Origin of the sequence: Pseudomonas sp. 22085 (genome assembly GCF_052045815.1) — a bacterium.
Taxonomy (GTDB): Bacteria; Pseudomonadota; Gammaproteobacteria; order Pseudomonadales; family Pseudomonadaceae; genus Aquipseudomonas; species Aquipseudomonas glycinae.
The window spans coordinates 230687-287828 of the sequence record NZ_JBQEQA010000001.1 but is presented as its reverse complement, the minus strand read 5'-3'; the positions used below and the strand labels follow the sequence as shown (position 1 = coordinate 287828).

Sequence of the window (57142 nt, the reverse complement as noted above, 5' to 3'; positions counted from 1 at the left end):
ACGGGCGTTTCCCCATCAGGTGTTCAATGGCCCCGACGACCCGGTCCAGATCCTGGTCGGTCATGTCGGGAAACAAGGGAATCGAGCACAGCCGCGCCGAGTTCCACTCGGTGTCGGGCAGGGACAGGTGCGGATCACGCTGGCGATACCAGGTGTGCAGGTGGGTGGCGATGAAGTGGATGCCGGTGCCGATGCCTTGCTCCTGCAAACCCTTCATGAAGGCTTCGCGGTCCATGCCGCAGCGCTCGCTGTCGATACGCAGGATGAACAGGTGCCAGGCGTGCTGCTGGGCGTATTGCGGCACGACCAGCGGTTGCACCGGCAGGCCTTCGAGTTTTTGCAGGTATTGCGTGGCCAGTTCGGTGCGACGGGCGTTGATCGCGTCCAGACGCTCGAGCTGCACCAGGGCAATCGCGGCGTTGATGTCGGCCAGGTTGTATTTGAAGCCGGGCTCGATCACCTGGGCCTGGGGTTTGCGGCCATGGGTCAGGCGGTCGTACGCATCGACGCCCAGACCATGAAACTTGAGCATGCGCACGCGGTTGGCCAAAGCTTCATCATCGGTGACGAACATCGCGCCTTCGGCGCAGGTCATGTTCTTGATCGCGTGGAAAGAAAAGATTGCGGTGCCTTGCGAGCCGACGTGACGACCCTTGTAGCGGGTGCCAGCGGCGTGGGCGGCGTCTTCGATCACGGCGATGCCATGCTTGTCGGCCAGCGCGTAGAGCGGGTCGAGATCAAACGCGGCGCCAGCGTAATGCACCGGAATGATCGCTTTGGTGCGCGGGGTGATGGCGGCTTCGATGCGCGCGGCGTCGGTCATCAGGGTGTCGCGGTCGACATCGACGAACACCGGCGTGGCGCCGAGCAGGGAAATCATGTTGGCGGTGGACACCCAAGTCTGCGACGGGGTGATGACTTCATCGCCGGGGCCGATTCCCAGTGCCAGTAACGTTACATGCATGGCACCGGTGGCCGAGGAAAGTGCCACGGCATGACGACTGCCGACGTACTGGGCAAACTGTTCTTCGAGGGCCTGGTTTTTCGGCCCGGTGGTGATCCAGCCGGAGCGCAGGACTTGCTCCACGGCGGCAATTTCTTCATCACCGATACTGGGGCGGGAGAAGGGGAGAAACGCCTGACTCATGCACACCTCATTGCAAAGAAAAAAGAAATAGATCCAATGGAACATCGGATCCAATCAAAGCGTAGACGCGAAAAAATCCTTTGCATCAATAAGTTGCCAAGACGACATAACGTCGGGTTCGGTTGACTTTTCAGTCATTGCCCGGCAGCTTGGGCGGCGCCGGCACAGGACTCAGTGGAATTAAGGTTATGCCCGTTTTTGTGAAAGGAACATGAAAAACCGGTCGGCGAATCGTTTATCTGAAACCCATACAGCCACTGTTCAGACTTCTACCGTTTATCGCGGTTTTTAGTAGAAAAGTCCTACGGAAGTGTTCCCCTTATATTAAGAATGTTGCAGTTGTTAGTTGCTGTGTTGAACTGTTTTTACTCAAGGCCCGACGTTTGATTGACTTACCCGTTGCATCCCCCGACCCCCTGAAAACCAACCCGATGACTGTATATCTGGCGCGTCTGGCTCCCTCCAGCCAACTCACCATGCGTTACGTTTTACAAGATGCCGCCGACCGTCTCGGTTTCGAAGACATGAACGTCGAAGAAATTCCCTGGCATGCGCTGCAACCGGAAGATGTGGTTGCATTAGTCGCTGCATTGCGCGCCGACAATTACGCACCGAATACTTCTTCGCTGTATGTAAACGCCATTCGCGGCGTAATGAATGAAGCCTGGCGCATGAGCGTGATCAGCCAGGAACATCTATTGAAAATGCGCTCGGTCAAAGGCATTGCCGGCACGCGACTGTCCCAGGGGCGCAATCTGAAGCGCACGCTGATTCATGAATTGATGGAAGTATGCGCCGCTGATCCACGGCCACAAGGTTTGCGCGATGCGGCGGTGATTGCGCTGTTGTACGGCACTGGCATGCGCAAGTCGGAGTCGGTGGATCTGGATCTCAATCAGGTCGATTTCAACGAGCGCAGTCTGTGCGTGACTGCCAAGGGCAATAAGCAACTGATCAAATACGCGCCAGCCTGGGCGTTCGCCAAACTTAATGCCTGGCTGGAGTTTCGTCGCTCGGAGCTCAAGGAAGGCGAGAGCGACGACGCGTTTCTGTTCAACCGCATCCGCCGTGGCAGCCATATCACCCGCGAGCGCATCACCAAGCACGCGATCTATTACATCGCCCGCCAGCGCGGCACCCAGGTCGGGGTGAAGATCATGCCCCATGATTTCCGCCGTTCGTTCATCACCCGGGTGATTGAGGAGCATGACCTGTCGATTGCCCAGAAGCTGGCCCACCACAGCAATATCCAGACAACCGCCAACTACGACGTGCGCGACGACAACGAGCGTCGCCGCGCGGTGGATCGCTTCGACCTGTAGTCAGGGCGTTGCAAAGACGTGGGCCGCCCCCAGAATGGACAATTGCACGGCGCTGCCGGCCGGTGGCGCGTGCATGCCGGAGCTGCGCACCAGCAGTGAGCGACCGGGGCTGGCTTGCGTGCGCAGCTCCACCGTCAGGGTGCAGACGTTGCCGCCAAAGTCCCGATCCGTCACCACTGCGTGGCAGCCCTCAAGGTCGGCGGGAATGTCCGAGAGTTGCAGTTGCTCGGGCCGCAGCATGATCTGCGCGGCGCCGGAAAATCCGTTGCTGTTGACCATCACCCGGCCCAGGTCGCAGTGCGCCCAGCCGGCTTCGATCCGGGCGGGCATGACCACGGCTTCGCCGAGAAAATGCGCAGTTTGCTCATCGTTGGGGTAGCGGTAGAGGTCCATCGGATGGCCTGACTGCACCAGCCGACCGTCGCGCATGACCGCCAACTGATCGGCGAACGACAGCGCTTCGCCCTGATCGTGGGTCACCAGAATCGTGGTCACGCCAGCCTCTTCCAGCAGGCGCGCGACCATTTTGCGCATGGCGCCGCGCAGGCCGGTGTCGAGGGCGGAGAAGGGTTCGTCGAGCAGCATCAGGCGTGGACGTTGGGCCAGTGCCCGGGCGAGGGACACCCGCTGCTGTTGGCCGCCGGACAACTCGTGGGGCCAGCGTGTGGCCATGTCGGCGTTCAGGGCGACGTTGTCCATCAGCGCCTGAATACGTTCGGCTCTGGCGCTGCCGGTTTCTGCCAAGCCGAAACCGATGTTGTCGGCCACGGTCATGTGCGGGAACAGCGCGCCGTCCTGCGGCACGTACCCGATCTGCCGCTGATACGCGGGCACGGCGTGGGTGCGGTCGACCAGGGTCTGGCCGTTGAGCGTCAGGCTGCCGGCGTCGGGGAATTCGAACCCGGCGATCATCCGCAACAGGGTGGTCTTGCCGGAGCCCGAAGGGCCGACGATCACCGTGCGGCTGCCGGTCGGGACGGACAGGTTGATGGAGTCCAGCGCCGTTTGCGCGCCGAAGGATTTGCTGAGATTGATGATGTCGAGAGCGTTCATCGGCCGGCACTGCGCCTGGATTGGTGATAGAGGATGGCCGTGAGCGGCAGCGACAGCAGCACCATCAGCAGGGCGTAAGGCGCTGCGGCGGCGTAGTCGATTTCGCTGGTCATGGCCCAGAAACCGGTGGCCAGGGTGCGCGTGCCGTTAGGCGCGAGCAACAGGGTCGCGGTCAGTTCATTGGTGATCGCCAGAAACACCAGCGCCGCGCCCGCTGCCGCACCGGGTGCAGCGAGGCGCAAGGTAATCAGCCAGAGGGCGCGCAACGGTGAACGGCCGAGGCTTTGTGCGATGTTTTCCAGCTCCACCGGTGCCTGTGCAAACCCGGCGCGCAGGCTGACCAGCGCGCGGGGCAGGAACATCAGCAGGTAGGCCAGCAGCACAGTAATGGTGGTCTGGTAGATCGGTCGGGCGAAATGGATGGTCACGGTGACCAGCGCCAGCGCCATGACAATCCCGGGCAATGCGCTGGTGATGTAATTGCAACCCTCAAGCAGGCGTTGCAGCTTGCCGGGCGCCCGGATCGACAGCCAGGCAATCGGGATTGCCGCCAGACTGGTCAACAGCGCGCCGGCCACGCCGAATGACAGGGTCTGAAGCAATGCCGGCAGCAGTTCTTCGCCTTCCCAGACCTCGGCACCGCCGGCGATCAGCCATTTGCCCAACGTCAGCATCGGCACGCCGAGGGCCAGCAGGCAGGTCACGCCTTGCAGGCACAATCCCAGCGCGGCAGTGCGTCGTTGCAGGCGCACGGTGCGTTGTTCGCGAGCGCTGCCAGAGCCGACGCGGGCGTATCGCGCATGACCACGGGCGCCGGATTCCACCACCAGCATCGCCAGGCAGCACAACGCCAGAACGCTGGCGAGCATGTTGGCGGCCGGGCCGTTAAAGGTCGATTTGAACTGGTCGAAGATCGCCGTGGTGAAGGTGTCGAAACGGATCATTGCGTACAGGCCATATTCGGCCAGCAAGTGCAGGCCCACCAGCAACGCACCGCCACAGATCGCCAGCCGTAATTGCGGCAGCACCACCCGGAAGAACACGGCCCACGGTTTCAGGCCGAGGGATTCGGCCACGTCTTCAATCGCCGGATCGAGTCGACGCAACGTCGCCGCAATCGGCAAATAGAGAAACGGGAAATAGCCGATCACCGACACCAGCACCCCCGCCGGCAGCCCATGAATCGACGGAAACAGGCTGACCCACGCGTAGCTGTGCACGAACGCCGGTACCGCCAGCGGCGCAACCGCCAGCAGTGACCACAATCGCCGTCCCGGCAGGTCGGTGCGTTCGGTCAGCCACGCCAGCGTGGTGCCGAGCACGATGCAGATCGGCAGCGTGATCAGCACCAAGAGCACGGTGTTGATCAGCAGCTCGGCGACCCGTGGGCGGAAGACCAAGGCTTCGATAGTCGCCCAGCCGGTGTACCACGACACGCCGACCACAAAACCGATCGGCACCAATGACAGCAGCGACACCGCGATGGCCAGCACGACCACCCATGGACTACCGCGCCCATTGAGGGCGCGGGTCCGGCGTGACAAATGGGCGGAGGGCGCCGCAGCGATCCCCGCCGACAGAGTTTCAGGCACCAATTAAAGCAGTCCTGCCTGGGTCATCAGTTCGACGGCTTTCTTGCTGTCGAGCTCCGATGCATCGACTTTCGGCGCGTCCAGATCCTTCAACGGCACCAGTTTGGGGTTGGAGGCCGAGTCCTTGCCCACGGCGTATTCAAAGGAATTGCCGGTGCGCAGGACTTCCTGGCCTTGTTTGCCGGTGATGTACTGGAGGAATTTCTGCGCGTCCTCCTGGTGTTTGCTGGAAGCCAGCACGCCGCCGCCGGAAATGCTCACGAACGCCCCCGGATCCTGATGCTTGAAGTAGTGCAGGGCAGTGTTCTTGCTGTTTTCGCCGGTCTTGGCCTGATCGACGAACGCGTAATAGTGATAGATCACGCCGCTGTCCACCTGGCCGGCGTTCACCGCTTTGAGCACCGAGCTGTTGCCCCGGTAGGCGGTGAAGTTGGCTTTCATGCCCTTGAGCCATTCGAGGGTGGCGGCTTCGCCTTTCTGTTCCAGCACGGCGGCGACGATGGCCTGGAAATCCGCACCGGCAGGCGACGCGGCCCAGCGACCTTTCCAGGCCGGGCTCGCGAGGTCCATCAGGGATTTGGGCAGGTCTTTTTCCGGCAGTTTGGCCGGGTTATAGACGAACACCGTGGAGCGCGCGGCGATACCGACCCATTGGCCGTGGGCCGGGCGATACGCCGCGTCGACTTGCTCAAGAGTCGCCGGAGCCACCGGCGCGAACAGCTTGGCGTTGTCCACCAGCACCATGGCCGGGGAGTTTTCCGTCAGGAATACGTCGGCAGGAGAAGACGCGCCTTCCTGGACAATCTGGTTGCCCATTTCCGTGTCGTCGCCGTTGCGCACGGTGACCGGGATCCCGGTTTCCTCGGTGAAGCCGGCGACCCACGCCTTGGTCAGGGTCTCGTGCTGGGCGTTGTAGACCACAAGGCCGACGGAGTCGGCGGCAAAGGCCTGCCCGGCAGCGAGCAGCGCAGTCGCCAGCGCGGCCTGTTTCAGAAAGGACGGAAGGGATGGACTCATGGCGGGGGCAGCTCCTGTTTTTAGACGTTATGGGCAAGCATTCGCGGGAGTTTCAATGCGAATGATTTGCATATGTTGGCTGGCTGGCAATGTAGAGAGGCAAATGAGAAAAAAACGTCAAAACAACCGTTAATACATGTCATTGCCATTCAGGTTAGCAGTCACTCGGCGGGGACGCCGGGCGAACCCGGCGCTGTCTTTCAGGAGCCTTGGGGCAGGTAGGCCACGCTTTGATCCTCGCGACCGTGGAATAGCTGTTCGCCGCGGGTGGGCGTGGTGGTAATGACCTGATGATCGCGGCTGAGGTGACTCAGCGGAACGGGATCGCCGGTGCGGTACTGGGCGACAAAGAGGGTCCGCTGCGGATCCCAGTGCTGGCCGCTGGTGCGTTCCAGCCAGGCGATCATGGCTGCGGTATCGCCGTCGCGCGGGAAATCCCGGCTCTGCGGCACGTAGTAGAACGGCGCACCGCCGGTCTGCAGGTACATCGGCACTTTATTGTCGACCTCGACCATGACCAGATGCCATTGGCTCAACGGTGCGCGTTGGCTGGCTTGCAGACGCACGGTTTCGCCGAAACGGATTGCGCCGCCTCCGCTGTTGGTCCACGGGTAAAGCACACCGAGTATGCCGAGCAGCAGGACGGTGGCCACGCCGAAACCGATTTTCAAACCACGCCCGCCGAACGGGCCTGCGGCATTTCGAGCCGCCATGCGCCGGGTGATCCACCAGGCCCCGAGCAGTTGCGCGAACGGCACCAGTGGCAACACGTAGTAACTGCGCCGGCTGCCGCTGGCGGTGAAGAACAGCATCAACAACCCGAGGCCCTGAATCAGCCAGCGGGTGTCCGGTTCGATGTGTTTCCAGTTACGCGCCGCGACCCACAGGGCAATGATCCAGCACGGTGCCCAGGGCAGGGTGTAGATCGGCAGGTACAGCAAATAGGTGTAGATCGGGCCGATGTTGTCGAATGGCTGGAAAAACCGCACGACGTTTTCCCGCAACACCAGCCCGAGGCCGCTTTCCCCGTAATTCGGCGCGCCGTAGAGGTGGGACAGCAGGAACGGCATCATGTAGAACGCCCCGGCAATCACCAGCGCGGCGAGTAGTCTCAGATTGAGATGACGCTTCCAGCGGCCTTCATGCAGCAGGTGCGGCAGCAGCACCAGCCCCGGCAGGATAAAGCCGATCAGCCCCTTGAACAGTGAGGTCAGGGCCAGCAAGCCGCAGAACACCACATAGCGCGAAAACCGGGTGTCTTCAGGACCGCGCCAATACCACCAGACGGCTGCCAGCACCCCGCACAAGGTCAGAATGTCGGCCGTGGCGACCCGCGCCCAGAACACGAAATAGAAGGTGGTCGCCAGCATCCAGCCGGCGATCAGTCCCGTGCCCTTGCGAAACAACTGCTCGCCCAGTTGATACACCAGCCACACGCTTAGCCACGCGGACACCACCGAAGGCAGGCGCAGCGACCAGTGATCCAGGCCACCGGTCAACCACGCGGTTGCGGTGATCAGCCAGTACGACAGTAACGGCTTGTCGTAGTAGGGATCGCCCTTGAGGTACGGGTCGAAGTAATCACCGCTTTGCAGCATCTGCAACGCGATGTTGGCCCAGCGGGTTTCCGCGCCCCACAGTTCGCGACTGCCCAGGCCGAGCAGCAACATCAGGGCGCTGGCCGCCAGCAGGAGCAACAGGGCGGCGCGGTCGTTGTTGCGCACCGTCATGGCTGTTTCTGCGCAAAGATGAAAATGTGCAGATTGCCGCGCCGATAATGCCTGCCGTCCACGGGCAGCAATTCGACTTCCTGTTCTTCCTGCGTACTGTTGACGCGCAAGACCACGCCGACGGCGCCTTTTTTTCGCGCGTCGGTCATCCACTGGCCGACGCTGTCCAGGGTGACTTTGCGCGCCGCCATGGCCGGGTCTTCGAGGCCGTATTTCAATTCACCGATGGTGTTGAACAGATCCACCTGCGGGCGTTTCAAGCGCCATGCCAGCGCGGAGGCCGCCCCCAGGTCGTTGCTCAGCAGCGACGCGGTTTCACTTAGTTCCCGTTGATGCTCGGCGATGAACTGATCCGGCATCTTGCTGTTGACGATCTGCGCCGGCATGGCGGCGGGCAGCAACGCCACGAGCAGGCCGATGCCCAGCGCCGGCATTGCCCACAATGTCAGTGGCCGCAGCACTTGCAAGGCGTTGGCGATGATCCAGCCCACCAGCACGATATAGGCCAGCGACAGGCTGAACATCTCAGTGTTTTCGTAGATTTCCTTCGTGGTCTGAAGATAGAGCAGGGCCACCAGCGCAACACTGGCGAGTACCGTGTTGAACACACCGTTCAGGCGCAGGAATCGGCCACTGCGTTGATCCAGCCACTTGACTACGGTCTGTCCCATCAACAGCGCGACGGGCAGCAGGCACGGCATGATGTACGTAGGAAGTTTGCCGCTGCTTAGACTGAAAAAGGCCAGTGGCAGCAGGAACCACAGTGCCAGGTAAGCGGTTTTTGCCTCACGCTTTTCGCGCCACATGCGCAGCAAGGTCGAAGGCAGAAGCAGCGCCCACGGCAGGGTCGAGGCAAACAGCAACGGCAGGTAGAACCACCACGGGCGGGCATGTTGCGCGTCGTCACCGGCGGCAAAACGACGGATGTGTTCGTGCCAGAAGAAGAACCGCCAGAAGTCCGGTTCCCGGTAATGGACTGCCAACACCCACGGCAGGCTGACGAGGGCGCAGACCACCACGGCGACCAGTCCGTAACGCACCAGCTCACCGAATCGCCGTTGCCAGAGCATGTAGGGCAGGGCGATCAGCACCGGCAACAGCAGGGCCAGGAACCCTTTGGTCATCAGCCCCATGCCGCAAGCAACACCGAGCAGCGCCCAGCCACCCAGGCGAGTGCGGGGCGTACGGCTGTCGATGGCAAACCACGCAGCCACCATGCTCAGGTTGACCCACAAGGTGAATTGCGGATCGAGATTGGCATAGCCGGCTTGACCGGCAATCAGCCCGAAACTCATATAAAACAGGGCGCTGGCGGTGCTGATGCGCGGGTTGTTCCAGAGCCGGCGAGCCATCAGATAGGTCAGCCAGACACTGACTCCGGTACTCAGCGCCGAAGCAATACGTACGCCGAACAGGTTGTCACCGAAAATCGCCTGGCCGATGGCAATCATCCAGTAGCCGGCAATCGGTTTCTCGAAATAACGGATGCCCATGAAGTGCGGGGCTACCCAATTGCCACTCAGCAGCATTTCCTGGCTGATCTGGCCGTAGCGGGTTTCATCGGGGATCCACAGGCCGTGGCTCATCAATGGCAGCAGGTAAAACAATACGAACGCCAGAATGAGGCCGGGGATGGCCCAGCGTTCAACCGCAGTCGTCGAAGGGAAAAGGGTAGTGTGTCGCAGCGGGTTGTTTTCAGACGTCATGACAAAGCCTTGGTACCGTACGAAGTTCTGATGTCGATGACCTGCCCGGCGTGTTCCTGAGCGGGCGAGTCATCGTGTTGAATGAATGCAGGTGTCGGGCATTTCCTGTATCCAGAGAACTGTCGTACCTCCAGGTCGAAGTTCTCGCGATATAGCCAAGCATGAAAAAACGAGCTGTCCAGCAAGTCGGGGGGTAGATACATTTCTCATTACAATTTAATGAAGTGTGCTTTGTTTAATTAAAAACAGCTCAGAACTGTCAATTAGCTGTAACCAGGACGTTAATCACTATTGAGTTGAGACCAAGCCTCGGCATTCAGAATGCCCAGCACTTTAAGTTGCCCCTTGGCATCAATGCGAACAAACAGCGTGCTTCCATAATCAGCGGCGATCGCATGGGGGAAACCAGTCTGTTTTTCAAAGTCGCTGATGCAGCCGCTGTGGGTGACCAGCACCAGATTGCGCTGTGCAACTTTGTGCGCCACCACCTCGTTACGCAGCGACGAACCGCAGGATTCAAGCCAGGTCTGTGCAGTAGCGTCCTGCCCGAACATGGCACGCGCCGTTTGCACGGTCCGGGTCAGCGGGCTGGTGAATACCTGTGCCTGCTGCATGCCCAGGCTCGTGAAACCCTTGCCCACCCGCACAGCCGAGTCATTGCCTACCTGAGTGATGCCGTCTTCCGGGCCCAGACAAAGATGGTCGGAGCGGTCGCAACGTTCAGCATGGCGCACCAGTGCCACCACTTCGCCCGCCTGCCAGGCCCTGGTCCAATCAGCCCTTGAGGCTTGCCCCGCGTGTCCCAGATCAATGGGGGAGCGGGTTACCCAGACAAAGCCGCTGACCAGCGCAATCGCCACCCCTGCACCGATGACCGTCAGCAGTTTTCCAGGTCGCAATATTCGACGTTGTTTATAGACTGCTGTTAATAGCATCTGTCGCTCCACGCCATGCCCCTTAACTTCGCAGGCGCAATTGGCCTGCGATTTAATCAACTTTATGGTTGCGTACTTGAATGCTGGCTGAATGTTGGGGCTATTCACGTCGGGCCGCAGTGAAGAACATGTGAAAAATTTGCGGGAGTTGGAAATGTGCAATTAATCAAGTTTCTGATAACCAGACTCAAATACGCTTTTTTTACCGGGCTGGCTTAACAACAGTTGCTGTTTGAGGTGAAGCTGAATCTGTTCGGTCCATCTATTGAGTACACACCGGATGTTGACCGCTGAGTCTGATAACCGAGGTGGAGTCCTGCAGCCGAATGGATTTCAAGCAAAGCCTGACGAAACGGATCGTCATCGTATTCGCCTCGATGAGTGCGCTGGTGGCCGGCGTATTTGCGCTGGGAATCGTAGCCACCGTGCATGTGGTGGAACACAAGTTGACGGCCACGACCTTGATGGGCGGACTGCATCGTTTGCTGGCAATGGATGACATCAGTCGCTGGAGCCATCGACCGGAAAAGAGCGAGCTGTTTTTCTTCGAAGGTGGACCGGGCGCCATGGCGCTGGTCCCGTCACTGGCGGCTCTGTCGCCGGGGTTTCAGGAGGTCATGTTCGAGGGCGATGGCTTTTTCGCCATGGTCGAGATGGTGGGCGGACGCAAGTACGTGCTGTTGCGTGACCAGGAAAGTCTCGAACAGCGTGAGCGTCTGTTGTTCATTGTGGTGGCGGTCGGGTTCATCCTGAGCATTCTGCTGGCGATTGTGCTGGGCCGATTGCTGGCACGACGGGTAATGGCTCCGGTCATCCGTCTGGCGCGCCAGGTGCGTCACCGCGACCAGTTACTGGTGCTGGCGCCGCCTCTGCATCCGGACTACGCGGCGGACGAAGTCGGAGAACTGGCACTCTCGTTCGATCAGACACTGGGCCGGCTGCGCGACACGCTGAGCCGCGAAAAACTGTTCACCAGCGACGTGAGTCATGAACTTCGCACACCGTTGATGGTGCTCGGCGGCGCCTGCGAGTTGCTGCTCGCCAATCCGTCGCTCGATACCCGCTCGGCCGCGCAGGTCAACCGCATCGCACGGGCCAGTCATGAAATGCGTCAATTGGTGGATACCTTCCTGATGCTCGCCCGCGCCCAGGAAGATACCGGTGGCGACATTTGCGTTTCCCTTGGGGAAGTTGCACGCGTTCAGGCGGAGATCTGGGGAAGGCTGATCCGCGAAAAAGGGCTGGAATTTTTTTGCGACATCAATCCGGCCGGCACGGCTCGTTACAACCAGACCTTTTTGCAGTCAGTGATGGGTAACCTGCTGCGCAATGCCTGGCATTACACCGATCAGGGTTTTGTGAGGCTGACCGTCGGGGAATGCGGATTTGTGGTTGAAGACAGTGGCATCGGCATTCCAGAAGAACGCCGACAAGCGATGTTCCAGCCATTCGTGCGGGGTGACGAGCGTCGAGGCGAGGGGCTTGGGCTGGGGTTGTCACTGGTGCAGCGGATTTGCAATCGCGAGCACTGGCAGGTCGACCTGACAACCCGTGAGCCCCACGGTTGTCGTTTTACCGTCCTTTTGAAGACGGACGCTCAGGACGCCGGTGGACAGCCCCGCGCAGTGCCCGCCGCCTGACCGATCAACGCGGCCAGACGCTTGACGTTGTTCTGCTGGGCCGCCACCAGATCGTCAATGCTCGGCCCGGACGGGGTTTGCAGCAGCGAGCGGCAAGCGAGCAGGGCGTCGTCTCCGGTGTTGGCCTGGCGCAGGCGCCATTTGACGTCGATCAGCCCGTATTGGCCGGGTATCGAATCGAAGCGTTGCACATCAATGCGCACCGAGGTTTTGCGCGGGCCGCCGGCATTACTGAGCTGATCCACCAGCGCGCTGCGCAACTCATCGCTGAGGCTGGCGCCCCACCATTCGGTCTCAAGGATCGCCAGGCCGCTGTTGCCCTGGCGGATCACGATTTGCGGCCGGTCGACCTGGGGCGGCACGCTGATGCCTTCGATGGCGATTTCCGAGCCGGCGCGGCCGGCCATCGGTTGCGTCGGCGTCAGGGTATGAAAGCTGATCGGAGCGCTTTTGCAGGCGCCGAGCAGCAAGCCAATGGCGAGCACGGTGAACTTCAGCGGTAAAGCCATGGGACAGCTCCTGTGCTCAGTTGCGCGGCGGCCCTTTGAGGTCCAGCGGCGCGGCGTTGTCGGGGCGGCCGCGAATCAACGATTCCGGATGACGGCCCAGATAATCGGACAGCTCACGCAGCGAACGCGACATGCGCCCAAGCTCGTCGAGGGTCTCGGTCAGTTGCTCGCGTTGCGGCGAGTCTTCGGCCAGGGTCGAGCTGGCCGACTGCAGGGTCTTGCTCAGGTCGGCGAGGGTGTTCTGTACGCCGGGCAGGGTCCTGGCGTTGAACTGGCTCAGGCCTTTGCGCAATTCCACGAGGTTGCTGTCGAGGTTGCCGGCAATCCGTTCCACCGGCAGTTTGTTGAGCTTGTCGATCATTGCTTCGAGTTTTTCCTGCAACTGTTCGAGGCTGCCGGGGACGGTCGGAACGCTGATCGGGCGGGCGGTCGGGTCGAACGCGACTTTTTCGGCTTTGGGGAAGAAATCCAGCGCGATGTACAACTGGCCGGTCAGCAGATTGCCGCTGCGAGCCTGGGCACGCAGACCGTTGTCGATAAAGGTGCCAATCAGGCGCACGGCAGCGGCTTCATCGTCCGGATTGTGGTCGAGTACCTTGAGCATCTTGATGTGGGCCTGACCGAGGCGCTGCGGGTAAATCACGATGCCGACGTTGAGCGGGAAGCTGCGCTTTTTCGCGTCGAAGTCCAGGTTGACGCTCACCACCCGGCCGATCTCGATGCCGAGGAATTCCACCGGCGCATCGACTTTCAGCCCGCGCAGGGCCTGATCGAAACGCAGGGTCAGGTACTGCGCTTTGCCGTTGGGCGGGGCGAGGGCGGTTTGCTGGTCTTCAAACAGGTCGTAGGTTCTTTCTTCGGCAGCGGCAACGTCGTTGGGGCTGTACTCCGGCGCTCGGAAGGCGATGCCGCCCACCAGCAAGGTCGACAACGATTCGGTTTTCACCGCAAAACCGTTGGCGCCGACGTTGACATCAATCCCGCTGGCGTTCCAGAACCGGGTGTTTTCCGTGACGTAGGCGTCGTTCGGCGCATGGATGAACACTTCGATGTTCACTCCTTTGCCATCGGCATCCAGCGCGTAGGCCACCACCTGGCCCACCGGAATCTTGCGGTAATAGACCGGCGAGCCGATGTCCAGCGAACCGAGGTCCGAGGCATGCAGGTTGAAGCGTTTACCCGGTTCGCCGTAGGTGATCGGCGGTGGGTTCTCCAGGCCCTTGAAATGCTTCGAGCGCGAGCTGGACTGACCGATGTCGGCGCCGATGTAGTCGCCGGACAGCAATGTGTCGATGCCCGAGACACCGCCCGCACCAATGCGTGGGCGAACGACCCAGAACTGCGAGTCTTCGCGGGTGAAGGTTTCGGCCTGCTTGGCCAGTTTGATCGTGGCGTTGACGCTTTTCTGGTCGTCGCTCAGTTCGACATCCGTGACCTGGCCGATCACTACGTTGCGGTATTTGACTTCGGTCTTGTTGGCGGTCAGGCCGCTGCCGGTCTTGAAGGTGACGGTGATGGTCGGGCCTTCCTGCATCAGGTTGTGCACCACCAGCGAGAGGCCCACCAGCACCGCGACGATCGGCACGATCCACACCAGCGAAATGCTGAAACGCCGGGTCTTGATCGGCGCCTGGCCGGGCGCTCGCGGTTGATCGGCGGCTGACGACTCCATCCATGACCTCCAGGGTGTGTGGGCACTGAGCGTCAGGAACGCAAAAGCACTTCATCAATATAGAAGTGCTTCGCGATAGAGCAAATGCGCGGGGCGCTTTAACCGGCAGGCCTCATCCCAGCAGCTCCCGCAGGCGATACCAGAACATGCCCAGTGCCAGCAGTGGCGAGCGCAGCGCCGGGCCGCCGGGGAAGGTCATGTGCGGCACATTGCTGAACACGTCCATGCCCTGACTGTGGCCGGCATGAATCGCTTCGCCCAGCAGCCTGGCGCACCAGTGGGTGACGTTCAGACCGTGACCGGAATAGCCCTGGGCGTAGAACACGTTCGGGTGCTGCTTCAAACGGCCGACCTGCGGGAAGCGGTTGGCGGTGATGCCGATCTTGCCGCCCCACTGATAGTCGATGCGCACATCCGCCAGTTGCGGGAACACCTTGAGCATCTTTGGTCGCATGTACGCGGCGATGTCCGCCGGGTCCCGTCCCGAATAATGGCAGGCGCCGCCGAACAGCAAGCGCCGATCCGCCGAGAGCCGGTAGTAGTCGAGGCCGACTTTCTGATCGCACAGCGCCAGGTTCTGCGGAATCAGCTCGGCGGCGCGTTCCGCCGACAGCGGTTCAGTGGCGATGATGTAACTGCCAGCGGGCAGCACTTTGCCGCTGAGTTGCTGTTCAAGTTCATCCAGATGCGCGTTGCAGCCGAGCACAAGACTGCCGGCGCGCACCGTGCCGCTCTGGGTGCGGACTTGAACGGTCGAACCGTGGAGAATTTCCAGCACCGGGCTCTGCTCGAAAATCCGCACCCCGAGGGACGCCGCCAGCCGCGCTTCACCCTGCACCAGGTCGAGCGGGTGCAGATGGCCTGAGCCCATGTCGATCAGGCCGCCCTTGTAGACCCCCGCGTTCACTACTTGCTGACGAATCAGCTCAGGGGCGACCAGCCGCGTTTCATGGCGGTAACCCAACTGCGCCAGGCTTTCCTGCTCGGCCTTGAAGGCGTCGAACTGCGCCGGGGTGTTGGCCAGCTCGCAGAAGCCCCAGCGCAGGTCGCACTCGATGGCGTTGTCGGTGATGCGCTGGCGCACCAGCTCCACCGAATCGATCCCGGCCCGGTGCAGGTAGCGCACGCCTTCGCTGCCGACATGCCGGGCGAAGCCTTCGACGTCATGACCGATCCCGCGAATCAACTGCCCGCCATTGCGCCCGCTGGCGCCCCAGCCGATGCGCCGGGCTTCAAGCAGGATCACCGAGAGTCCGCGCTGCGCCAGTTCAATGGCCGCGTTGACGCCAGTGAAACCGCCACCGATCACGCAGACGTCGGCGATCAGATCACCCGCCAGTTCCGGATAGGGTGTGCTGGCCCGGGCCGATGCGGCGTAATAGGAGTGTGCGTGTTCCTGGGTGTACTGATTCATTTGTTCGACTTCACTTTGCTCCAGGACCGGGTCATCAGACGCATGATCGACTGGGGCGGGGTAGAGGAGATGTAGAGCTTGTCGAGGACTTCCTGGGACGGATAGACCTCGGGATTGTTGACCAGCTCGGGATCCATGTATTGCTTGGCCGCCGGGTTCGGGTTGGCGTAGCCGACCGAGGCGCTGACCTTGGCAATCACTTGCGGATCGAGCAGGTAATTGATGAAGGCGTGGGCTTCCTTGGTGTTGCTGGCATCAGCGGGAATCGCCAGCAGGTCGAACCACAGGTTCGCGCCTTCCTTGGGAATCGAGTACGCGATGTTCACGCCGTTCTTGGCTTCCTTGGCGCGGTTGGCGGCCTGGAACACATCGCCGGAATAACCGAAGGCCACGCAGATGTCGCCGTTGGCCAGGTCGGACACGTATTTCGAAGAATGGAAATAGGTGATGTATGGCCGGATGCTCAGCAGTTTCTCTTCGGCCTTCTTGTAGTCTTCGGGTTTCTCGCTGCGCGGGTCCATGCCCATGTAGTTGAGGATCGCCGGGAACACTTCATCGGCGGAGTCCATCATCGACACGCCACACTGGGTGAGTTTCTTCAGGTTTTCCGGTTCGAACAGCACGGCCCAGGAGTCGATGTGATCGATGCCCAGCACTTGCTTGACCTTGTCGACGTTGTAGCCGATGCCATTGGTGCCCCACAGATACGGCACCGAGTGCTGGTTGCCGGGATCGTTTTTCTCAAGCAGGGCCAGCAGTTTCGGGTCGAGGTTTTTCCAGTTCGGCAGTTGCGAGCGGTCCAGCTTGAGGAACGCACCGGCCTTTACCTGACGGGCGAGGAAGTGGTTGGACGGCACCACCACGTCATACCCGGTGCGGCCGGCAAGCAGTTTGCCTTCGAGGGTTTCATTGGAGTCGAAAACGTCGTAGATCACCTTGATCCCGCTGGAGGACTGGAAGTCGGCGAGGGTGGTTTCGCCAATGTAATCGGTCCAGTTGTAGACGCTGACCTGGGGTTGGGCGAAGGCACCGGCACTGCACGCCAATGCCAGTGCGGCGGGAATCAGGGATTTCAACAGACGCATATCGACACCTCTTCGAATTATTGGATTTTTCAGGCGACTCTTGCTGATCGTTCCCACGCTCCGCGTGGGAATGCCTCAATGGACGCTCCGCGTCCGCTCTTGGGACGCAGAGCGTCCCGGGCTGCATTCCCACGCAGAGCGTGGGAACGATCGTGGGTTGGTTTTTGTTGTTTTAATCAGACGCTCAGCAACAGGAACTCCCGCTCCCAGGAGCTGATCACGCGCTTGAAGTTTTCATGCTCGGCGCGTTTCACCGCGACGTAGCCGCGCACGAACTTGCTGCCCAGGTAGCGCGCGACGGTGTCGCACTCTTCCATCTGGGTCAGGGCTTCTTCGATGGTGATTGGCAGGCGCAGGTTGCGGCGCTCGTAAGCCCGGCCTTCGACGGCAGCGCTCGGTTCGATGCCTTCGACCATGCCGATGTAACCGCACAGCAGGCTGGCGGCGATGGCCAGGTACGGGTTGGCGTCGGCGCCCGGCAGACGGTTTTCAACTCGCATCGCCTCAGGCCCGGAGGTCGGCACCCGCAGGCCGACGGTGCGGTTTTCTTCGCCCCATTCGACGTTGACCGGCGCCGAGGTGTCCGGCAGGAAGCGGCGGAACGAGTTCACGTTCGGCGCGAACATCGGCAGCACTTTCGGGATGTACTTCTGCAGGCCGCCGATGTGATGGCGGAACAGGTCGCTCATGCTGCCGTCGGCATTGGCGAAAATCGGCTGGCCGCTGGCGATCTCGACCACGCTCTGGTGCAGGTGCATGGCGCTGCCGGGCTCATCGCCGATCGGCTTGGCCATGAAAGTTGCGGTGACGTTGTGCTTGAGCGCCGCCTCACGCAAGGTGCGTTTGAACACGGTGATCTGGTCGGCCAGATCCAGCGCGTCGCCGTGGCGGAAGTTGATTTCCATCTGCGCCGGGCCGTCTTCGTGGATCAGCGTGTCCAGGTCCAGGCCTTGCAGTTCGCACCAGTCGTAGACATCTTCGAACAATGGATCGAATTCGTTGGCCGCATCGATGGAGAACGACTGGCGACCGCTTTCGGCGCGACCGGAACGGCCCAGCGGTGCCTTGAGCGGCAGGTCCGGGTCTTCGCAGCGCTGGGTCAGGTAGAACTCCATTTCCGGCGCCACGATCGGCTTCCAGCCTTTGTCGGTGTACAGCTGCAGGACTTTTTTCAGCACGTTGCGCGGCGACAGTTCGATCGGGTTGCCGAACTTGTCGAAGGTGTCGTGGATGACGATGGCGGTCGGCTCGATGGCCCACGGGATCACGTACACCGCGTCGCTCACCGGCTTGCAGACCATGTCGATGTCGGCCGGGTCGAGCAGGTCGTAGTAGATGTCGTCGTCGACAAAATCCCCGGTTACCGTTTGCAGCAGCACACTTTCCGGCAGGCGCATGCCTCGCTCATGCAGGAACTTGTTGGTCGGTGCAATTTTGCCGCGGGCGATGCCGGTCAGGTCGCTGACCACGCATTCCACTTCGGTAATCTTGTGATCTTTCAGCCATGTGAACAGCTGATCGAAAGGGGCATTCATAAAGACCTCGTCGTTGGTTTTGTTGACGCGGGGGAAGTGCGATTTCATCTTTCGCAGGCTTCCCCTGTGGCGCGTTGACGACTATCTTGGGCGGGCCTTGTTGTTCCATCTATCCACTTTCAGCAGCACCAAAGCGCACCAAAAGAGTGCGCAAGGTCTCCCATGACAACGTGTAATCCGCTACAGGTTCAAGCGTTCAACACCGCCGATGTCACCGAGCAAATCCGCGCCACGCCGGGTTGGGTGCAGCATTACCAGCAGATGTCGCCAGGGCATTTCGCCGGGCAGATCCGCTATCTGGATTTGCAGGGTGTTGAGGTTTACGAAGAACAGATGAACACCCGGGTCGAGCAGAATTTCAGCGCGCCGCAAGGGTCGCTGGCGTTCTGTTTTGATCGCAGCGACAACGCGCTCTATCTGCTCAATGAAGAGAGCCGCAACATCTGGATCACCCCGGAGAACTACCAGGAAATCGCCGTGGTGTTCGGCCCGGAGTTCGTCCGCCGCAACGGCCTGGACATGGCCAGGCTGGAAGGTTTGTTCATGGCGCCGCTCAATGGCGCGCAGAACGGATTGTTCAGCCGCTGGTTAAGCTCCACGCTCACGAAGTTGTCGCAAACCCTTGATCAGCCAAGCAAAGAAGCGCTGACCCAGCAGTTGCTGGAGGACTGCCTGTTCATCCTCGACAACGCGAGCGTGTGTCTGGACGGTGGTGGCTTGCAGCGTCGCGCCGAAGAGCGAATCACCCTCAAACGCGTGGGCGAGTGGGCAGCGGATTCGCCGGAAGAAACCCTCAATCTGCTCGAGTTATCGCGGGTCGCCGGAGTTTCCGTGCGCCAGTTGCAGCAGACCTTCAAGGCCTACACCGGGATGTCGCCGAGTCATTGGCTGCGTTTGCGCAGGCTCAACAGTGCGCGGCGGGAACTGCTCAAACGTTCAGCGGCGGACACCACGGTGGCGGAGGTCGCGATGAACTGGTCGTTCTGGCATTTGGGGCGTTTTTCAAGCAGTTACCGAGCGTTGTTCAAGGAGTTGCCGAGCGAGACGTTGAAGCGCTCTTCTTCTTCGTGACAGGCATGCGCTTGAAATCGCCGGAAAAGAACGTGGTTTCACGCCAGTATATTAATTAGAATCACTCTCATTTGTATCCTTCAGGCAGGATCTGTTGAGATGATTGAAGCGGCCAAGCCACCGGAACACAGCCTGCACGACCTGTATCGCGATCATCGAGGCTGGCTGGAAAACTGGCTGCGCCGACGCATGGGCAATGCGTGGGATGCCGCTGACCTGAGTCAGGATACGTTTCTGCGGGTGCTCGGCAGTTCGCAAGCGCTCGTCGATATGCGTGAGCCCCGCGCCTATCTGCTGACGGTCGGCAAGCGACTGCTGAGCAATTTCTACACCCGGCGCAGCCTCGAGCAGGCTTATCTGAATGCTCTGGCACAGCTCCCTGAAGACTGCGTGCCGTCCCCGGAGCAGCGCTGGATTCTGCTGGAAACCCTACAGGCGCTTGATGAATTGCTCGATGGCCTGCCGCGCGCCGTACGCCGGGCATTTCTGTGGAGTCAGCTCGAAGGCCTGGGCTACCGCGAAATTGCCGAACGCCTGCAAGTGTCCGAACGCACCGTCAAGCGCTACATGGCCCAGGCTTACGAACACTGTCTGTTGGTGGACATGTAATGCGCACGGCACCGTCGAGCGAGGCCCGCGAGGTCGCACGGGCCGCTGCACAGTGGTTGGCGTTGTTTGAATCCGGCGAGGCGACGGACGCCGATCACGCCCGATTGCAAACGTGGCGTAACAGTCACAGCAGCCACGAAAACGCCTGGCAAAAAGCCCAACTGTTGCGTCAACGCTTCTGCGAACTGCCCCCGGCGCTGGCGATGGCCACCCTGGACCGACCAGATCCCGCACGGCGTGCAGCGCTCAAACGCATGCTCGGTGTTGCCGCACTGGTGCCAGCGGCCTGGCTGATCAGTCGTCAATTGCCGCTGGATGTCTGGCGCGCCGATTTGCACACCGGTACGGGTGAACGCAAAAAATGGCCGCTGGCCGATCGCAGCGTCTTGCAGCTCAATACCGACAGTGCGCTGAACGTCGATCTTGCGGCCCGTCAGTTAACCTTGGTGCGCGGTGAAATGGCGCTCAGGGTGTCGGGCGCCGCGCCATTGGCGATCCGCTCCCCATACGGTCGGATCACGGTCAGCGGCAGTGAAGTCTGCGTGCGGCTCGACGAGCGCACTTGTCAGGTTGCGGTGGTCAGCGGGGCTGTGCAGCTGCAACCCCTGCAAGGGCCGGGATTGACCTTGCATGCGGGGCAACGGATCAGCCTGCAAGCCAGTGGTGCTGGCCCGATTGGCACGTTCGACGCCATGCTGCCGGACTGGCGCAGCGGTGTTCTGATGGCGCAAAACCAGCCGCTTGGGGATTTTCTGCGTGAGCTGGGCCGGTATCGATCCGGATTGCTGCGCTGGGATCCGGCGCTGGAAACCCTGCGTGTCACTGGCAGTTTCCGTCTCGACAACACCGATCGCGTGCTGACCCTGCTGGCCGCGAGCTTGCCGCTGGACGTGCAATCTCGTACGCGTTACTGGGTCACTTTGGTGCCACGGAAAAATATCGGTTGAAGCCTGTCCCTTTTTTTCTCCTCGCTGGTCATTTCAGTCAAGTGAACTGAAAACGAGAGCTTCTCCCCATGTCCGCAGTATTTCCCAGCCGTATGCGTCCATTATTGCAGTTGAGCCTGATGCTGAGTCTGAGTACCAGCCCGTTGGTGATGTCCGAGAGCCGGGCCGACGACGCCCGTCGCAGTTATCAAGTGCCGGCCGGCAGCCTGAGTGCCGCGTTGACCCGCTTCGCGGGACTGGCCGGCGTCAATCTGTCAGTGGACCCGGCGCTGGTCAGCGGGCGCAGCAGTTCGGGACTGGCCGGTGATTTCGGGGTGGAAGAGGGCTTCGCCCGGCTGCTCTCCGGCTCGGGCCTGCAACTGCAACCGGTGGGCGAACAAGCCTACATTCTGGTGCCAGCGCCCGAGGGCGGCAGCCTGCAACTGGCGCCGACCTCAATTCTTGGGGCCCAGGACGCCGGTGGAGGGGATGTATTCGCCGGCGGCCAGGTGGCGCGACGGGGTTCGCAAGGTTTGCTGGGCTCGCGGGATTTCATGGAAACACCGTTCAGCATGACTACCTACACCAGCGAGGCGGTCAAGAATCAGCAGGCGCGTACCCTGGGCGATCTGATCGCCAGCGATCCCTCCGTCCGCGCAACCAACCCGGCCGGCGGCCGCTACGAGCAATTCACCATTCGCGGTTTCAGCCTCTTCAACAGCGATGTCGCCTACAACGGCCTCTACGGCGTGCTGCCCACTTACACGATCGACATGGAAATGGCCGATCGCGTCGACATCCTCAAGGGCCCGAGCCAACTCATCAACGGTATCTCTCCGCGCGGCAGCGTCGGTGGCGGCATCAACGTCGTGCCAAAACGCGCGACCGACACGCCGATCACTTCATTGACCGCCAACTACGCGTCGAACAACCAGGTCGGCGGCGCGGTGGATGTCGGCCGGCGGTTTGGCGAAGACAATCAGTTCGGCCTGCGCTTCAACGGCGTGAAACAATCCGGCGATACCGAGTGGGATCATCAAAGTGTCGATCGTGACATGGCGGTGCTGGGCCTGGATTTTCGTGGTGAGCGCCTGCGGCTCTCGACTGATGTCGGGCACACGGAACGTGACACCGATGCGCCGCAGGAGCGGGTCCAGGTCGGCGCCAATGCGCGGGTACCGAGCGCCAGTGATGTGCGCCATAACTACGCGCAACCCTGGAGCAAGGCGCGCACCAAAGATACGTTCGGTACGGTCAACGCCGAGTTCGATGTCAACGATTCGACGATGCTGTATGGCGGTGTCGGCGCACGTAAAAGCAATCACGATTTTCTTCGGCACGCGGTTTCGGTGACCAACAACGCCGGGGACTTCAGTGTCCAGCCCCGGGATTTCACCCGTGACGAAAACGTCCGTACGGCAACGGCCGGTGTGCGCAACTGGTTTCACACCGGACCCGTGAGCCACGAGATCAATCTGGCCGCCAGCTATTTCTACATGGATTTCGAGAACGGCGGCGCGCGTTATGCAGCAGCCCCCAGCAATCTCTACCACCCGGTGGAAACCCGGACACCCGTGCGCCCAACACGGCAGGATGCCGAGGTCTACACCGAGAATCGCTTCAGCGGCGTGGCCCTGGCCGACACCTTGGGTTTCTTCGATGACCGTCTGCTGCTGACCCTCGGGGCGCGCTGGCAGCGCGTGAAGGTTGATGACTGGTCCGACAACGTCAAGGGCGACACCGCCTACGATGAGGAAAAGGTATCGCCCTCGGGTGGTCTTCTGTTCAAGGCCACCGAAAATTTGTCGCTGTACGCGAACTATATGGAAGGCTTGAGCCAGGGCAAGATCGCGCCGTCGACCTCCGTGAACGAGGACGAAATCTTCCCGCCATTCATCAGCCGCCAGGTCGAAGTGGGCGCCAAGTACGACGCCGGCTCGTTCGGCCTGACCGCGGCGGTGTTCCGGATCAAGCAGCCGGCTTACGAAACCAACGCCGTTACGCGGGTGTTCGGCCCCAACGGCAAACGGCAGAACGACGGTGTGGAACTGTCTGTGTTCGGCGAACCGCTCAAAGGCTTTCGACTGCTGGGTGGCGTCATGTATATCGACAGTGAACTGACCCATACCACCAACGGCACGTTCGACGGCAATCGTGCACCGGCGACGCCCAAGTACAACGTCAACCTGGGCGCCGAGTGGGACGTGCCGAACGTGCAGGGGCTGACATTGACCGGGCGGGGGATCTATTCCAGCTCGCAGTATCTGGATCAGTCCAACAACAAGGAAATTGACGCCTGGGAGCGCTTTGATGTGGGTGCACGGTACGCGTTCAGGGTCGACGAAAAGACCATCACGCTACGGGCCAACGTGGAGAATGTGGCGGACAAGCGTTACTGGAGCTCCGCCGGGGCTTCGGATGACAGCGAGCCGGGTTTGACGCTGGCGACGCCGCGAACCTATCTGCTGTCGGCGACGGTGGATTTCTGAGCGTTGAATTCAGCGAGAGCGCCGGGATTGGTCACGGGTAGCCGGCGCCAGTTGAAGTGCCCGTCATCCTCGTGACGGGCGCACACTAACCAATCCGGTTATTGCGCATGATCGAAAAATTAAGCGCCGCAGCGACACACAGCCAGGCCAGATAGGGAAACAGGATCAACCCGGTGATCACGTCCAGGCGCAAGGCCAGGATCACCATCGTTGCGACGACCAACCACAACAGCACGAGAATGATCATCGCGGCAACGATCCGCTGCGCGCCGAAGAACACCGGCGTCCACAGCGTGTTCAGCGCAATCTGCGCCGCCCACAATGCCAGCACCTGTTCGCTGCCGGGAATCATGGTCAAGCGATAGCCAACCCAGGCCAGCAGCAGATAAATCGTCGTCCAGGCCACCGGAAACACCCAGTTGGGTGGCGTGAACTTCGGTTTGTTGAGCTGCGCGTACCATTGGCCGGGCTGGAAAACCATGCCGGTGGTTGCCGCCGCACCGCACGCGATCAGAAAAATCAGGAAATTCACCATTTATCACTCCTTGGCCGCAGCCAGTCTGCCTGGTTTATTCCGCCGCAGCGGTCGTTCATTCGGATTTTGAGCACATCAATTCACTGACCCGCGCTACCAGTGTGTCGACCGCGAAGGGCTTGGTCAGCACCTGCATGCCAGGGCCAAGTTGACCGGCGCCGATCACTGCGTTCTCCGCATATCCGGTAATGAAGAGCGTGGTCAGGTTCGGGCGGATCTCCCGGCCGGCATCCGCCAGCTGCCGGCCGTTCATGCCACCCGGCAGGCCGACATCGGTGATCAGCAGGTCGATGCGCACGTTCGATTGCAACACCTTCAGTCCGGCAACGCTGTCGCCCGCCTCAAGCAGGTTGTAGCCGAGATCGCCGAGCACTTCGGTCAACAAGGCGCGCACGGTGGGTTCATCGTCGACCACCAGAATGGTCTCGCTGGCCTTGGGCACCAACGCCGGAGCGATGTGATTGTCATCGTGACTCTGCACGGGATCGCCACGGTGACGAGGCAGGTAGATGCACATCGTGGTGCCCCGGTCGACCTGCGAGTGCACGCGCACCTGGCCGCCGGATTGCTTGGCAAACCCGTAGATCATTGACAACCCCAGCCCGGTGCCCTGGCCTAGCGGTTTGGTGGTAAAAAACGGGTCAAAGGCCTTGGCGATGACATCGGCCGACATGCCAGTGCCGGTATCGGTGACACACAGGCACACATACTCGCCCTCGGGCATGTCCAGCGCGCCAGCGGTCTCGGCGTCCATGATGCGATTGGCGGTCTCGATGGTGATGCGTCCGCCGTCGGGCATTGCATCGCGGGCGTTGATACACAGGTTGAGCAGGGCGTTTTCCAGTTGACTGGCATCGACCAGTGTCGGCCAGAGCACCGACGAGCCAATGGTTTCCAGAAGAATGCTCGGGCCCACCGTGCGCTGGATCAGTTCGGTCATGCCGGTCATCAGCGTGTTGACGTCGGTGGGCCGCGGATCGAGGGTCTGGCGTCTGGAGAAGGCCAGCAGGCGGTGGGTGAGGGCGGCGGCACGCTTGACCGCGCCTTGTGCAGTCACCATGTACTTGTCGACTTCGTTCAAGCGGCCCTGATTGATCCGCGCACCCATCAACTCCAGCGCGCCGGAAATGCCGGCCAGCAAGTTGTTGAAATCGTGAGCGAGGCCTCCCGTCAGTTGGCCGACCGCTTCCATCTTCTGCGATTGACGCAGTTTCTCCTCTGCCTGCATCAACTCGGCGGTGCGCGATGACACCCGTTGTTCTAGGGTGTCGTTGAGCGAACGCAACGCGGCAATAGCCCGGTCGCGCTCCGCCTCGACGGTGCGGCGCTCCTCGACATCAATCAGCACGCCGGGAAAGCGCAGCGGCGTTGCGTCCTCTGCACATTCAACACGCCCGTTCGCCTCGATCCACTGGTATCTGCCGTCCTCGCGCCGTACACGGTACTGATGGGAATAAGCGCCTCCACGACTAATGGCTTCGTCGATTGCCGTGGTCAGGCTATCGCGGTCGTCGGGGTGCACGCTGGTGATCACTTGTTCGAGGCTTAGGCCTTCACGCCCCAGTGCCGGGTCGAGATTGAACACCTGAGCGAAGCCTTCGTCGATGGCAAAACGGTCGGTCAGCAGATCCCAGTGCCAGGTGCCGATAATGGCGCCGGCCGCGAGCGCCAGTTGCACGCGCTCGACGTTCTCCCGGGCGATCGCCTCACTGGCTCGCAAGCGGTCTTCTGCCGCGCGCCGCTCGGTGACGTCGTTGAACAGGATCGCGATCTGCCGGTCGGCCGGGTCACCGACCCGCACCGCGCGCACATCGAACCAGCGCTCGAAGGTATTGGCGTAGTTCTCGAAATTCGCCGGCTCTCCGGTCTTGGCCACGTGGCCGTAGGTTTCGAACCAGAAGCGTTCCAGATTGGGCGCGAATTCGGTCACCCATTTACCGCGCAGGTTGACCCCGCACTGGCGCTCGAACGCCGGGTTGGCCTCGACGAAGTAGTAGTCGACTGGCTCGTCGTTGGCGTCGAATTTGACTTTGACGATGGCAAACGCCGACTCGATGGTTTCCAGAATGGTACTGAAACGCTCTTCACTGCGGCGCAACGCCGTTTCGGCACTGCGCGAGCGCGTGAGGTCAAGCATCGCGCCGATCATGCGTTCGGCCTGGCCGGATTGATTGCGGATCAAATGCCCGCGATCGAGCACCTCGGCATAGGAGCCATCCTGACAGCAGAACCGATACTCGGCACTCCATGTCGTGCCGTCGCCTTCGATGGCGGCGCGGATCGATGCCTGCACCCGCGCCTGATCCTGCGGATGGATCCGCGCGAACCGCCAGTCGCCACTGGGATCAACGTTCTCCAGCGGGAAACCGTACGCCTGTTGCAACGCCTGGTTCCAGATGATCTGGTTGGTTTGCAGATCCCAGTCCCACACCGCATCACTGGTGGCCATGACGGCCAGTCGATAGCGTTCCTTGGTTTCGATTATGGCGCGCCCGAACAGATGCTCCTGAGTACGGTCGCGGAGAATTTTCACGAAGCCCAAATGAGCCTGGTCTTCATCGTAGAGCGGCATCAGCTCGCCAGAGGCCCAGAATCGCTCGCCGTCCTTGCGCAAATGCCATCGCTCATCGTAGGCACGGCCTTCGACAAGGGCGCGCTGCATTTCCTGTTCGACCCGGCCGGCGGCGCGGTCCTCAGGTGTGAAAAAGCAGGCCGCGCTCTGGCCGCGAACCTCTTCGGCGGACCAGCCCAGCACATTGGTTGCGCCGCAGTTCCATTCCGTGATGTATCCGCCGAGGTCAGTGACGACCATCGCGAAATCCACTGCACTCTCGAAAACCGCGCGCTGCCGCGCCTCACTACGAGCGAGCGCGGCCTGACTGGCGTGCAGTCGCGCCGTGATGTCGCGCTCATTGTCGACTTCAGTGCTCTGCAAGGCGGCGCGTAATCGCTTGACCTCGGACTCGAGCGCTTCGCGACTAAGGTGTTTGAGGGTGTCCATCTCGCCTTCTTGGTTGAATTTTTCAGGGGCCGATTTCAGAGGGTCGGACATGCCCGACAGGTGCCGTCAATATCGGGAAGCGTTGTGGCTGCTGATCCGTTGACAGGTTGCTTCGTCGTTAAGTTTCACTGATGGAGCAAGGTCGTCTCGGGCGAGCACTGATTTCAAAACGATTCGCCGTTATCCAGCCGCGCCAACAATGCCTGGCCGCGTTGCCAGAGTGCCTGCTGTTTGGTTTCCGGCATGCGGTCGAGGTTCCTGTACATCATGCTCATGCGCTGATTGCCGCGCAGCAGCTCACCGTGGCGCATCAGGAAATGCCAATACAGCGCATTGAACGGGCAGGCATTGTCCGCCGTGCTTTCGCTGACCTTGTACGCGCAACCGCGGCAGTAATCCGACATGCGATTGATGTACTGGCCGCTGGCGCAATAGGGTTTGGAACCGAGAAAACCGCCATCGGCATGCATGACCATGCCCAGCGTGTTGGGCAGTTCGACCCAGTCAAAGGCGTCCATGTAGATCGCCAGATACCACTCGCAGATCTGGCTCGGCGCGATGCCGGCGAGCAGTGCGAAGTTACCGGTGACCATCAGCCGCTGAATGTGATGCGCGTAGGCGTGCTGCAAGCTTTGCCCGATGGCGTGGCGCATGCAGTTCATCTGGGTGTCACCCGTCCAGTAGAACTCGGGCAGTGGCCGGCTGTTGCCGAACGAGTTGCCCAGTGCGTAATCCGGCATTTTCAGCCAGTACACGCCCCGCACATATTCCCGCCAGCCAATCAGTTGCCGAATGAAGCCTTCGGCGGCATTGAGCGCAACGCTGCCGGCCCAGTACGCCGACTCCACGTCACTGCAAATTTGCCGCAAGTCCAGCAGGCCGATGTTGAGCGCTGCACTGATGCGCGCATGAAACAGGAACGGCTCGTCACTGGCCATTGCGTCCTGGTAATCGCCAAACCCCGCCAGGCCATAATCAAGAAAATACGCCCAGAGTGCCTGCGCATCGGCATGGGTGACGGGATAGTTGAAGTCATCGAGCGCGCCGTAGTGCTGGCTGAAGCGCGCCTTGACCAGTGCCAGTACATCGCGGGTGATGGCGTCGTTTTTGAAGCGTGCCGGGTAGGGCGCTTTGACGCCCTTGGGCAGGGCCTTGCGATTCTCGGCATCGAAGTTCCACGCGCCGCCCACTGGTGAGCCGTCACCATTGAGCAGCAAGCGGCTCTTGCGACGCATCTCACGGTAGAAAAACTCCATGCGCAGCTGTTTTTTGCCCTCGGCCCATGCGGCAAATTCTTCGCGACTGCACAGAAAACGCGTATCGGCGTGCCAGTGGATGGGCAAACCGCATTCCTTGATCGAGTGCTCCAGTCGCCAGTCGCCACACTCGGTGATGTGCACTTGCTCGGCCTGCAACAACGCTTGCCAGCGCTTCAGCTCACCGGGCACCGAACCGCTGTTATCGGGATCATCCAGGGTCACGTATTCAACCCGCGTACCCTGATCCCGCAACGCCTGGGCGAAATGGCGCATGGCGCTGAAGATCAGGGCAATCTTTTGTGGATGGTGGGGCACATGACTGGCTTCTTCCATGACTTCAACCAGCAACACGGTGTCGCGCTCGGCGTCGAGTGCGTGTAATGAAGCCAGATCGAACGACAACTGGTCGCCCAGTACCAGACACAAGCGGCGGGTAACGTTCATTCAATGGAGCTCTGCGTTTTACGGTTCATTGGCTTGATTCGGGGCCTTGGCGGCGGAAGAACAAAGTCACCTGACCGACTTCCACCCCGAACTTGGACATGCTGGTGCGGTTGATCAACGTGTCCTCGTCCATCAAGTACATCCAGTCGTCCATGCTCATTTCATAGGTCGAGTCGTCGACCGGTACGTTCAGCCGATAACGCCAGTGAAGTGTGTTGCCCGCCACCTGGCCTTGGGCAACCCCTACGACATCACCGGCGCGGCCGCTCCAGCGTCCCTGGCCCTCGGGCGTCAATGTCCATACGCGGTGTTGGCGGGTGCCATCGCTGTACAGAAAGCGCTCGTCGAGAATCAGGTTGTTGCCTTCGCGGCGGCTGACAATGTTGACTTCGAAACGCTTGGTCACTTCGCCGCCGCGCTTCTGAAACATCCCCCAGGCCTTGACGGGCTGGCTGAAAAAACGCTGCAGATCGAGCGCCGGTTGTTGATCGGCATAGCGAGTGACATCCACGTTGGTGCAGCTTGCGATGCTGAGTATCAGTGTCAGTAACAGCACTAATCGAGTCATTGCTTTACTCCCTGATGGCAGAGGGGGTCGAGGGACCGCGCTGGAAATGCTTTCTTGTACGCCATGAAGCGCGCGTACAGGGTTGCGGCCGTCTAATTTCGTTTTTCCGCGCCAGGTTTGCGCGGCATGGCGGATCAGTACCCAAAATAATTGTACGAAGATGGTAATTCTGTATAGGTTTTGTTCAAGATAGGCGGAAAAAAGCCACCTGACAATCAAGCGGCAATTTTTTCGCGCAAATGCGCAGAACCGACATCACAAGCTGAAGGCTTGCCTGGGTAGCGGGGAGAGGGCGCGAATAGTGTTCACTGTGGTTTGCGGTGCTGTCGCCAGCAGGCGGAAAAAGGCCCGGGTTCCTCCGGGCCAGTCATGCACATCAGTGCGAATCCGCCTCGCTCGCAGCCTCGGCAGCGGATCTTTCCCTGCGCCTCTGGAGCCAACTGTAGAACGCATGCACGGGATGAAGGACGGCGGTGAGTACGCCGAGCAGCAGGATGGTGAAAAGGATGATCAGCGGGATGCTTTCGTGCGAGAACATGGTGGGTTACTCCTGTAGTCACTATGTCGTAACCCGCAGACTAGACGCATCGAACCCTGTTTTCGATGAATGAATGTTCATCCTTGAACGCTTCGGGTGTGTTACGGCGAATCTTATGGGTGCATTGTCAGAATGATTTTCCCGACAGTCCTTGAAGTCTCCATTCGCCGGTGGCATACGCCAGTTGCACGGCGTGGGATTGAATGCCGCGCATCCCTGGTTGCGCGGCAAGATAGTGTTTCGAGACTCAGCAAGCGATCAAGCGCACAACGGCGTGCTCACAACGCAAACGTAGTCCCGCGAGTATTCACAAAAAGCGAGTAGATCGAGTGACTGCTTGCCATGAACAGCCTGTTCCCTTCGCGCCCCCCGAAGCACAGGTTCGGGCAGCGCTCTGGCAGCGAAATATGCCCGATGGCCTTGCCCTGTGAGTTGAAAACCCGCACGCCGTCGAGTTTTTCCAGGTCGGCCCTGGGATCTCCATTGCCGCCCCAGCCGCACCACAGGTTGCCCGCTTCGTCGCACTTGATACCGTCGATTGCCGCATAGTCCAGCCCCTCGATGTGTTTGCGACGCTCGCCCAGTGTGCTGTCTTCCTTCACGGCAATGGCCCAGATCAAGCGATTGGGTTTGGCGCGACCTTCGACGACATACAGGGTTTTCTCGTCGGGAGAAAAGCACAGACCATTGGGGCCGTTCAGGTCGTCGATGACCCGAGTGACCTTTCTGCTCTCACCGTCGATGCGGTAAACGGCGTGGGGTTGGCTCGGGGTGATTTTGTGGCCTTCGTAGTTGTTGCCGGTCTGGAATGGCGGGTCGGTAAACCAGATCGATCCGTCACTTTTGCAGACGATGTCGTTGGGCGAGTTGAAGGGCTTGCCCTCGAAGCTGTCGGCCAGCACGGTGGTCGTGCCGTTGTATTCGGTGCGCGTGATGCGGCGGCCTTCGCTGGTGGTGGTAGAGCCTTCGCAGACGATAAGCCGCCCTTGGCGATCCCGGCACATCCCGTTGGAAAAGTTCGAGTGTTCACGGTACACGGTGAAGGTTTCGGTGATTTCATCCCAACGCATGATGCGATTATTGGGGATGTCGCTGACCAGCAAATAGCGGCCATCGCCGATCCAGACCGGTCCTTCGGCCCAGCGCATCCCAGTGGCAAGTTTTTCCACACTGGCGTTGAAAATACGTAGGTCGAGGAAGCTGTCGTCGAGGATGTGAATCAGTGGATCCGGGTAGCGTTGACTCAACGGTTCGGCGGCTTCAGCGAGACTGGGCAGCAAGGCAGAGCCGGTGGCGAGCGTGGCGGAAACAGCGAGGGATTTTTTCAGGAAGCTGCGTCGGGTATTGCCCTTTACCTGTTCGAGGCTTTCAGGCTTGGCGGCCAGGGATGAGTCCATGTAGCGATCTCCGTGGTTTTATTTTTGTTGGGAGGCGTACTAATAACCTGTGATAGGACATCGTACAAGTTAATCATTTTCCAACCCTGACAGGGCTTGGCGTTGGAGGCGCGTCGGTTAAGGCTGAGGGCCAGGATTCCATATAGCCCAAGCGCAGCTTTTTATTCCCAAAACGAAGTTCATATTAATTTTATAGTGCGTTTTAATCTAATCAGGTTTTTCCTCATTGGAGCATTCGCACTTGAAGATCCCGACACATTTGACACTTGGCCTGGCGCTCGCCGTCAGTTGCTCTGCAGCATTCGCGGGCCCCACCCTAGATCGCGTGACGCAAAAAGGTGAGCTCACCGGTGTCCTGATGGAGAGTTACCCGCCGTTCTCTTTTCTCAATGACCAGAATCAGCTCGACGGCTTCGATGTGGATGTCGCTAAAGCTGTGGCCGAGCGCCTTGGGGTCAAGCTGAAACTTGAAACCCCATCCTGGGACGTGATTGCCGCGGGGCACTGGAACGGTCGATATGACATCTGCGTGTGCTCGATGACACCGAGCAAGGCGCGGGCCGAAGTGTTCGACTTCCCCGTGGAGTATTACCAGTCGCCGGCGGTGATCGTGGTCAATGCAAAGGACAAGGAGATTGCCACTGGCAAGGACTTGTCCGGCAAAAAAGTCGGTGTGATCAGTGCGTCGACTTATGAGGCCTATCTGAACAAGGATCTGGTCATTGAAGGCGCCGAGGACAAACCGTTGAGCTATCCGTTCGACAATGTCCAGATCGCCCCTTACGACAACGAAACCGTTGCCTTCCAGGATCTCGCACTGGGTACCGGCGTGCGCCTGGATGCCATGGTCACCAACCTGATCACCGCGCGTGAACGCATCGCTCAGGATCCGCGCTTCAAGATTGCCGGAGATCCACTGTATGCCGAACCGAACGTCGTGGCGGTCGAAAAAGGCGATCCGCAATGGAATGCGAAAGTCACCGAAGTCATCGCACAACTCAAGACTGACGGCACGCTGAGCAAAATATCCCGCAAGTGGATCGGTTCTGATATCAGCCAATGACAGCCATCAATCCGCATCCGGCCAAAGCGGCTGTCAGCTCGCCAAAGCAGCCGCCACTGACACGTCAGCTATTCGGTTTTCGCACGCGCCTGTATCTGACGTGGGCGGCGCTGTCGGGTCTGGGCGTGTGGTTTTTCATGCGCTTCGATCTGAAGTTTTCGATCATTCTGGAAAAGTGGCCCAACCTGGTCGGCCTGCATCTGGGCCCGAACGGGTTCTTGCAGGGCGCTGCGCTGACGATATTCCTGTGTTTCTGCTCGATCTGGTTTTCGTTATTGCTGGGCTTTGTCACCGCGCTGGCCAGGCTGTCGAGCAGTGCCGTGGCGTTTGGTATCGCCAGCTTCTACGCCTCGTTCTTTCGCGGCACGCCGCTGTTGATCCAGATCCTGTTGATCTATCTGGGGCTGCCGCAGTTGGGCGTGGTGCCGGGTGCAATCAGCGCCGGGATCATCGCGCTGTCGCTCAACTACGGGGCTTATCTGAGTGAGATTTTTCGTGCCGGCATCCTCGCGGTTGCCCCGGGCCAGCGCGAAGCAGCCGCCGCACTGGGCCTGAGGCCGGCCGCGACGTTCATCCACATCATCCTGCCGCAAGCCATGCGCACGATCATTCCGCCGACCACCAGCCAGTTCATTTCGATGCTCAAGGATTCTTCCCTGATTTCGGTCATGGGGGTCTGGGAAGTGATGTTTCTGGCGCAGTCGTACGGGCGTTCGTCCTACCGTTACATTGAAATGCTGACCACCGCAGCCGCCATCTACTGGCTGTTATCCATCGGTCTCGAACTGATCCAGCATCGCCTCGAACGCCATTACGGCAGAGGCTTCAAGCATCAGCGCTGAGCCATTTCGTTAAATGATTTCTTGCAGGAACCCCAATGTCCGATCCTAAACCTCTGCTGTTTGCACTCTATGAACAAGCGAGTGTCGGGTGCGGCGGTGCACCGAGCCTCTGGACGCACCCGGCTGACGAACGCCTGGCGATCAATTCGCTGGGCTACTGGTCAAACCTGGCGCGGATTGCCGATCAGGCGCACCTCGATATGTTGTTCTTTGGTGATGTGCTGGGTTTCTACGATGTGTTCGGCGGCAATGCCGATGCGGCGATGAAATGGGCGGTGGAGGCGCCGGCCAACGATCCGTTGATGATCATTCCGGCGTTGGCGGCCGTGACGGAAAACCTGGCGTTTGGTGTCACGGTGACCACCAGTTATGAGCACCCGTTTACCCACGCCCGGCGCTTCAGCACGCTTGATCACCTCACCAATGGGCGAGTGGGCTGGAATATCGTCACCTCTTACCTGTCCAGCGCCGCCCGCAATTTCGGGCTGGAGCAAATGATCAAGCATGACGATCGCTATGAGCGCGCCGAAGAGTTTCTCGATGTGGTGTACAAACTCTGGGAAGGCAGTTGGGCCGACGACGCCGTGGTGGCCGACAAGGCCCGCCAGCTGTATGCCAGAGGCGACCGGGTGCGACCGATCAATCACGAGGGTGCGCACTATCGCGTGGCCGGGCCGCACCTGACCGCTCCGTCTCCGCAGCGCACACCATTGCTGATTCAGGCGGGCTGGTCGGGGCGCGGTCGAGAGTTCGCCGCCAAGCATGCGGAACTGATCTTCATCGCCAAATCCAACCCGCAGGAAATCCGTCAGGGCCTGGAAGACATCTGGGCCCAGGCGCAGGCGCGTGGGCGTCAACGTGAAGATGTGAAATCGTTGACGGTGTTGCGCATCGTCACGGCCAAAACCGAAATCGAAGCCCAGCGCAAATACGACGAGCTGCAAAGCAACTATCACTTGCAGGCACAACTGGTCAGTTACGCCGGCGACACCGGCATCGACATCAGCCGCTACGCCGACAGCGATGCACTCTCGACGCACACCGAAGGCCTGACCTCATACGTCATGCGCCCCGATGGCAGTGGCAAGCCGCTGACGGCGGGTGATGTGAAAAAGCGCTTCGCCAGCGTTACCCGTGGCAGCGACCTGATTCTCGTCGGTACACCGCAGCAAGTCGCCGATCGCATCGAAGAACACGCGCGAATTTCCGGAACCAGCGGCTACATGCTCAACCCGTTGATCAGCCCGGGCAACCTTGAGGACTTTGCCGAACTGGTGATTCCCGAACTGCAAAAGCGAGGGCTGTACCGGACTCAACCGCAAAGCGGCACCTTCCGTTCGCGGTTGCGGGAAGACCGCTCCAGTCACCTGCCTGCGTCGGCCTATGGGGCTTCGTTCCGCTTCGACAAGGCGCTTTAGGGGAGGGGGGAGTCACGCGTCGTGCTGGGCGCAGTGACTCTCATAGAGCTTGCTTGACGTAGGCTTGCCGGGCGATGGATCACCATTCGTCAGCAAGAGGCCGTGCATCTTCTTGACAGTCAAGTCGTCGGAGGAAATACTCACCAAAAATTCATATAGATGACTAGATAACAAGGTAAATAAAGTCGATGAATTCTCTTTCCAGCGATGTTCGCCTGCCGCTTTACCAACGTCTGCGTGACCACTTGGCTGAGCAGATTGCCAACAATCGCTGGCGCCCGGGGGAGGCCATTCCCACCGAAGCCGCGCTTTCTGCGGAATACCAGCTGTCCACCGGTACCGTGCGTAAAGCGGTCGACGCGCTGGTCAGTGAGGGCATTCTGGAGCGTCAGCAAGGTCGAGGCACCTTCGTTCGCCGGCCTCAATTTCAATCTTCGTTATTCCGTTTCTTCCGTTTTCAGACTGCTGCTGGTGAACGTCAGGTACCCGAGAGTCGCATCCTGTCGATCGAACCGATGATTGCGCCGTCGGCGGTGGCGCAGGCGCTAGGGCTGCCACCTGACGCGCCGGTCATTCGCATTGTCCGAGTACGTCTGCTCGATGTTCAGCCGGTGCTCGCCGAAGAAATCTGGCTGCCGCGCAGCCGCTTCCAGCCGCTGCTGGAGATTGACTTGAGTCGTCAAGGGCCGCTGCTGTATCCGATCTACGAAGAGATATGCGGTCAGGTCGTCGCCTATGCCGAAGAAACACTCACCGCTGAATCAGTGAATGAGGTGCACGCGCGATTGCTGCAAGTACCAATCAACAGCCCCGTGGTGGTGATCGAGCGTCTGGCGCGCGATTACGCGGGTACGCCCCTGGAGTGGCGCCGCTCCCGAGGGCATGCCGAACACTTTCGCTACAGCGTGGATATTCGCTAACCCCGTGCCCGGTTAGCGGATCGTTCAGCGGCGAGTCGGTCGCCGCTGGTTTGATCGTTTTGTTTGAGATGACTGGCCCCGAAGCGGCGCGGTTCGCGCTCGGCTGCCTCACGTTCCGCCTATAAGGATAAGAATCATGTTCAGCTGGTATCGCCAAATCACTCCTCGGGAGCGCAAAACGTTTTGGGCCTGCTTCGGCGGATGGTCCCTCGACGCACTGGAAGTACAAATGTTTGGCCTGGCGATTCCAGCGTTGATCGCCGCGTTCGCCTTGACCAAGGGCGATGCGGGGCTGATCAGCGGAGTGACTCTGGTCACGTCAGCTATCGGCGGTTGGGTAGGGGGGACATTGTCCGATCGCTACGGCCGGGTGCGTACGCTGCAGTGGATGATTGTGTGGTTCTCCTTTTTTACTTTTCTCTCCGCGTTTGTCACCGGCTTCAACCAGCTCTTGATCGTCAAGGCACTGCAGGGTTTCGGCATCGGCGGCGAGTGGGCAGCGGGTGCAGTATTGATGGCCGAAACCATCAATCCGCAGTTTCGCGGCAAAGTGATGGGCACCGTACAAAGTGCCTGGGCCGTGGGTTGGGGGCTGGCCGTCGGAGTGTTCACACTGATTTATTCCCTCGTGCCGCAGGACATGGCGTGGCGCGTGATGTTCCTGGTTGGGCTGCTACCGTCGTTTCTGATTATCTGGGTGCGTCGTAATGTGGAGGAGCCCGACAGCTTCCAGCGTCTGCAAAAAAAAAACGCCATCCCGCAAAGTTTCTTCAAATCCCTGGCCGGCATCTTCCGGCCCGATTTGATCCGCGTAACGCTGTTCGGCGGTCTATTGGGGCTGGGTGCGCACGGTGGTTATCACGCGGTGATGACCTGGCTGCCAACGTTCCTCAAGACTGAGCGCAATCTGTCCGTACTGAATTCTGGTGGCTACCTGGCGGTGATCATTTTTGCGTTCTGGTGTGGATGTGTCGTCAGCGGCTTTTTGATCGATCGGATTGGCCGGCGCAAAAACATCGTCCTGTTCGCGCTTTGCTGTGTCATCACGGTGCAGAGTTACGTGTTCTTGCCGCTGACCGATACCCAGATGCTGTTCCTGGGGTTCCCGCTCGGCTTTTTTGCGGCCGGTATTCCCGCAAGCCTTGGCGCGTTATTCAACGAGCTATACCCGGCAGACGTGCGCGGTGCCGGCGTCGGCTTCTGCTACAACTTTGGCCGAGTGCTTTCCGCGGTGTTCCCGTTCCTCGTCGGGCACATGAGCGACTCCATGTCCCTTGGATCTGCGATTGGTATCGACGCCGGGATTGCCTATGGCGTGGCGGTGATTGCGGCACTTTGTCTGCCGGAAACCCGTGGACGCAGCCTCGAAGCTTCGAATACATCGGTGGCAGTCACGATCAACGGCAACGAGAGTGCGCGGGCCTGATGCCCATTACCTTCTATTAGATGAACGCTATGACTGATACCTGCTCTATACCGATCACCGGCATCGACTCCCATGCTCATGTGTTCAGCCGTGATCTGAATTTGATCGGTGAACGGCGCTATACCCCTGATTACGACGCCACACTTGAGCAGTATCTGACGCACTTGCACGCTCATGGCCTGAGTCATGGCGTATTGGTTCAACCGAGCTTTCTAGGCACCGACAATAGCTACTTGTTGGCGGCGTTGAGGCAAGCGGCGCAGCAGTTGCGAGGGGTCGTGGTGCTGGAGCCAGGCGTCAGTCGCGTCATGTTGAATGAGATGGATCAGTTGGGTGTGGTCGGCGTCCGCTTGAACCTGATGGGCAAGGCGTTACCTGATTTTCGTAACAGTGCCTGGAGAGCGTTTTTCAGCCACATTGCTGATCTTGACTGGCATGTCGAGTTGCATCGGGAGGTAAAGGATCTGCCGGGACTGATCCATCAATTGACGCCGTACGGTTTGAAGTTGGTGATCGATCACTTTGGCCGGCCGGATGCCAATTCGGGTGTCGATCAGCCCGGGTTTTGCGAGTTACTGGAGTTGGGGTCGAAAGGTTCGATCTGGATGAAAGTATCGGGAATCTATCGTTTGGGAGGTACGCCGCAACAGAACATCAATTTCGCTCGAATGGCATTACCCCTGCTGGAACAAAGTTTTGGCCTTCGCCAGTTGGTGTGGGGCAGCGACTGGCCGCATACGCAGCATGAGCAAAGCATCGGTTTTCGCACCGTAGTCGATCAGTTAAAGGCCTTGGAGTGCTCGAGGCAGGTTAGCGATTCGCTGCTTGTGCAAGCCCCTCGAAGGTTATTCGGTTTTGCAAAAGGCAAAAGCTGAGACTTGCGCCTGCATTCGCAGATGTCCATTCATCTCACCTATTTAAATGAATACCTACAGAACGTTCGACGTACGACGTTGCAGTAAAACCTATCGTGCCTCATCGAGAAGTTCTGTGTAGTAGCAGCATATTCCAATTACAAAAGAGCAGATTCCATGGACACGTCATCCAATGCCGAAGTTGAAAGCACCCAAACGATGTTTGGTTTATCGCGTGCAACGACAGGCGTTACGGTTTCAAACTTCTCTTTCAAATCTGACTGCAGTTTGAGCGTCAGCCCAACCGAGATCCTTTCATGACTCCCTTAGATATAGACCTCTTACTGACCGCATTGGTGAGCGTCCTGGTGCTGGTGGGGCTCATCGTGTCGCGTCTCAAAATGCACCCGCTCCTGGCCTTGTTAGTGGTGTCCGTAGGTGTTGGCTTTGCAACCAGTATGGAGCCAGAAGCCATCGTCTCCCACGTGATGACCGGCGCCGGAAAGACACTGGGGGCAGTAGGGGTCGTCATCGCACTTGGAGCGATGCTGGGCAAAATTCTTGCTCACGCAGGCGTCACAGAGCAGATCGCCGAGGTCATCCTCAAGCGAACACCGGATCGAATGATTCCTTGGGCCATGATGATGGTTGCATTTGTAATTGGCATTCCCATGTTTTTCGAGGTGGGCCTGGTGATCATGCTGCCGCTGATCTTCAGCGTGGCGCGAAAGCTGGAAAGCCAGGCTCGCTTCAAAGGTTCAGCGTATGTGTATGTGGGGGTTCCGGTGATTGCGGCACTTGCAGCCATGCACGGGATGGTGCCGCCGCACCCTGGTCCCTTGACGGCCATCGCCGCGCTCAAAACCTCGGTTGGGCCCACAATGCTCTATGGTTTCCTTGCGGCAATTCCTGCAATGATCTTGGGCGGCCCGCTTTATGGCGCATTCATTTCGCCGCGTATGAGTACTCGGCCGGATCAGGTTTTGCTGGATCAGTTCACCCTGGCTGAAAAAGCCGACAATCAACCTGGCACCAGCGTATGGCTTGGCGTGCTGGCAGCCTTGCTACCGGCGATCCTGATGCTGGTTCATGCCGTCGCCGAGATGCTATTACCCAAGGGCAATGCGATCCTGAAGATGGCCAGTTTCTTGGGCAATCCCTTGATAGCCATGCTCCTGGGCGTGCTGTTCGCAGGGGCGAGTCTGGTACTCGCGCGGGGTGGCGATGCGGGGCAATTGCGCGAATCCCTGGGCAAGAGCCTCAAGCCCATCGCTTCAATCATCATGATCATCGCCGGCGGTGGTGCCTTTCAGGAATTGCTGACCAGTGCCAAGGTGGGCGATGCCATTGTTCACCTGACTCAACAGTCTGCGTTCCCTCCGCTGATCCTGGGCTGGTTGATTGCGATGCTGCTCTCGGTATCTACCGGTTCAGCCACTGTCGGTATCGTTGGTGCTGCTGGCTTGCTGGCGCCGCTTGCAGGTGCTGATCCAAGCCTAAACCTGCCTCTGCTTGCCTTGTCCATCGGCTGCGGTTCGCTGTTCTTCAACTATGCGAACCATGCGGGCTTCTGGATGGTGAAGGAATCCTTCGGCATGACGATGGGCGAAGCCACCAAGACCATTTCGGTGGTTCAGTCCATCGTGGCTGTGGTCGGTTTGATTGTGGTGTTGATGTTGAATGCGGTTATCACAGTGACTTGAGTCAGGATCTGTTCGCAGGTAGTGAATCTGCCCGGGCGTGTTCTTCAAGCCTGCACACATCACCCAACGAATCACGTTGCATCGACTGCAAGTTCTTTTCAATGGTTTCGCACAGTGCTTCCATTTGAATCTGGTGTTCGCTGTGGCGAAACGGGCTTTGCAGATCGGTGCCGATGCGTTCGATGGCCAGCAGCATGAACCCCACCACGGTCGACGCCAGCGGCGTGAACCAGCCCAGGGATTCGACCAGTCCCACCGGCACGATCAAGCAGAACAGCGAAATAAACAGCCGCGGAAAATAGACGTAAGGGTAGGGCAGCGGGGTATTGGCGATCCGCTCCATGCCGCCCTGACTGTTGGACAGGTCGACCAGCGTCGACTCAAGCCGCGCCAGGCGAATACTGTCCAGATGCCCGGCCTTGTATTCCCTGGCGAGCAAAGTCGCGGAGCCGGTGAGGATATCGTTGGCAAAGTTATTGGTCGTGCCACTGCGGGCGAACTCTTCGGCGGGAATAAACGCCCGCACCTCGTCAGGACAAGGCTGGCCTTGCAGATGCGCGGCGAGGCAGTTCACATACGCGACGTGGCGGCGCAGCAGAGTGGATTTGACTGGATTCACCTCGCCGCCGACGTCGTCCAGCAGCGTCAGCACCTGCCGGGCGAAGCTGCGGGAGTTGTTGATCATCGCCCCCCACAACGTCCGCGCTTCCCACCAGCGGTTGTAGGCGCTGCTGTTGCGAAAACTGATCAATACGATCAACGCCGAACCCAGCAAGGTCAGCGGCATCAGCGGCAGGTTCAGCTTGGCGTTGAGGAACAGCATGAAGTCGACGGTGACGGCGATGTCCCACAGCAGCAACCTTGAGTGCGGCCGCAGTTCTGGCTTCCCTGATCGTGCCGGCCAGCGTGATGGCCAAGGACAAAATTGTCATTGGCGAGCAGAACTGGACAGGGGCCATCGCCATTCAACACATTCTGGGTGAGGTGATCAAAACCCGTCTGGACGGTGATGTGTCGTATCTGGCCGGGGACGTGCCGGTGCTATTCAGTGCGGCGGCCAAGGGCGACGGTTCTGTGGATGTGCTGACGGACATCTGGCTGCCCAATCAGTCCGCGGCTTGGGCCAAGTACGTCACCGGCGGCACACGCTCACTGGTACCCAATGCTCATCCTTATACCGGCGAACAAGGCTTCTACATTCCCGGTTATCTGCAAGACAAGTACGGCGTCAAATCGATCTACGACCTGAAAAAACCGGAAGTGGCCAAGCTCTTCGAGCCTTTGGGCGGCGGCAAGGCCGAACTGCTGGTGGGACCGGCGGGCTGGGAGTCGACGTATATCGGCCAGATCAAGGCCAAGGATTATGGCTTCGCCGATAAATTCGAATCCGTGTCGACGGAAGCCTCGGTGACTTACGCCAAACTGGCCTCGGCTTACAAGGCGCAACGCGGCGTGGTGTTCTACGCCTACACCCCTGACTGGATTTTCTCGGCCTATGATCTGCGTCGTCTGGAAGAGCCCGCGTTCGATGGCTACGCCCAGGACAACAAAAAAGAAGATCCTCTCTACAAGGCAGATGGCTGCTGGAAATTCGTCAGCCCGACCGTCGATCCTGACTGGCTGAACAAGAGCCACATCACCTGCGCCTTCCCGGATGCCAAGGTGTACGTCCTGGCTTCCACCGCACTGCAAAAGCGCGCGCCGAAAATCGCCGAGTTTCTGCACAATTTCGCCATCGACCCGGCACAGTTGAACGGACTGATCCAGAAGATCGAAAAGGAAAAACAGCCAGCAGACGTCGCCGCCAAGGCCTGGGTTCAAGCCAACCCTTCTACTGTTGACCAGTGGTTTGCAGGGAAGGCGCAGCAAGTGAGTTCAGCCCAATGACCAGAGCGAACGTACGTGTGCTCGATGGCGGCATGGGGCGCGAGTTGAAGCGAATCGGCGCGCCGTTCCGTCAACCGGAGTGGTCGGCCCTCGCGCTGATCGAAGCGCCAGAGTATGTGCTGCAGGCGCATCAGGCGTTCGTGACAGCGGGCGCGCGGATCATCACCACCAACAGCTATGCGGTGGTGCCTTTTCATATTGGCGATGAGCGATTTGCCGAGCAGGGAAGAGCGCTGGCTGAGCGCGCCGGACGGCTGGCGCGGCAGGCCGCCGACGAAAGTACCGATGCGGTCACCGTGGCCGGGTCGTTGCCGCCGGCGTTGGGGTCGTACCGGCCGGATCTGTTCGATCATCAGCGTTCAGTAGCGATCCACCGCGAACTGATTGCCGGATTGCAAGCGCACGTCGATGTGTGGCTGGCCGAAACGCAAAGCTCCATTGCTGAAGTGCGGGCGGTGGTCGAAGCCCTCGGAACGGATCCCGCGCCACTCTGGGTGTCATTCACGCTGTTGGACGAAGAGGGCCGGGAACCGCGATTACGCTCAAACGAGGCCGTTGCCGATGCGGTTCGGGTGGCGGCTGAGCTGGGGGCCAAGGCGGTGCTCTTCAATTGCAGCCAGCCGGAAGTGATGGCCGCGGCCTTGATTGAGGCACGCGCTGTGATTGAAAACCTGGATCATCCTGTCGAACTGGGGGTTTATGCCAATGCTTTCCCACCTGTCAGTGCCAAAGCCGAGGCCAATAGCGATTTGTTGGACATTCGGCGCGATCTGGGCCCCGAGTCCTACCTGGACTGGTCGAAATCATGGGTTGCCGCAGGGGCCAGCATTGTCGGCGGATGCTGTGGGATCGGCCCGGAGCATATCGCCCAGTTGCATTTGCACCTGCAGTATCTAAAGGGTGAGGAGGCCGCGCATGAGTGATTTTTCAGGCGACGCTCTGTCAGAGCAGGCGACATTCGGTGCCGGCTGCTTCTGGGGGGCGGAAGCCTCATTCCGGGCATTGCCGGGTGTGCTCGACACCCGTGTCGGGTTCGCTCGGTCAGACCAGGGCGACGCCACCCTGATCGAAGTCGTGCAAGTCGACTTCGACTCCCGACTCATTTCCTACAGCCGTCTCATCGAGCACTTCTGGACACTGCACGATCCCACGTCAGTCGACCGGCAGGGTGCGGACGTCGGGGCGAAATACCGTTCCGCGCTGTTTTTCAACAGTGCCGAGCAGGCCCGACGGGCGCTTGTCGCCAGGCAGCAGCTGGATGCCAGTGGCCAGTTGGGCAAGCCAGTGGCTACGGTGATCCTGCCACTGGGTGAGTTTCAAAAGGCAGATGAAGAACATCAGCGCTACCTTGAAAAGCACGGTGGCAGCGCCTGTTCCATTTGATGCATATGTCAAGTCGGCTCCAGGCAGCCGACGCGCGCTGGGCGTTATGGCGGTTGGCCGACTCGGTTAGCGACGTGCATAACGGCGTGGCATCCTGGCATAACCTCCATGGCTGCGGTCTCGCTGATCGCAGCCTGCATGTGTGACTGTTATCCATAAATGATAAAAAAATATATTCAAGAAAATCAAGCATTTAGCTGAAGTGAAATCCATAGAGGATAAAAAATTAGCAAAATCTGAGGGATTTATCCTTTTTGAGGTGCAGAAGCTACGTGTTGTGGCGTTATATGTCGTAGAGTTATAAAAAGCATCTGACGAACACGATTTTTGTCGTTTTTCGTGTATCCGTTACACGGCTTTAGAAAATAATAAAAATTAGCATGCAATCATATTTCTCAAGTAAATCATGAGCTTATGAGAGATTTTTTCTTCATTTTTTGGCTGGTTTGCCAAGGGTAGTTTTGCGGTCCTTTTTTCTTTGCTATATGGGGATTTTTTCGCACGGAAAATCTGAGGTCATGCAGATAGAGATTGAAGAAGGGATGCATGTTGTAGCTCGCGGAAAAGCTGCATTAATTGTGCGGCCGGTTGATGCAGATTCAGTTGAGGTACTTCTGCTTTCTACTCGACAAAAGATCACTGTTGGGCTGAATGAGATAGAGTTCATCACGGTGCCTAAGAGATCTACTGGCGGCTCCGAAATTCTTTACTTGACTAGATTGGAATCTGAATCAAATGACCAGGAAATTCAGCTGGCATTGAGGCGCCACGAGGTATTGTCGAGATTGCACCGTAAGGAAATTTCTGTGGCCCAAGCAGCAGAGGAAATAGGTGTTACTCGATCGCATGTTTATAAGTTGCGTGCCAAGCATGATGAAAGTATGGGGTATTGCACTCAGTTGGTTCGGCGGAGAGGTAATCAGAAGAACTCACGACATTTAGATCCTGCTCTCGAAAAAGAAATAGAGGCAGTGCTCGAGACATTTCGTAAACGTGCAGGAGTTACATTTGCAGAGGTGTGGCGTGCTGTGCAAAAAGCTTGCATGTCACTTAACCTAAAATGCCCTGCACGCAAAACGATTCGAAATCGTATGAAAAGTAGTTTTACTCGCGAAGAGGTCACCCGTTTGAAATATGGGCGGGAGGTGGCTGCACAGATGCATGACTCTCGACCAGGAAAGTACAAGGCTACCAAACCCTTAGAGTGGGTGCAGACTGACCACACGCTCGTTGATTACGAGGTTCTCACGGACGACCGTAGTGACACTATTGGTCGCCCTTGGCTGACCCTGTTTATTGATGTCTATACGAGGGTGATACTAGGATACTATCTCAGCCTTCATCCACCTAGCACTTTGTCGGTTGCTTGTGCCTTGGCTCATGCAGTGATGCCGAAGGAAGACTTTTTACGTAGATTGAATTTATCAGGCTTCAAGTATCCGATGTATGGCCCCCCGTTCATGGTCTATATGGATAATGCGAAAGAGTACAGGAGTCATAAGTATCTCTCTTCTTTAGATCGTGCGCATATCGGCTACGATCACCGTCCGCTGGGGAAGAAGCACTTTGGTGGTCATGTCGAAAGGCTGATAGGTACGATGATGAATAAGGTTCATTTGTTGAGCGGCAGCACAATGTCAAATACAGTTGTTAGGAAAAGGCTGGCTAGAGATAGGAAGCCCACCCAAACGTTCACGGAGTTTGCTAGGTGGTTTGCGTTAGAAGTAATGGAATATCATTCGACCGTGCACAGCGAAATTAAAAAGACTCCTTTGCAAGCATGGCAGGATTACTATGGTCCGCATGGTGTAGTGCCTTTTCCTCCGCAAATAACAGACGCGCACCAGTTTCGTTTGAACTTCATGCCTCAAGAATATAGAAATATTCGGCCCGGTGGCATTGAATTTAAGACTCGTTTTTATTGGGATCCTGTGCTCGATCCCTTTATTGGAGAGAAAAAGGTTCTGATAAAATACGACCCATTTTCACTTAAGCAAATCTGGGTCCAGTTAGATGGCCAATTCATTCCGATTCCTTTTGCCGACATGACGTTGCCTGATATTACTCTGGAAGAGCATAGAGCGAAAGTTCTCTCTAGTCAGTCACTGGAACCAGGATCTTTTGGTGATGCTCAAGCAGCAGAAGCACACAGTGAAGCAGGCAGGATAGAAAGTGCAAGCATAAAGAAGACGCGCGCTGCCAAAAAACAATTAGCTGCGAAAGTTGAGTATCAAAAAGAGTTCTCGTCTGCGGAGGTTGTCAAAAAAGAAAACAAAGTGGCTCCCGATTATTCTTTGCCACCAAAGCCTTTCAAGGGGGGTGTGTAAGATGGGTTATGATCATTTGCGCCCTGACCGACAGGCGTTGCTCGGCCAGGATATTGAAAAAAGAATTAAATTGATGCTCGGTGATATTTGGGTAGATATAGCGCCAAGTGAAACCGTATTCAAGGTTATGAACAATATGGCGAATGTTCCTAAGCGAATAACAGCGCCCGCGCTTTTGGTGACGGGCCTAGGGGGAGCTGGAAAGAGTGCAATAGTCAAAGAGATTCCAAATCGAGTATCTAGGAGCGAAGGACTTCTAACGATAAGCATGGCTTCTGATCCAGACTTAATGAAAAGAAAAGAGTTTAGGACTGAGATTTACCATAAATTGGAGCTTCCCTGTCCGCCAATCCACCGTAAGTCTTCGGTAGCCGACTTAGTTACTAGAGAGCTGTCAGAGATCTTAAAGCTTAGGAATATATGGGGCTTAGTGATTGATGAGATTCACGACATGCTATTATGCGGCAAGGTGGAGCAGAGAATTAATAGCTCAATGCTGAAGGCTTTTCTTGGGGAGTCATATGGAATTAGTCTATTCGCGTTTGGTACGCCTAAAGCAAACAGCTTTATATCCGCCATAACCGAAACGCAGCGTCGTTTTTCGGTAATCAAATTAGAGGACTGGAAAGAAGATGAAAGCTTCAGAACGTTTTTGCTGGGAGTCGAGGAATTGCTTCCTCTTAAAAGGCCATCACGACTGTACGACCAAGACAAAGTTTTTGCCATTTTGGCTGCCACTTCAGGGCGAATGGATAACGTGATGAACTTGATCAGGTCTGCTGGATGCTACGCGCTTAGAGATGGAACCGAAGCGATTAGCCTAGAGCATCTTGCAAAAGCATCTGCCAGCCCTTGGGGTTATTGATGCGTACTATTGCAGGTATGCCCCATATACTGCATGACGAAACGATATCTTCTTGGCTGTATAGATCTACGCTTAGGTCACGATACAATAATCAGTATTTGGCTGGTCAGTCATTTATGATTCCGCCACCAGTTTCCTGGGGCGGCCCGCTGGTCGAGAGCAGTGACTGGGACTTTGATCCAAATACAGATTTTTTGAAGGCGGCTATGGAAAATTTAGCAATTGATGTTAATTATGCCGCTGCATTATTTTTCAACACCCACGGGCGTGTTGTGGATTGGGCTCGACGCTGGTGGTTCTGTGCCCAGTGCTTGCGTGCAGACATTGCTAGGGGCCAAGCCCCAGGCTGGCGTAAGCATTGGTGCTATAGAGATTCGATCGTTTGTTCGACCCACGGAGCGGATCTGCACAGGCTACAGGTCCAACCTCAACTGAGTCGTGGATGGGACGCCTTTATTCAATGTCTGCAGGACAGATTGATTGATCCAGCCTGGCAGTGCCAAAACTTTCAGCGCTTCCGCGTCAGCGTAGTGAACAGAGTGGCAAGATGGAAATTGAAGCAAGGAAAAGTCACCCTTGACATATTCGACAACTTATATAGTGTTATGCTGCTTGCGCCTGTGTATAACGGCAATCAGGGCATGGCGTATGAATTATTTGGCGAGCCTGGGCCTTTGATCCGCCTTGCGATGCCTAATTATCTGGCAGGCATCAAGTACGGTGCAGAATTTGCGAGTATGAAGGCGAGGTTTGCGAGTCTTTTGCTTGCTGGATACTTAATGGGAATTGTAGGTGATCGAGATCTAGCATTTGTCGCAGCCAAGGATGAGAGGTTTGAGGCTTGGAGGAGCTATAATTTGGATTTAGTGAGCTCTATGCGATTTGGGTGTACAAGTAAATTGGACCGCAAGTTGCTTGAGTCGCTTCTGTTTGGGCGCGAGGAGCTCCCGTGCGATACTCTTAATCGTGCGCTTCGCATTTATTTTTTTAAGCTTAGAATACAGTAGAGCTTTTCATATTGATGCTCAGCTATAGCCGTGCCGCAAAGTATGTGTGTCGTGCGCTGACGGTTTTCACTTGGCTCGGCAAATGTGGCCCAGTGAAGATATTTGTTTACTTATGACGCCTTCTCATGAGTTGTTTATAATAAATTAATTTTTGGCGCGCAGGGCGAGGCGTTCATCATTGGTGAAAGAGGCTTCAAACTTTATGCTTTGGGGCTGTGCTCATAAGGCTCTGCTTAGGTTCATTCTCCGGGTTGAATCTCTAGAACGACGTGAGGAGTGTTCCAAAAATTTCCTCAACCAGCACCATGTACTGAGATGGATGGGGCTTTCCGCTGCCCGAAGCCAGGTCAGGGTGAAGCAGAGGAGGATTTCAATAGCGATCTTTATTTCAGATATGGGATGGGTCATGGCCTGTGTCCCCAGAGTGCTAGGTAGCCTACTGCGCTGTCGGACCGCCCTTGCAGCCTGCCAGAGTGGTAAGGCCAAGGCCCTGTTTTTTGCTAGGATTGCCCAAACTTGGATGATTTTCTTCAGTAGGCAAAGAAAATCTTCAGTTCTGAAGTTTTTCTACAATTTTTCTTCACTCACGTTTACCTCGCGTGACGCATTTAAGGTGTTTTCGTGATCTTGACAATGTTCGCCAGCTTCAAGGCTTTTACAGTAGGTGGCCGATGAGCGATCAAATAGTCCCCCTGAGTTCCGATTCGACGAGGTTCGTTTTCCGCTCCTGCTATGCCACAGTGCTCAGCAGGGTGGACGCCCGATACGACGTTCGGGGTTACCTTTTGGCGCAGATGGTAAAGCTTTGCCTTCAGAATCGAGGCAGGCTGCCTCGTGTTAGCCGCGACTTTTACACGCAGTACGCTCAAGCCGAGGCGATTGCATTCTTGGAAATGTGTGTCACTCACTTGCTGTTCGGTCCGGCAGGTCGCTTTTCGCCGCAGGAATATCACTACTAGGCAGATGCATACTCAGAGCCGGCCTAACCTCTAGCCTGCTCAACTGCATTTAGATGCTCACGTGTAAACGTCGTACTCGAGGCGGTAGAGGAAGTCCCATACCTGCGCATAGCTTTCATGATGCCAAAGCAGGGTGCATGGGGTGTGGTTGCCAAGACCAAGCGCAGGCTTGATCATCCAGCGCTGCGCCAGATCTCCGTTGCCGAGCACTTCGATAGCTTTTCGAAAAATTTGCCCGTGCCTTGTTAAAAAAGCCCCATGAGCAGAGGTCCAGCAGCTCGTTGAGGGCTGATCGCTAAGTCCGTGGATCGTGATACTGTTCATGGCAAGTGTTCCGAAGGCGACAGTCGAGAGACTCTAGTAACACTATGACGTCAGGCGGGGGGGCACGTCACTGATCTTGCAGGTAAGGGCAGCGACTGCGGACGGCTATGTGAAAACGCCTGAGTTTTTCGAGTTGCGAGGCGTATCGGTTAAAACCTGTCGATCATGCCTCTGGACTGCCCCTGAAAGCTCCGCCTGATTGACGTCTAGCACTCCCGCGGTGTGGACACCGGGTTGGCTATACAGTCAGGTGCGGGTTAGGGCCAGCGTGCCGCGGGTGGCAAACGTGCCAACGGGCTGCTGTCGCAGGTCAGTACATATTGGTCCAACAGCAATAATATCTGTTCATATCACTAAAATCGCGAGGTTTCCATGGATAAACCAAAACACGAACCGAAGCCAATGATGGCCGCTCGTTTCCAGGCGGAAGCACGCGCAACGCTAGCAAAGCGGACTAACAAGCCCAGCCGTTTTCTCGATCTTGCACTGGCCAAAGACCGCGACTTTGAGCCAGTAGGCCGCTTGGCTGGTTTGGACTGACTTAACGTAAGACTGGCTACAGGCTTCACTGCGTTGGGAAAGCGCCGTTTTTTCATGGTACAGCGTCAATTTGCCTTTCCTAGCTCCCGACGAGAAGCCGCTTCCGCCCCAAGTGTTCGCTCAGAATCGGACGACTAGTGGCTGCTGTGCCGACGTCGATCATTGCCTCAGTAGCGGGGCGTCCACCAGCACCAGCGGCTGGGAGAAGGGTAGCTGTACCGGCACTGTCAATTTCATCTCGCTCAAGGTTTCTATAGATACCGATAACCTGTGCTTATCAGACCCAATATACCGAGTCGCAGTTTGAAAAGGTAAGCTATCCAGCAAATTGCGAAGTTATGCTAAATCGATCGCCGTTTTCCAGCGAAACGAAATCGATTCCTATACTTTGCTCAAGCCAAGCTGCGCCTCGACGTTTTGATCAACAGCGTAAGGTAATGGAGGTGACGGCTGGTGCATTTTCCCACCGCGCGCATTACCCGATGCCGGCGGCCGGCGTTAATCATGCTTGGGCTGCAGTCCGTTGTCGTGCGTGTACGTCGATCCGCTTGATGTTGCAGTGATAAATCAGAGGGTAGCGTGCGTGCAGGTGAGGTCTTCAATATCATCCCGAAATTTTCGAGATGAGGCTCACCACGCGCATGCTGATGCCAAAGTGCGGCAACGGGTTGAACAATGCATTCGGGCGTAGGTGATTGGACATGCGGAAAGCTTTGGATTACACGCTGAAATCCGCTATGAACGCGGGTTACCCGCTATTGATCAGCGACCGCCGGATTTGCCACAGATGTCACACGCGCTTTCCTAGGTGAGGCCCATGTAAAGAGCAATCCAGGCCTGTGGTGGGTGCGAGGACTTCGCCTACATTCTCGGACAGTTGCCCGGCTGCTATGCCTCAATCGGCAATGGCATCGGCAGCCGGGGAGGGTGCATGGCACATCTTGGAGTATGACTTGAATGACGACATGCTTGCGGTGGGTGACAGCTTCTGGTTGTGATTGATTCAGGCCTGGCCGGCTTCAGGATCAAGGCTTGGCCAGTTTGCCAGTACGCGCTGGCGCAATGCCTGCGGGTATGCTTGGTCGAATGAGGCGTGCAGGTGTCTGGCTTCGGGCTGAAGCGTATCGAACACCACCTTGGGTCCACGGCGTGCTTGGTACTCCGCTTCGACGTAGCACTGCGGCAGGCGCACGATCGGCTGGTCTTCGAACACGGCGCGGCGGCCAGTGGGGTGCACCCGCGTAGCCAATGCCCAGACCACGTCGGTGATGGAGGTGGGGTCAATATCATCATCCACCAGGTAGATCTGTGGCACGAAAAGCATCGCATCGCTTTTGAACAGCACTTCGCCCAGGCGCCGAGCGAATTCCTCGCTGGAAACGCCAGGCAAGCGTTGCCGCCAGTCCCGAGAGGCGACGGCCAGGAACCAATGCACAGCCGCAGGCTCCGGTGCCCATACCGTGTTGATCGGCAGTCCGGCATCCTGCAGCCGGCTCAAGGCATCAGCGGCGATGCCGATGGCCCACACGGTGTGCGATTCGTCCGTTGGCCGGCCCGCGACCACCAGCGGCCAGATGGGCGAGTCGCGGTGGGTGATGGTCTCGACGTGGAAAGTCGGTTGGGCGGATGAGCCTGTGCCCAGGTACCCGCCATATTCACCGTAGGGCCCCTCCATGCAATCACGCTCGATGGAAACATGCCCTTCGATGATGATTTCCGCCGAAGCCGGGACGTCGAGGTCGACACTGATGGCCTTGACCAGCTTCACCGGTTCCCCGGCCAAGGCTCCGACGAAATCGGCCTCATCCACCTCGGCCGGTAGCGGCATGCCGGAAACGCATGAAATGGCCGGTGCCGGCCCTTGTACAAGGGCATAGGGCATCGGCTTGCCCAGCTTGACCCATTCGCCCCAGATCTTGCCGATGTGCTGGCTGGGGACCATCAGGCCGACCATTCGCTTGCCATCGACCTTCATGACGCGGGCGATGGACCAGTTCACCCAACGCCCGTCGGGTGTTTTGACGATCAGCGTACCCCAGGTGTTGGCATAACGCCCGCCATCCTGGTCATGGGCGAAGGGAATGGGAAAGCTATCCAGCGTGGCATGCTCGCCGCGCAGAATGTGCTGCTGACTGATCGCTTGCCCGGACACCACGCGCACGGGTTTGATATAGCGCTGCCGGCGCGTCTGGGCCAGGGCATTGACGATGGCCGGGCCGGCCGATTGCGGCGGTAGCCCCAGCGACAGCGCGACGCGTGCATAGGGCATGTCGGGCCGCGAGCACAGGGCCGCGGGCGCGCCGAGGATGCGAAAACCCGCTGCCACGCCGCGAATGTTCTCGAACAACGGCGCAGCGGAGCGGATTTCATAGCTGCGCCGCGTGATGGCGCCGGGTTCCAGGTCACCATCGACCTCCCGGTGAATGTGCATGACATCGCCCAGTTCATCCAGAGCGGCGAGGTAGTCCCTTAGGTTGTCAAAGCACGGCATGCTTTCAGTCTCCTTTCATATTGAAGTGGGTGTTGCGTCAAATCGACCCCCTCAGGCATGGACGATCATCGGCATCGCTGCGCTTGCGGATCAGGCCGCCACACAGCACGCCAATCTCGAACAGCAACCACATGGGCACAGCGAGCAGGGTCTGGGAGAAGATGTCTGGCGGGGTGAGGATCATGCCGACCACGAAACAGCCGATGATCACGTACGGGCGAACCTTCTTCAGGTACTTCACGTCGACCACGCCGATCCACACCAGCAGCACCACGGCCACCGGGATCTCGAAGGCGACACCGAAGGCGAAGAACAGCGTCATGACGAAGTCCAGGTAGGCGGCGATGTCGGTCATCATCGCCACGCCTTCCGGTGTGGCCTTGGCGAAGAAGCTGAACATCAGTGGGAACACCAGGAAATAGGCGAAGGCCATGCCGGCGTAGAACAGCAGGATGCTCGACACCAGCAGCGGAATGGCGATGCGTTTTTCATGGCGGTACAGGCCTGATGCGATGAAGCCCCAGATCTGCTGAAGGATGAACGGGATCGCCAGGAACAGCGAAACGATCATGGTCAGCTTGAACGGCGTCAGGAACGGCGAGGCCACGTCGGTGGCGATCATCGTCGCGTTGGCCGGCAAATGGTCACGCAGCGGCGCCGACACCAGGGTGTAGATCTGCTGGGCGAACGAGAACAGCCCGGCAAAGATCAGGAAAATGACCGCCACGCAGCGCAGCAGGCGGGTACGCAGTTCGGTCAGGTGCGAGACCAGCGGCATCGGCTGATCGAGTTGCAGGTGGTCGCTCATGGGGCTCGTGGTGGTTGAGGCTGTTCGGGTGAGGCGGGCGGTTGCAACCGGTGCTCGTTGTGCAGCTGGTGACGGATATCGTCGGCGCCGAGTTCGCGCTCGACCTCGGTCCTGATCGCGCTTAAGCTGCGTTTCAGGCGGCCGATCCACAACCCGGCGGTGCGCGCGGCGCCAGGCAGGCGCTCAGGGCCGAGCACCAGCAAGGCAACCAGGCCGATGAGCAGCAGCTCGCTGAAGCTGATACCAAACATGATCAGACGTTCTGCTGTGGCTGCGTGCTGTTCTGCACCGGTGGTACAGGCTGGTCTACCGATGCGGAAGTTTCGTCGCTCATGGCTTTACGAAAACCCTTGATCGATTCGCCCAGGTCGCCGCCGAGGGTCTTCAGCTTCTTAGTGCCGAACACCAGGACCACGACGCCCAACAGCACGATCCAGTGTTTCCAGTCAAAAATACCCATGGTGTGCTCCAGTTCAGGTGGGGTGAATCATCACGTTGATGCGGCGTCGCTCGATTACTTTCTGCGCGCCCGGCTGGCCCGTGATGCGGTCGAAGGTGACGGTGGTATCAGCATTGACGGCCGGGTTCGGCACGATGCGGATGACCTGGCGAGACTGGCCATCCACCGGCTGCCCACCGTCAACTGCCTGGAAGGTGATGGTGGCAGTGTTCGGCGTGCTGGCAACCCAGGTCTCGCCCGGCGCGACCTGCAGGCTGGCGTCGTAGGTATCGCCGGCGACGCTGTGGAAGGTGCAGCCATCGACGACCGGCTGTTGAGCGGAACAATGCGGCGCCTTGGCGCCGGGGCGCAGGGGGTTCTCGATGGCATAGGTGATGGACTGCGGGTTTGCCGGTGAACCAGCGAACGCGGTTGAGGCGACAGCGCCGAGGATCAGGGCCGAGGTGAGTTTCCCGAGCATGGTATGGCTTCCTTGAATGAAAGAGGGCGGTAGGCTGGTGCATGCGCACCAGCCTCGAGGTCGTTAGGCTTCGAGCCCGGCCTTCGCCTGCCCGGTGCGCAGGGTGAAGTTGACACCCATCGAGAGCACAGGCTGTGGCGGGTTCCAGTTAGGCTTCGGTGCACTCAGCAGGAATTCGGTCAGCGGCTCCATCTTGCCGGCCAGCATGTTGGCAAGTAGTGTACCGGTGGCAGTGCCACGCACGGTGCCCAGGCCGTTGCAGGCCAGCGCGCCATACACATTCTCGCGCAGCTCGCCGAAGAAGCCGGCGCCGTTGCGGGTCATGCCCAGGCCACCACCCCAGGTGTGTTCGAACGGCACATCGGTGAGGGTCGGGAAGCGGCGCTCGAACGATTGGCGGTGAGCGACTCGGACCTTGTCGGTGTAGCCATCCTTGGAGCGGCCATCCGGGTTGAAACTAAAGCTGTTGCGCACCAGGATGCGGTTGTCGTGGGTACGGCGCAGGGTGCTGCCGAACGGGTCGGCCGGGATCACGCCCCAGAATTCCTTGCCACCGATGCTGGCCTGTTCGGCCGGGGTGAGCGGACGGGTCAGGCTACCGTAGGTGAAGATCGGCAGCATGCGGTTTTCCAGGAAGCCGAAGTGCTGACCGAAGTGGTTGTTGCCCAGGATCAGTTTATCGGCGGTGATGCGTCCGGTCGGGTGATGCAGGACGATCTTCTGGCCATAATCGACGGCAGTAATCACCGTGTCTTCATACAGCGTGACGTTCTCCGGCAGGCTGTCGGCCAGGCCTTTGACCAGTGCCGAGGGCTGGACCAGCATGGTGCCCGGGGTGTAAAGCGCCTTGCGGTAGAACGAGGTGCCGATGTGGTCCTTCAGTTCGTTGCCTTCGATCAGCTCGACTTTTTCACCCAGGGCTTCGAGGCCGCCACGGTAGGCATTGAGCACGGCGATGCCTTTGTCCTCGATGGCTGCCTGGTATTTGCCGGAATGGCGAAGGTGGGCATCCACGATGTTGTGCTGCTCCACCAGGTCGCGCAGGATGCCCTGGCCACGCTGGTTGAGGTGCAGGATGTTCCTGGCGTTGGCCTTGTCGCCGATGTAGTCCGGTGCGCCGATGTCATGAGGCACATCAATCAGGAAACCGGCGTTACGGCCAGAAGTGCCGAAGCCGACCTGCTGTGCTTCAACCAGGATCACTTTGTCCTGGGGGAAGTTCAGAGCGAGCTGACGTGCTGCCGCAAGGCCGGTGAAGCCACCACCAATCACGACCCACGGCGCCTTGTCATCACCGATCAACGGCGCTTTGGGCTGACGTACGCGGCTGGTGTGGAACCAGCCCGGGGACGAATCGTCACGCGGCAGCGCATCGACACGCACCAGTGAAGCCGGGTCGGCCGGAATGCCGTCATTGAGCAGCGTGGCGGCGCCACCAGCTGCTACTACACCTGCGCCGACACCGGCCCCAATAAGTACTTTCCTGCGGGTAACTGCCATTTACATCCATCTCAGTCAAAAGTGTTTGCGGCTCATTGCTACTTTGCAGAGCCGGGATTCGCCAAGCGCTAAGACCGCGGTTGGCGAATCGGTGGAACACGCTGATGCCTACTTTTAGAATACAGTGTGTATACAGATTGTATGAATCGATCAGGGGTGCGTCAATCTGCCTCTTCAGAGCAGATTCCGGATCCCGTCAGTGAGCGCGCGTGCGTCATAGCTGATATGCCGCGATTGAATAGCAGGCCGCTGCAGCCGCTTCTAAGATGACGGACGTTTTTCCATCTGTAGGTTGTCATGTGAACAGTGCGGTGCGTCTTCCCGGGGTTCTGGGCATCTTTTGCCTGGGTATGCTGCAGATCCTGGTCTGGGGCGGTTCGTTTTTTCTGCTTGCGGTGATGGCCGAGCCGATCACCAGGGAAACCGGCTGGGACAGCCATTGGGTCTATGGCGCGCTGTCACTGGGGTTAATGGTTTCGGCGCTGCTGGCGCCGCTTTCCAGCCGGTTGGTGACTCGACATGGCGGCCGTGTGCAACTGGCTGGCAGTGGCGTCGTTGTGGGTATGGGCCTGCTGATCGTAGCGAACTGTCAGAGCCTGCAAGTGTTCATGCTTGCCTGGATGATCATTGGCACTGGCATGGCGATGGGGCTGTATGAAGCCTTGTTCGCCACCCTTGGGGCGCTCTATGCCGAGCGGGCAGGCCGGGCGATCACCGGCATCACGTTGATCTCAGGCTTCGCCACCACACTGACCTGGCCGCTGCTGGCCCTGGCTATCGAACAGTTCGGCTGGCGTGCTGCGTGCATGGGCTACGGCATCTTGTTGATTGTTGCGGTGGCGCCGTTGTACCTGTGGGTGCTGCCAGCCGGGCATCTCAAACAAGCCTCAAGAAGCGCACCCACCTCGACCACAACAATCGTGGATCGGCGCTTGTACTTACTTCTGACCGGCATCTTCGCTCTCGGCGCGATCATCATGACCGCCATCTCCGTGCAGCTTGTGGCAGTGCTGCAAGGGCAGGGCTACTCGCTGGCTACTGCAATCGGGCTCAGTGCCTTGCTGGGGCCGAGCCAGGTCGCCTCGCGGGTATTGCAGATCCTCGCCAGCAAACGCCACCCGATCTGGACCGCGCTGGTGTCTTCGGTGCTGGTCGCCGTGGGCGTAACATTGGTGGCGCTGGCGCCCGGAGCGACCGCGCCGGGGCTGCTGCTGTATGGCAGTGGCAACGGTCTGCGGGCGATCGTCAGGGGCTTGTTGCCGCTCGCATTGATGCCGCCGGCGCAGTATGTTGCGCTAATGGGCAAGATGTCCCGCCCCTCGCTGATCGGTCAGGCGTTGACGCCATTGATCGGTGGGTATCTGCTCCAGCACTTTGGTGCCATGGGAGTGCTCGCCGTGCTTTGCGCACTGGCGCTGGCCAACGTCGTGCTGGTGGTGCTCGTACTTCGCACGCTGCCACGTAACGCGGATGCGCAACAGAGGGTGTGATGGCCGCAGTTTTTTGTTTTCAGGATGCAATGACATGTCGAGCACAGATCGCGAAGAAGTACTGATCGATGGGCCGGTCGGGCGCATCCAGTTGTTGGTGGATCATCCTGAAGGCCAGCCCAAAGGCATCGTGCTGGTCAGTCACCCACAACCGTTGTTGGGTGGAAGCCCGCGTCATGTGGTGCCGTTGACCCTGGCCCGGCAACTCTGCGCTGAAGGTTGGCGAGTGGTTCGGCCGAGCTTTCGTGGCGTCGGGTTGACCGAGGGCGAGCACGACGCCGGCCTCGGTGAGACTGAAGACAGCCTTGCCGTCATTGAGTATCTCGCCAAGCAGGATTCGCAGTTGCCCATTTCCATCGTCGGTTTCTCCTTTGGCGCGTACGTATTCGCCCGGGTTGCCTGCGCGCTCTCCGGGCAATTGCAAGCCGTTGCCTTGCTTGGCCTGCCGGTCGGCGATGTGCCAGGTGGCCGGCATTATCCGGCGTTGCCTGTGCCGACCGATTGCCTGCTGGCCCATGGCGAACTCGATGAAATGGCGCCCCTGGCAAATCTGCTGCAATGGGCGGCGCCCGAGCATCGAAATGTCTCTGTCTATGCAGGCGTCAACCACTTCTTCAAGGGCTGCCTGAATAGCGTGGCCGACCAGGTGATCGCTCACTTGGAGCGGAAGCGACTTTCCTATCTGTGAGACAGCGGGCCATGCCCCGCAGGCATATCTGATAGGCCGCCGTCAGGTCTTCTCCCCAAACGGCGCTGTGCAAAGCTGTACCCGAGTCGGTAAAACAAGAACAACAAGGGTACTTCCATGATCGCAGAGCAAAGCACGGCGCGCCCGTTGACGCGCAAAGAACGCACCACCGCTATCGTTGGCGTCTGTTCCGGCAACCTGGTGGAGTGGTATGACTTCTTCATCTACGCCTACACCTCGATCTACTTCGCTTCCCTGTTCTTCCCCGCCGGGGACCAGACTAGCCAGCTGCTAGCCACGGCCGGGATCTTCGCCGTGGGTTTCTTCATGCGGCCACTGGGTGGCTGGATCTTCGGCTACATCGCTGACACCCGAGGTCGCAAGATTTCGATGATCATCTCGGTGTTCATGATGTGCGGTGGCTCATTGATGATCGCCATCATGCCCACCTACGCGTCAATCGGCGTGGCTGCGCCGGTGCTGCTGGTGCTGGCGCGGCTGATGCAGGGGCTCTCGGTGGGTGCCGAGTACGG

General features: G+C 58.8%; 49 protein-coding genes and 1 pseudogene (3 of these 50 running past the window's edge). 23 read left to right on the top strand and 27 right to left on the bottom strand.

Annotation, left to right across the window (positions count from 1 at the left end):
• Window positions 1-2, bottom strand: a 2-nt sliver of a protein-coding gene (gene arnC, locus ACTJK7_RS01185) for an undecaprenyl-phosphate 4-deoxy-4-formamido-L-arabinose transferase (protein ID WP_103385223.1). It extends 1021 nt beyond the left edge of the window; just 2 of its 1023 coding nucleotides fall inside the window; only part of the start codon is in view: it crosses the left edge, with 2 bases visible at window positions 1-2; its stop codon lies beyond the left edge, outside the window.
• Window positions 1-1147 carry the 5' portion of a UDP-4-amino-4-deoxy-L-arabinose aminotransferase gene (arnB, locus tag ACTJK7_RS01180; protein WP_440779600.1) on the bottom strand. 2 nt of this gene lie to the left of the window's left edge, so 1147 of the gene's 1149 nt are visible here — the first part of the coding sequence; the start codon lies at window positions 1145-1147; its stop codon straddles the left edge of the window (only 1 of its three bases is visible, at window position 1). The genes arnC and arnB overlap by 4 nt, the downstream gene beginning before the upstream one ends.
• Before the next feature lie 431 nt (window positions 1148-1578).
• On the opposite strand from arnB, the gene ACTJK7_RS01175 reads away from it, so the two are divergent.
• Window positions 1579-2469, top strand: coding sequence for a site-specific integrase (locus ACTJK7_RS01175; protein WP_440779601.1), 891 nt, complete (start codon window positions 1579-1581; stop codon window positions 2467-2469).
• Here the strand turns inward: ACTJK7_RS01175 and ACTJK7_RS01170 are convergent, their stop codons facing one another.
• The 6 genes from ACTJK7_RS01170 to ACTJK7_RS01145 form a co-directional block, all read right to left on the bottom strand.
• Window positions 2470-3522 (bottom strand): ABC transporter ATP-binding protein, encoded by a 1053-nt coding sequence (locus ACTJK7_RS01170; RefSeq protein WP_440779602.1) that lies wholly within the window; start codon window positions 3520-3522, stop codon window positions 2470-2472.
• Window positions 3519-5114, bottom strand: coding sequence for an ABC transporter permease (locus ACTJK7_RS01165; RefSeq protein ID WP_108563685.1), 1596 nt, complete (start codon window positions 5112-5114; stop codon window positions 3519-3521). Before ACTJK7_RS01165 ends, ACTJK7_RS01170 begins: the two co-directional genes overlap by 4 nt.
• 3 nt (window positions 5115-5117) lie before the next feature.
• A complete protein-coding gene (locus ACTJK7_RS01160) occupies window positions 5118-6131 on the bottom strand; it encodes an iron ABC transporter substrate-binding protein (protein ID WP_108562030.1) in 1014 nt (337 codons plus the stop codon).
• 200 nt (window positions 6132-6331) lie between these two features.
• Complete coding sequence (locus ACTJK7_RS01155; protein WP_323162364.1) at window positions 6332-7861, bottom strand: ArnT family glycosyltransferase; 1530 nt, start codon at window positions 7859-7861, stop codon at window positions 6332-6334.
• Complete coding sequence (gene arnT / locus ACTJK7_RS01150; protein ID WP_323150859.1) at window positions 7858-9567, bottom strand: lipid IV(A) 4-amino-4-deoxy-L-arabinosyltransferase; 1710 nt, start codon at window positions 9565-9567, stop codon at window positions 7858-7860. Before arnT ends, ACTJK7_RS01155 begins: the two co-directional genes overlap by 4 nt.
• Window positions 9568-9848: 281 nt before the next feature.
• The gene (locus ACTJK7_RS01145) at window positions 9849-10502 is read right to left on the bottom strand and encodes a histidine phosphatase family protein (RefSeq protein WP_108562021.1); all 654 of its coding nucleotides are present in this window, start codon (window positions 10500-10502) and stop codon (window positions 9849-9851) included.
• Window positions 10503-10828: 326 nt separating this feature from the next.
• Here ACTJK7_RS01145 and ACTJK7_RS01140 point away from each other — a divergent pair, with 326 nt between their 5' ends.
• Window positions 10829-12142 (top strand): sensor histidine kinase, encoded by a 1314-nt coding sequence (locus ACTJK7_RS01140; RefSeq protein WP_440779604.1) that lies wholly within the window; start codon window positions 10829-10831, stop codon window positions 12140-12142.
• On the opposite strand, the gene ACTJK7_RS01135 is transcribed toward ACTJK7_RS01140, so the two are convergent.
• The 5 genes from ACTJK7_RS01135 to ACTJK7_RS01115 form a co-directional block, all read right to left on the bottom strand.
• The gene (locus ACTJK7_RS01135) at window positions 12100-12651 is read right to left on the bottom strand and encodes a PqiC family protein (protein ID WP_440779605.1); all 552 of its coding nucleotides are present in this window, start codon (window positions 12649-12651) and stop codon (window positions 12100-12102) included. The genes ACTJK7_RS01140 and ACTJK7_RS01135 overlap by 43 nt on opposite strands.
• Window positions 12652-12667: 16 nt before the next feature.
• Entirely contained in the window at window positions 12668-14323 is a 1656-nt protein-coding gene (locus ACTJK7_RS01130; RefSeq protein ID WP_440779606.1) for a PqiB family protein, read from the bottom strand.
• 112 nt (window positions 14324-14435) lie between these two features.
• Complete coding sequence (locus ACTJK7_RS01125; protein WP_064381537.1) at window positions 14436-15737, bottom strand: NAD(P)/FAD-dependent oxidoreductase; 1302 nt, start codon at window positions 15735-15737, stop codon at window positions 14436-14438.
• Window positions 15734-16822: a polyamine ABC transporter substrate-binding protein gene (locus tag ACTJK7_RS01120; protein ID WP_064381539.1), complete on the bottom strand. Its 1089-nt coding sequence runs from the start codon at window positions 16820-16822 to the stop codon at window positions 15734-15736. Before ACTJK7_RS01120 ends, ACTJK7_RS01125 begins: the two co-directional genes overlap by 4 nt.
• Window positions 16823-16998: 176 nt before the next feature.
• The gene (locus tag ACTJK7_RS01115; protein WP_064384094.1) at window positions 16999-18357 is read right to left on the bottom strand and encodes a glutamine synthetase family protein; all 1359 of its coding nucleotides are present in this window, start codon (window positions 18355-18357) and stop codon (window positions 16999-17001) included.
• 162 nt (window positions 18358-18519) lie between these two features.
• Between ACTJK7_RS01115 and ACTJK7_RS01110 the strand changes: the two genes are divergently transcribed.
• From ACTJK7_RS01110 to ACTJK7_RS01095, 4 genes are all read left to right on the top strand, one after another.
• Window positions 18520-19428 (top strand): helix-turn-helix domain-containing protein, encoded by a 909-nt coding sequence (locus tag ACTJK7_RS01110; RefSeq protein WP_440779607.1) that lies wholly within the window; start codon window positions 18520-18522, stop codon window positions 19426-19428.
• 99 nt (window positions 19429-19527) lie between these two features.
• Window positions 19528-20037: a sigma-70 family RNA polymerase sigma factor gene (locus tag ACTJK7_RS01105; RefSeq protein WP_108562011.1), complete on the top strand. Its 510-nt coding sequence runs from the start codon at window positions 19528-19530 to the stop codon at window positions 20035-20037.
• Window positions 20037-20984, top strand: a complete 948-nt coding sequence (locus ACTJK7_RS01100; RefSeq protein ID WP_323151990.1) for a FecR domain-containing protein — start codon at window positions 20037-20039, stop codon at window positions 20982-20984. Before ACTJK7_RS01105 ends, ACTJK7_RS01100 begins: the two co-directional genes overlap by 1 nt.
• 68 nt (window positions 20985-21052) lie before the next feature.
• A complete protein-coding gene (locus tag ACTJK7_RS01095) occupies window positions 21053-23452 on the top strand; it encodes a TonB-dependent siderophore receptor (RefSeq protein WP_440779608.1) in 2400 nt (799 codons plus the stop codon).
• An 85-nt stretch (window positions 23453-23537) separates the two neighbouring features.
• Here the strand turns inward: ACTJK7_RS01095 and tspO are convergent, their stop codons facing one another.
• The 6 genes from tspO to ACTJK7_RS01065 form a co-directional block, all read right to left on the bottom strand.
• Window positions 23538-23984, bottom strand: a complete 447-nt coding sequence (gene tspO / locus ACTJK7_RS01090; protein WP_440779772.1) for a tryptophan-rich sensory protein TspO — start codon at window positions 23982-23984, stop codon at window positions 23538-23540.
• Between the two features lie 58 nt (window positions 23985-24042).
• On the bottom strand, window positions 24043-26988 hold the full coding sequence (locus ACTJK7_RS01085) for a PAS domain-containing protein (RefSeq protein WP_440779609.1): 2946 nt from the start codon (window positions 26986-26988) through the stop codon (window positions 24043-24045).
• A 164-nt stretch (window positions 26989-27152) separates the two neighbouring features.
• Window positions 27153-28691, bottom strand: coding sequence for a cryptochrome/photolyase family protein (locus tag ACTJK7_RS01080; protein ID WP_108562000.1), 1539 nt, complete (start codon window positions 28689-28691; stop codon window positions 27153-27155).
• Between the two features lie 25 nt (window positions 28692-28716).
• Complete coding sequence (locus ACTJK7_RS01075) at window positions 28717-29259, bottom strand: DUF3833 domain-containing protein (protein WP_440779610.1); 543 nt, start codon at window positions 29257-29259, stop codon at window positions 28717-28719.
• Between the two features lie 376 nt (window positions 29260-29635).
• Entirely contained in the window at window positions 29636-29797 is a 162-nt protein-coding gene (locus ACTJK7_RS01070; protein ID WP_165369533.1) for a hypothetical protein, read from the bottom strand.
• Between the two features lie 278 nt (window positions 29798-30075).
• Window positions 30076-31194, bottom strand: coding sequence for an SMP-30/gluconolactonase/LRE family protein (locus ACTJK7_RS01065; protein WP_440779611.1), 1119 nt, complete (start codon window positions 31192-31194; stop codon window positions 30076-30078).
• 241 nt (window positions 31195-31435) lie between these two features.
• On the opposite strand from ACTJK7_RS01065, the gene ACTJK7_RS01060 reads away from it, so the two are divergent.
• The 7 genes from ACTJK7_RS01060 to ACTJK7_RS01030 all read left to right on the top strand — a co-directional run bounded on the left by ACTJK7_RS01060 (window position 31436) and on the right by ACTJK7_RS01030 (window position 39420).
• The gene (locus ACTJK7_RS01060; RefSeq protein WP_108561994.1) at window positions 31436-32257 is read left to right on the top strand and encodes an ABC transporter substrate-binding protein; all 822 of its coding nucleotides are present in this window, start codon (window positions 31436-31438) and stop codon (window positions 32255-32257) included.
• On the top strand, window positions 32254-33099 hold the full coding sequence (locus ACTJK7_RS01055) for an amino acid ABC transporter permease (RefSeq protein ID WP_108561992.1): 846 nt from the start codon (window positions 32254-32256) through the stop codon (window positions 33097-33099). Before ACTJK7_RS01060 ends, ACTJK7_RS01055 begins: the two co-directional genes overlap by 4 nt.
• Before the next feature lie 35 nt (window positions 33100-33134).
• On the top strand, window positions 33135-34517 hold the full coding sequence (locus tag ACTJK7_RS01050) for an LLM class flavin-dependent oxidoreductase (RefSeq protein WP_440779612.1): 1383 nt from the start codon (window positions 33135-33137) through the stop codon (window positions 34515-34517).
• Between the two features lie 188 nt (window positions 34518-34705).
• On the top strand, window positions 34706-35437 hold the full coding sequence (locus ACTJK7_RS01045) for a GntR family transcriptional regulator (RefSeq protein WP_323151552.1): 732 nt from the start codon (window positions 34706-34708) through the stop codon (window positions 35435-35437).
• Between the two features lie 136 nt (window positions 35438-35573).
• Entirely contained in the window at window positions 35574-36863 is a 1290-nt protein-coding gene (locus ACTJK7_RS01040; protein WP_108561986.1) for an MFS transporter, read from the top strand.
• 29 nt (window positions 36864-36892) lie between these two features.
• Window positions 36893-37738, top strand: a complete 846-nt coding sequence (locus ACTJK7_RS01035) for an amidohydrolase family protein (protein ID WP_108561984.1) — start codon at window positions 36893-36895, stop codon at window positions 37736-37738.
• A 296-nt stretch (window positions 37739-38034) separates the two neighbouring features.
• A complete protein-coding gene (locus ACTJK7_RS01030) occupies window positions 38035-39420 on the top strand; it encodes a GntP family permease (protein ID WP_440779613.1) in 1386 nt (461 codons plus the stop codon).
• 1 nt (window position 39421) lies between these two features.
• Here ACTJK7_RS01030 and ACTJK7_RS01025 read toward each other — a convergent pair.
• Window positions 39422-40279 (bottom strand): annotated as a pseudogene (locus tag ACTJK7_RS01025) (bestrophin family protein); the annotation flags it as partial.
• A 50-nt stretch (window positions 40280-40329) separates the two neighbouring features.
• Between ACTJK7_RS01025 and ACTJK7_RS01020 the strand changes: the two are divergent.
• The 6 genes from ACTJK7_RS01020 (at window position 40330) to ACTJK7_RS00995 (ending at window position 46889) form a co-directional block, all read left to right on the top strand.
• Window positions 40330-41307: an ABC transporter substrate-binding protein gene (locus ACTJK7_RS01020; RefSeq protein WP_234420629.1), complete on the top strand. Its 978-nt coding sequence runs from the start codon at window positions 40330-40332 to the stop codon at window positions 41305-41307.
• Complete coding sequence (locus ACTJK7_RS01015) at window positions 41304-42230, top strand: homocysteine S-methyltransferase family protein (protein ID WP_440779614.1); 927 nt, start codon at window positions 41304-41306, stop codon at window positions 42228-42230. Before ACTJK7_RS01020 ends, ACTJK7_RS01015 begins: the two co-directional genes overlap by 4 nt.
• On the top strand, window positions 42223-42690 hold the full coding sequence (msrA, locus tag ACTJK7_RS01010; RefSeq protein ID WP_440779616.1) for a peptide-methionine (S)-S-oxide reductase MsrA: 468 nt from the start codon (window positions 42223-42225) through the stop codon (window positions 42688-42690). The genes ACTJK7_RS01015 and msrA overlap by 8 nt, the downstream gene beginning before the upstream one ends.
• Before the next feature lie 518 nt (window positions 42691-43208).
• Window positions 43209-45017 carry a Mu transposase C-terminal domain-containing protein gene (locus tag ACTJK7_RS01005; RefSeq protein WP_158285998.1) on the top strand — a complete coding sequence of 603 codons (1809 nt, stop codon included), beginning with the start codon at window positions 43209-43211 and terminating at the stop codon, window positions 45015-45017.
• Window position 45018: 1 nt separating this feature from the next.
• Window positions 45019-45882, top strand: coding sequence for a TniB family NTP-binding protein (locus ACTJK7_RS01000; RefSeq protein ID WP_027615627.1), 864 nt, complete (start codon window positions 45019-45021; stop codon window positions 45880-45882).
• Window positions 45882-46889, top strand: a complete 1008-nt coding sequence (locus ACTJK7_RS00995; protein WP_440779618.1) for a hypothetical protein — start codon at window positions 45882-45884, stop codon at window positions 46887-46889. Before ACTJK7_RS01000 ends, ACTJK7_RS00995 begins: the two co-directional genes overlap by 1 nt.
• 1016 nt (window positions 46890-47905) lie before the next feature.
• Here ACTJK7_RS00995 and ACTJK7_RS00990 read toward each other — a convergent pair.
• Entirely contained in the window at window positions 47906-48172 is a 267-nt protein-coding gene (locus ACTJK7_RS00990; RefSeq protein WP_027615624.1) for an antitoxin Xre/MbcA/ParS toxin-binding domain-containing protein, read from the bottom strand.
• 372 nt (window positions 48173-48544) lie between these two features.
• On the opposite strand from ACTJK7_RS00990, the gene ACTJK7_RS00985 reads away from it, so the two are divergent.
• Window positions 48545-48712, top strand: coding sequence for a hypothetical protein (locus ACTJK7_RS00985; RefSeq protein WP_177325375.1), 168 nt, complete (start codon window positions 48545-48547; stop codon window positions 48710-48712).
• A 1003-nt stretch (window positions 48713-49715) separates the two neighbouring features.
• Here the strand turns inward: ACTJK7_RS00985 and ACTJK7_RS00980 are convergent.
• From ACTJK7_RS00980 to ACTJK7_RS00955, 6 genes are all read right to left on the bottom strand, one after another.
• Window positions 49716-51203 (bottom strand): UbiD family decarboxylase, encoded by a 1488-nt coding sequence (locus ACTJK7_RS00980; protein WP_440779619.1) that lies wholly within the window; start codon window positions 51201-51203, stop codon window positions 49716-49718.
• 37 nt (window positions 51204-51240) lie between these two features.
• Window positions 51241-52011 carry a twin-arginine translocase subunit TatC gene (gene tatC, locus ACTJK7_RS00975; protein WP_440779620.1) on the bottom strand — a complete coding sequence of 257 codons (771 nt, stop codon included), beginning with the start codon at window positions 52009-52011 and terminating at the stop codon, window positions 51241-51243.
• The gene (tatB, locus tag ACTJK7_RS00970) at window positions 52008-52262 is read right to left on the bottom strand and encodes a Sec-independent protein translocase protein TatB (protein ID WP_189121125.1); all 255 of its coding nucleotides are present in this window, start codon (window positions 52260-52262) and stop codon (window positions 52008-52010) included. The genes tatC and tatB overlap by 4 nt, the downstream gene beginning before the upstream one ends.
• A gap of 2 nt (window positions 52263-52264) precedes the next feature.
• On the bottom strand, window positions 52265-52471 hold the full coding sequence (locus ACTJK7_RS00965; protein WP_189121124.1) for a twin-arginine translocase TatA/TatE family subunit: 207 nt from the start codon (window positions 52469-52471) through the stop codon (window positions 52265-52267).
• Window positions 52472-52484: 13 nt separating this feature from the next.
• Window positions 52485-52931 (bottom strand): hypothetical protein, encoded by a 447-nt coding sequence (locus ACTJK7_RS00960; protein ID WP_189121123.1) that lies wholly within the window; start codon window positions 52929-52931, stop codon window positions 52485-52487.
• Between the two features lie 63 nt (window positions 52932-52994).
• A complete protein-coding gene (locus ACTJK7_RS00955; RefSeq protein ID WP_440779773.1) occupies window positions 52995-54317 on the bottom strand; it encodes an NAD(P)/FAD-dependent oxidoreductase in 1323 nt (440 codons plus the stop codon).
• A 464-nt stretch (window positions 54318-54781) separates the two neighbouring features.
• Between ACTJK7_RS00955 and ACTJK7_RS00950 the strand changes: the two genes are divergently transcribed.
• From ACTJK7_RS00950 to ACTJK7_RS00940, 3 genes are all read left to right on the top strand, one after another.
• The gene (locus ACTJK7_RS00950; protein ID WP_440779622.1) at window positions 54782-55921 is read left to right on the top strand and encodes an MFS transporter; all 1140 of its coding nucleotides are present in this window, start codon (window positions 54782-54784) and stop codon (window positions 55919-55921) included.
• A 34-nt stretch (window positions 55922-55955) separates the two neighbouring features.
• Window positions 55956-56609 (top strand): alpha/beta hydrolase, encoded by a 654-nt coding sequence (locus ACTJK7_RS00945; protein ID WP_440779623.1) that lies wholly within the window; start codon window positions 55956-55958, stop codon window positions 56607-56609.
• Between the two features lie 117 nt (window positions 56610-56726).
• Window positions 56727-57142, top strand: the start of a protein-coding gene (locus ACTJK7_RS00940; RefSeq protein WP_189121121.1) for an MFS family transporter. 952 nt of this gene lie beyond the right edge of the window; the window shows 416 of its 1368 coding nt (coding positions 1-416); the start codon lies at window positions 56727-56729; the stop codon falls past the right edge of the window.

Excerpts from the sequence above, each read along its gene's own strand:
- ACTJK7_RS01115 (WP_064384094.1), bottom strand. The coding sequence starts at position 18,357 with ATGAATGCCCCTTTCGATCAGCTGTTCACATGGCTGAAAGATCACAAG.
- ACTJK7_RS01170 (WP_440779602.1), bottom strand. The coding sequence starts at position 3,522 with ATGAACGCTCTCGACATCATCAATCTCAGCAAATCCTTCGGCGCGCAA.
- ACTJK7_RS01120 (WP_064381539.1), bottom strand. The coding sequence starts at position 16,822 with ATGCGTCTGTTGAAATCCCTGATTCCCGCCGCACTGGCATTGGCGTGC.
- ACTJK7_RS01175 (WP_440779601.1), top strand. The coding sequence starts at position 1,579 with ATGACTGTATATCTGGCGCGTCTGGCTCCCTCCAGCCAACTCACCATG.
- ACTJK7_RS01045 (WP_323151552.1), top strand. The coding sequence starts at position 34,706 with ATGAATTCTCTTTCCAGCGATGTTCGCCTGCCGCTTTACCAACGTCTG.
- ACTJK7_RS01140 (WP_440779604.1), top strand. The coding sequence starts at position 10,829 with ATGGATTTCAAGCAAAGCCTGACGAAACGGATCGTCATCGTATTCGCC.
- ACTJK7_RS01100 (WP_323151990.1), top strand. The coding sequence starts at position 20,037 with ATGCGCACGGCACCGTCGAGCGAGGCCCGCGAGGTCGCACGGGCCGCT.
- ACTJK7_RS00960 (WP_189121123.1), bottom strand. The coding sequence starts at position 52,931 with ATGCTCGGGAAACTCACCTCGGCCCTGATCCTCGGCGCTGTCGCCTCA.
- ACTJK7_RS01055 (WP_108561992.1), top strand. The coding sequence starts at position 32,254 with ATGACAGCCATCAATCCGCATCCGGCCAAAGCGGCTGTCAGCTCGCCA.
- ACTJK7_RS01050 (WP_440779612.1), top strand. The coding sequence starts at position 33,135 with ATGTCCGATCCTAAACCTCTGCTGTTTGCACTCTATGAACAAGCGAGT.
- ACTJK7_RS01095 (WP_440779608.1), top strand. The coding sequence starts at position 21,053 with ATGTCCGCAGTATTTCCCAGCCGTATGCGTCCATTATTGCAGTTGAGC.
- ACTJK7_RS01020 (WP_234420629.1), top strand. The coding sequence starts at position 40,330 with ATGGCCAAGGACAAAATTGTCATTGGCGAGCAGAACTGGACAGGGGCC.
- ACTJK7_RS01070 (WP_165369533.1), bottom strand. The coding sequence starts at position 29,797 with ATGTTCTCGCACGAAAGCATCCCGCTGATCATCCTTTTCACCATCCTG.
- tatC (WP_440779620.1), bottom strand. The coding sequence starts at position 52,011 with ATGAGCGACCACCTGCAACTCGATCAGCCGATGCCGCTGGTCTCGCAC.
- msrA (WP_440779616.1), top strand. The coding sequence starts at position 42,223 with ATGAGTGATTTTTCAGGCGACGCTCTGTCAGAGCAGGCGACATTCGGT.
- ACTJK7_RS01040 (WP_108561986.1), top strand. The coding sequence starts at position 35,574 with ATGTTCAGCTGGTATCGCCAAATCACTCCTCGGGAGCGCAAAACGTTT.
- ACTJK7_RS00990 (WP_027615624.1), bottom strand. The coding sequence starts at position 48,172 with ATGAACAGTATCACGATCCACGGACTTAGCGATCAGCCCTCAACGAGC.
- ACTJK7_RS01155 (WP_323162364.1), bottom strand. The coding sequence starts at position 7,861 with ATGACGGTGCGCAACAACGACCGCGCCGCCCTGTTGCTCCTGCTGGCG.
- ACTJK7_RS01065 (WP_440779611.1), bottom strand. The coding sequence starts at position 31,194 with ATGGACTCATCCCTGGCCGCCAAGCCTGAAAGCCTCGAACAGGTAAAG.
- ACTJK7_RS01110 (WP_440779607.1), top strand. The coding sequence starts at position 18,520 with ATGACAACGTGTAATCCGCTACAGGTTCAAGCGTTCAACACCGCCGAT.
- ACTJK7_RS01160 (WP_108562030.1), bottom strand. The coding sequence starts at position 6,131 with ATGAGTCCATCCCTTCCGTCCTTTCTGAAACAGGCCGCGCTGGCGACT.
- ACTJK7_RS01005 (WP_158285998.1), top strand. The coding sequence starts at position 43,209 with ATGCAGATAGAGATTGAAGAAGGGATGCATGTTGTAGCTCGCGGAAAA.
- ACTJK7_RS01035 (WP_108561984.1), top strand. The coding sequence starts at position 36,893 with ATGACTGATACCTGCTCTATACCGATCACCGGCATCGACTCCCATGCT.
- tatB (WP_189121125.1), bottom strand. The coding sequence starts at position 52,262 with ATGTTTGGTATCAGCTTCAGCGAGCTGCTGCTCATCGGCCTGGTTGCC.
- ACTJK7_RS00995 (WP_440779618.1), top strand. The coding sequence starts at position 45,882 with ATGCGTACTATTGCAGGTATGCCCCATATACTGCATGACGAAACGATA.
- ACTJK7_RS00980 (WP_440779619.1), bottom strand. The coding sequence starts at position 51,203 with ATGCCGTGCTTTGACAACCTAAGGGACTACCTCGCCGCTCTGGATGAA.
- ACTJK7_RS01015 (WP_440779614.1), top strand. The coding sequence starts at position 41,304 with ATGACCAGAGCGAACGTACGTGTGCTCGATGGCGGCATGGGGCGCGAG.
- arnT (WP_323150859.1), bottom strand. The coding sequence starts at position 9,567 with ATGACGTCTGAAAACAACCCGCTGCGACACACTACCCTTTTCCCTTCG.
- ACTJK7_RS01080 (WP_108562000.1), bottom strand. The coding sequence starts at position 28,691 with ATGAACGTTACCCGCCGCTTGTGTCTGGTACTGGGCGACCAGTTGTCG.
- ACTJK7_RS00950 (WP_440779622.1), top strand. The coding sequence starts at position 54,782 with ATGCTGCAGATCCTGGTCTGGGGCGGTTCGTTTTTTCTGCTTGCGGTG.
- ACTJK7_RS00965 (WP_189121124.1), bottom strand. The coding sequence starts at position 52,471 with ATGGGTATTTTTGACTGGAAACACTGGATCGTGCTGTTGGGCGTCGTG.
- ACTJK7_RS00945 (WP_440779623.1), top strand. The coding sequence starts at position 55,956 with ATGTCGAGCACAGATCGCGAAGAAGTACTGATCGATGGGCCGGTCGGG.
- ACTJK7_RS01145 (WP_108562021.1), bottom strand. The coding sequence starts at position 10,502 with ATGCTATTAACAGCAGTCTATAAACAACGTCGAATATTGCGACCTGGA.
- ACTJK7_RS01135 (WP_440779605.1), bottom strand. The coding sequence starts at position 12,651 with ATGGCTTTACCGCTGAAGTTCACCGTGCTCGCCATTGGCTTGCTGCTC.
- ACTJK7_RS01130 (WP_440779606.1), bottom strand. The coding sequence starts at position 14,323 with ATGGAGTCGTCAGCCGCCGATCAACCGCGAGCGCCCGGCCAGGCGCCG.
- ACTJK7_RS01075 (WP_440779610.1), bottom strand. The coding sequence starts at position 29,259 with ATGACTCGATTAGTGCTGTTACTGACACTGATACTCAGCATCGCAAGC.
- ACTJK7_RS01085 (WP_440779609.1), bottom strand. The coding sequence starts at position 26,988 with ATGGACACCCTCAAACACCTTAGTCGCGAAGCGCTCGAGTCCGAGGTC.
- ACTJK7_RS01030 (WP_440779613.1), top strand. The coding sequence starts at position 38,035 with ATGACTCCCTTAGATATAGACCTCTTACTGACCGCATTGGTGAGCGTC.
- ACTJK7_RS01125 (WP_064381537.1), bottom strand. The coding sequence starts at position 15,737 with ATGAATCAGTACACCCAGGAACACGCACACTCCTATTACGCCGCATCG.
- ACTJK7_RS01105 (WP_108562011.1), top strand. The coding sequence starts at position 19,528 with ATGATTGAAGCGGCCAAGCCACCGGAACACAGCCTGCACGACCTGTAT.
- ACTJK7_RS01000 (WP_027615627.1), top strand. The coding sequence starts at position 45,019 with ATGGGTTATGATCATTTGCGCCCTGACCGACAGGCGTTGCTCGGCCAG.
- ACTJK7_RS00985 (WP_177325375.1), top strand. The coding sequence starts at position 48,545 with ATGGATAAACCAAAACACGAACCGAAGCCAATGATGGCCGCTCGTTTC.